The 57671-nt window shown below is 58.6% G+C and carries 48 protein-coding genes (1 of these 48 running past the window's edge); 23 read left to right on the top strand and 25 right to left on the bottom strand.

The features are described 5' to 3' along the window. Positions 1-700 carry the 3' portion of a cytochrome d ubiquinol oxidase subunit II gene (gene cydB, locus GM668_RS26565; protein ID WP_155441990.1) on the top strand. Its footprint begins 308 nt before the window's first position, so 700 of the gene's 1008 nt are visible here — the last part of the coding sequence; its start codon lies beyond the left edge, outside the window; it ends in the stop codon at positions 698-700. Next, a complete protein-coding gene (locus GM668_RS26560; protein WP_155441989.1) occupies positions 700-825 on the top strand; it encodes a DUF2474 domain-containing protein in 126 nt (41 codons plus the stop codon). Before cydB ends, GM668_RS26560 begins: the two co-directional genes overlap by 1 nt. Positions 826-850: 25 nt before the next feature. Here the strand turns inward: GM668_RS26560 and GM668_RS26555 are convergent, their stop codons facing one another. Further along, positions 851-1840 (bottom strand): NAD-dependent epimerase/dehydratase family protein, encoded by a 990-nt coding sequence (locus tag GM668_RS26555; protein WP_155441988.1) that lies wholly within the window; start codon positions 1838-1840, stop codon positions 851-853. 95 nt (positions 1841-1935) lie between these two features. Here GM668_RS26555 and GM668_RS26550 point away from each other — a divergent pair, with 95 nt between their 5' ends. From GM668_RS26550 to GM668_RS26535, 4 genes are all read left to right on the top strand, one after another. After that, positions 1936-2835, top strand: a complete 900-nt coding sequence (locus GM668_RS26550) for a LysR family transcriptional regulator (RefSeq protein WP_155441987.1) — start codon at positions 1936-1938, stop codon at positions 2833-2835. 87 nt (positions 2836-2922) lie between these two features. Further along, entirely contained in the window at positions 2923-3351 is a 429-nt protein-coding gene (locus GM668_RS26545; RefSeq protein ID WP_155441986.1) for a nuclear transport factor 2 family protein, read from the top strand. A 12-nt stretch (positions 3352-3363) separates the two neighbouring features. Further along, positions 3364-3882, top strand: a complete 519-nt coding sequence (locus GM668_RS26540) for an RNA polymerase sigma factor (RefSeq protein ID WP_229499943.1) — start codon at positions 3364-3366, stop codon at positions 3880-3882. Next, positions 3882-4790 (top strand): anti-sigma factor family protein, encoded by a 909-nt coding sequence (locus GM668_RS26535; protein WP_155441985.1) that lies wholly within the window; start codon positions 3882-3884, stop codon positions 4788-4790. The genes GM668_RS26540 and GM668_RS26535 overlap by 1 nt, the downstream gene beginning before the upstream one ends. A gap of 1 nt (position 4791) precedes the next feature. Here the strand turns inward: GM668_RS26535 and GM668_RS26530 are convergent, their stop codons facing one another. The 6 genes from GM668_RS26530 to rpmH form a co-directional block, all read right to left on the bottom strand. Beyond that, positions 4792-5211, bottom strand: coding sequence for a hypothetical protein (locus GM668_RS26530; RefSeq protein ID WP_155441984.1), 420 nt, complete (start codon positions 5209-5211; stop codon positions 4792-4794). A gap of 168 nt (positions 5212-5379) precedes the next feature. Then, on the bottom strand, positions 5380-6759 hold the full coding sequence (gene mnmE, locus GM668_RS26525; RefSeq protein ID WP_155441983.1) for a tRNA uridine-5-carboxymethylaminomethyl(34) synthesis GTPase MnmE: 1380 nt from the start codon (positions 6757-6759) through the stop codon (positions 5380-5382). A gap of 156 nt (positions 6760-6915) precedes the next feature. Then, a complete protein-coding gene (gene yidC, locus GM668_RS26520; RefSeq protein ID WP_155441982.1) occupies positions 6916-8604 on the bottom strand; it encodes a membrane protein insertase YidC in 1689 nt (562 codons plus the stop codon). Positions 8605-8615: 11 nt separating this feature from the next. Beyond that, a complete protein-coding gene (yidD, locus tag GM668_RS26515) occupies positions 8616-8864 on the bottom strand; it encodes a membrane protein insertion efficiency factor YidD (protein WP_155441981.1) in 249 nt (82 codons plus the stop codon). Further along, a complete protein-coding gene (rnpA, locus tag GM668_RS26510) occupies positions 8861-9283 on the bottom strand; it encodes a ribonuclease P protein component (RefSeq protein WP_170305856.1) in 423 nt (140 codons plus the stop codon). The genes yidD and rnpA overlap by 4 nt, the downstream gene beginning before the upstream one ends. A gap of 24 nt (positions 9284-9307) precedes the next feature. Continuing rightward, positions 9308-9445: a 50S ribosomal protein L34 gene (rpmH, locus tag GM668_RS26505; RefSeq protein WP_078035393.1), complete on the bottom strand. Its 138-nt coding sequence runs from the start codon at positions 9443-9445 to the stop codon at positions 9308-9310. Between the two features lie 512 nt (positions 9446-9957). Here rpmH and dnaA point away from each other — a divergent pair. From dnaA to GM668_RS26485, 4 genes are all read left to right on the top strand, one after another. Next, entirely contained in the window at positions 9958-11379 is a 1422-nt protein-coding gene (gene dnaA, locus GM668_RS26500) for a chromosomal replication initiator protein DnaA (RefSeq protein ID WP_155441979.1), read from the top strand. A gap of 179 nt (positions 11380-11558) precedes the next feature. After that, positions 11559-12665 (top strand): DNA polymerase III subunit beta, encoded by a 1107-nt coding sequence (gene dnaN, locus GM668_RS26495; RefSeq protein WP_155441978.1) that lies wholly within the window; start codon positions 11559-11561, stop codon positions 12663-12665. 53 nt (positions 12666-12718) lie between these two features. Beyond that, positions 12719-15223: a DNA topoisomerase (ATP-hydrolyzing) subunit B gene (gene gyrB, locus GM668_RS26490; protein ID WP_155441977.1), complete on the top strand. Its 2505-nt coding sequence runs from the start codon at positions 12719-12721 to the stop codon at positions 15221-15223. Positions 15224-15350: 127 nt separating this feature from the next. After that, a complete protein-coding gene (locus GM668_RS26485; protein WP_155441976.1) occupies positions 15351-17219 on the top strand; it encodes a TonB C-terminal domain-containing protein in 1869 nt (622 codons plus the stop codon). 5 nt (positions 17220-17224) lie between these two features. Here GM668_RS26485 and GM668_RS26480 read toward each other — a convergent pair whose 3' ends face one another. From GM668_RS26480 to GM668_RS26465, 4 genes are read right to left on the bottom strand one after another with little or no spacing between them, the layout of a single operon-like run. Further along, a complete protein-coding gene (locus GM668_RS26480; RefSeq protein ID WP_170305853.1) occupies positions 17225-17704 on the bottom strand; it encodes a very short patch repair endonuclease in 480 nt (159 codons plus the stop codon). A 2-nt stretch (positions 17705-17706) separates the two neighbouring features. Next, positions 17707-18981, bottom strand: a complete 1275-nt coding sequence (locus GM668_RS26475) for a PP_RS20740 family protein (RefSeq protein WP_155441975.1) — start codon at positions 18979-18981, stop codon at positions 17707-17709. Beyond that, positions 18981-21002: an ATP-binding protein gene (locus tag GM668_RS26470; RefSeq protein ID WP_170305852.1), complete on the bottom strand. Its 2022-nt coding sequence runs from the start codon at positions 21000-21002 to the stop codon at positions 18981-18983. The genes GM668_RS26475 and GM668_RS26470 overlap by 1 nt, the downstream gene beginning before the upstream one ends. Next, a complete protein-coding gene (locus tag GM668_RS26465; RefSeq protein ID WP_155441973.1) occupies positions 20999-22120 on the bottom strand; it encodes a DNA cytosine methyltransferase in 1122 nt (373 codons plus the stop codon). Before GM668_RS26465 ends, GM668_RS26470 begins: the two co-directional genes overlap by 4 nt. A 296-nt stretch (positions 22121-22416) precedes the next feature. Here GM668_RS26465 and GM668_RS26460 point away from each other — a divergent pair, with 296 nt between their 5' ends. The 4 genes from GM668_RS26460 (at position 22417) to GM668_RS26445 (ending at position 28689) form a co-directional block, all read left to right on the top strand. Continuing rightward, on the top strand, positions 22417-23592 hold the full coding sequence (locus GM668_RS26460) for an SMP-30/gluconolactonase/LRE family protein (protein WP_308506846.1): 1176 nt from the start codon (positions 22417-22419) through the stop codon (positions 23590-23592). A 90-nt stretch (positions 23593-23682) separates the two neighbouring features. Then, positions 23683-24012, top strand: coding sequence for a helix-turn-helix domain-containing protein (locus tag GM668_RS26455; RefSeq protein WP_155441972.1), 330 nt, complete (start codon positions 23683-23685; stop codon positions 24010-24012). A gap of 155 nt (positions 24013-24167) precedes the next feature. Next, positions 24168-25037, top strand: a complete 870-nt coding sequence (locus tag GM668_RS26450; RefSeq protein WP_155441971.1) for an ABC transporter ATP-binding protein — start codon at positions 24168-24170, stop codon at positions 25035-25037. Positions 25038-25047: 10 nt separating this feature from the next. Next, positions 25048-28689 carry a M1 family aminopeptidase gene (locus GM668_RS26445; RefSeq protein ID WP_155441970.1) on the top strand — a complete coding sequence of 1214 codons (3642 nt, stop codon included), beginning with the start codon at positions 25048-25050 and terminating at the stop codon, positions 28687-28689. 3 nt (positions 28690-28692) lie between these two features. Here GM668_RS26445 and GM668_RS26440 read toward each other — a convergent pair whose 3' ends face one another. Together GM668_RS26440 and GM668_RS26435 are read right to left on the bottom strand one after the other, a co-directional pair. Continuing rightward, positions 28693-29511, bottom strand: a complete 819-nt coding sequence (locus GM668_RS26440) for a LytR/AlgR family response regulator transcription factor (protein ID WP_155441969.1) — start codon at positions 29509-29511, stop codon at positions 28693-28695. Continuing rightward, a complete protein-coding gene (locus GM668_RS26435; RefSeq protein WP_170305851.1) occupies positions 29508-30566 on the bottom strand; it encodes a sensor histidine kinase in 1059 nt (352 codons plus the stop codon). Before GM668_RS26435 ends, GM668_RS26440 begins: the two co-directional genes overlap by 4 nt. 91 nt (positions 30567-30657) lie before the next feature. Here GM668_RS26435 and GM668_RS26430 point away from each other — a divergent pair, with 91 nt between their 5' ends. The 4 genes from GM668_RS26430 (at position 30658) to GM668_RS26415 (ending at position 35181) form a co-directional block, all read left to right on the top strand. Beyond that, positions 30658-33510 (top strand): ankyrin repeat domain-containing protein, encoded by a 2853-nt coding sequence (locus GM668_RS26430; RefSeq protein ID WP_155441967.1) that lies wholly within the window; start codon positions 30658-30660, stop codon positions 33508-33510. A gap of 101 nt (positions 33511-33611) precedes the next feature. Next, the gene (locus GM668_RS26425; RefSeq protein WP_155441966.1) at positions 33612-34130 is read left to right on the top strand and encodes a PAAR domain-containing protein; all 519 of its coding nucleotides are present in this window, start codon (positions 33612-33614) and stop codon (positions 34128-34130) included. Positions 34131-34198: 68 nt separating this feature from the next. Further along, on the top strand, positions 34199-34762 hold the full coding sequence (locus GM668_RS26420) for a lysozyme family protein (protein ID WP_155441965.1): 564 nt from the start codon (positions 34199-34201) through the stop codon (positions 34760-34762). Continuing rightward, on the top strand, positions 34759-35181 hold the full coding sequence (locus tag GM668_RS26415) for a hypothetical protein (RefSeq protein WP_155441964.1): 423 nt from the start codon (positions 34759-34761) through the stop codon (positions 35179-35181). The genes GM668_RS26420 and GM668_RS26415 overlap by 4 nt, the downstream gene beginning before the upstream one ends. Before the next feature lie 183 nt (positions 35182-35364). Here the strand turns inward: GM668_RS26415 and GM668_RS26410 are convergent, their stop codons facing one another. From GM668_RS26410 to GM668_RS26375, 8 genes are all read right to left on the bottom strand, one after another. After that, positions 35365-36384: an SEL1-like repeat protein gene (locus tag GM668_RS26410; protein ID WP_155441963.1), complete on the bottom strand. Its 1020-nt coding sequence runs from the start codon at positions 36382-36384 to the stop codon at positions 35365-35367. Continuing rightward, positions 36381-38333, bottom strand: a complete 1953-nt coding sequence (locus GM668_RS26405) for a phospholipase D-like domain-containing protein (RefSeq protein ID WP_155441962.1) — start codon at positions 38331-38333, stop codon at positions 36381-36383. Before GM668_RS26405 ends, GM668_RS26410 begins: the two co-directional genes overlap by 4 nt. Next, positions 38317-41097, bottom strand: a complete 2781-nt coding sequence (locus GM668_RS26400) for a type VI secretion system Vgr family protein (protein WP_229499941.1) — start codon at positions 41095-41097, stop codon at positions 38317-38319. The genes GM668_RS26405 and GM668_RS26400 overlap by 17 nt, the downstream gene beginning before the upstream one ends. Positions 41098-41184: 87 nt before the next feature. Beyond that, positions 41185-42093: a hypothetical protein gene (locus GM668_RS26395; protein WP_155441961.1), complete on the bottom strand. Its 909-nt coding sequence runs from the start codon at positions 42091-42093 to the stop codon at positions 41185-41187. Between the two features lie 62 nt (positions 42094-42155). Continuing rightward, on the bottom strand, positions 42156-43205 hold the full coding sequence (locus GM668_RS26390; RefSeq protein ID WP_155441960.1) for a bifunctional nicotinamide-nucleotide adenylyltransferase/Nudix hydroxylase: 1050 nt from the start codon (positions 43203-43205) through the stop codon (positions 42156-42158). Beyond that, positions 43202-44944, bottom strand: coding sequence for an NAD+ synthase (locus GM668_RS26385; protein ID WP_155441959.1), 1743 nt, complete (start codon positions 44942-44944; stop codon positions 43202-43204). The genes GM668_RS26390 and GM668_RS26385 overlap by 4 nt, the downstream gene beginning before the upstream one ends. 83 nt (positions 44945-45027) lie before the next feature. After that, on the bottom strand, positions 45028-46227 hold the full coding sequence (gene pncB / locus GM668_RS26380; RefSeq protein WP_170305850.1) for a nicotinate phosphoribosyltransferase: 1200 nt from the start codon (positions 46225-46227) through the stop codon (positions 45028-45030). Positions 46228-46243: 16 nt separating this feature from the next. Beyond that, a complete protein-coding gene (locus GM668_RS26375; RefSeq protein WP_155441958.1) occupies positions 46244-47089 on the bottom strand; it encodes a cysteine hydrolase family protein in 846 nt (281 codons plus the stop codon). A 131-nt stretch (positions 47090-47220) separates the two neighbouring features. On the opposite strand from GM668_RS26375, the gene GM668_RS26370 reads away from it, so the two are divergent. The 4 genes from GM668_RS26370 (at position 47221) to GM668_RS26355 (ending at position 52448) form a co-directional block, all read left to right on the top strand. Next, entirely contained in the window at positions 47221-47877 is a 657-nt protein-coding gene (locus tag GM668_RS26370) for an NUDIX hydrolase (protein WP_155441957.1), read from the top strand. A 151-nt stretch (positions 47878-48028) separates the two neighbouring features. Continuing rightward, a complete protein-coding gene (locus GM668_RS26365) occupies positions 48029-48424 on the top strand; it encodes a DUF5675 family protein (RefSeq protein ID WP_155441956.1) in 396 nt (131 codons plus the stop codon). Positions 48425-48430: 6 nt separating this feature from the next. After that, complete coding sequence (locus GM668_RS30955) at positions 48431-51730, top strand: patatin-like phospholipase family protein (protein ID WP_155441955.1); 3300 nt, start codon at positions 48431-48433, stop codon at positions 51728-51730. 100 nt (positions 51731-51830) lie between these two features. After that, positions 51831-52448, top strand: coding sequence for an OmpW/AlkL family protein (locus tag GM668_RS26355; protein WP_155441954.1), 618 nt, complete (start codon positions 51831-51833; stop codon positions 52446-52448). Here GM668_RS26355 and GM668_RS26350 read toward each other — a convergent pair. Further along, positions 52436-52906 carry a DUF2244 domain-containing protein gene (locus GM668_RS26350; protein WP_155441953.1) on the bottom strand — a complete coding sequence of 157 codons (471 nt, stop codon included), beginning with the start codon at positions 52904-52906 and terminating at the stop codon, positions 52436-52438. The two genes, GM668_RS26355 and GM668_RS26350, sit on opposite strands and share 13 nt — an antisense overlap. A 161-nt stretch (positions 52907-53067) precedes the next feature. Between GM668_RS26350 and GM668_RS26345 the strand changes: the two genes are divergently transcribed. Continuing rightward, positions 53068-54759, top strand: coding sequence for a methyl-accepting chemotaxis protein (locus tag GM668_RS26345; RefSeq protein ID WP_155441952.1), 1692 nt, complete (start codon positions 53068-53070; stop codon positions 54757-54759). A 78-nt stretch (positions 54760-54837) separates the two neighbouring features. On the opposite strand, the gene GM668_RS26340 is transcribed toward GM668_RS26345, so the two are convergent. The 3 genes from GM668_RS26340 to GM668_RS26330 form a co-directional block, all read right to left on the bottom strand. Then, positions 54838-55449 (bottom strand): chemotaxis protein CheB, encoded by a 612-nt coding sequence (locus GM668_RS26340; RefSeq protein ID WP_229499939.1) that lies wholly within the window; start codon positions 55447-55449, stop codon positions 54838-54840. Then, entirely contained in the window at positions 55446-56288 is an 843-nt protein-coding gene (locus GM668_RS26335) for a CheR family methyltransferase (RefSeq protein ID WP_155441951.1), read from the bottom strand. The genes GM668_RS26340 and GM668_RS26335 overlap by 4 nt, the downstream gene beginning before the upstream one ends. A gap of 8 nt (positions 56289-56296) precedes the next feature. Next, positions 56297-57671 (bottom strand): response regulator (locus tag GM668_RS26330; protein ID WP_155441950.1); only part of this gene is annotated, 1375 nt, incomplete at its 5' end.

The following is a 57671-nucleotide window of genomic DNA, read 5'->3' as shown; positions in this document are numbered from 1 at the left end:
CCGCTTCAAGGCGCTGGACCATGAACGCCACTTCTGGGACAAGGCATTTATCGGCGGCTCCGTCGCTGCCACGTTTTTCCAGGGCGTGTCACTGGGCGCGTACATCCAGGGCTTTCCCATCCATGGCCGCGCCTTCGCGGGCGGGCCGCTGGACTGGATTTCGCCGTTCGCCTTGTTTTGCGGCGCGGGGCTGCTGGCGGCCTATGCGCTGCTGGGCAGCACGTGGCTGATCATGAAAACCGAAGGCGCATTGCAGGAACACGCTTACCGCATCACGCGCCATCTCGTGTGGGCGCTGCTGGCGGCCATTGCCGTCATCAGCATCTGGACGCCGCTGATCGACGCCCGTATTGCCGCGCGCTGGTTCTCGTTCCCCAACTTGCTGTGGTTTGCACCGGTACCGCTGCTGGTAGCCGTGTGCGCGTGGCGGCTGCTGCGCGCACTGGGCGGGCGCAAGGACCGGCAACCGTTCATTTACACGCTGGCCCTGATCTTCCTCGGTTATACGGGGCTGGGCATCAGCGTGTGGCCACACATCGTGCCGCCGGAAATCTCGATCTGGCAAGCAGCCGCGCCTTCGCAAAGCCAGGGCTTCGCACTAGTGGGCGCGCTGCTGGTCATTCCCGTCATCCTTGCCTATACCGTATGGTCGTATTACGTATTCCGCGGCAAAGTGCGCATTGGGGACGGATATCACTGATGCGCACCTTGTGGCTGAAACGATTGGGCTGGCTGGCGCTGATCTGGTGCCTCAGCGTGGGTGCGCTGGGGCTGGCCGCATTAGCCATGCGCTGGCTGATGCATGCAGCTGGCCTGGGACGGTAGAGAGAGCCCTACACCCCATGCTGCGTCAAGCATGCGCCAGCGCTGCAAGCGGAGCGTGCGGCAGACACCCAAGCCCCTGCAACGTCGCCTCGACAGCTTCGTCCAGTGGCGTGTGCGGCTCATAGCCCAGCGTGGCCACCAGCCTGGCGTTGTCCATGCGCACCGGCTGGCACCACAGGTAGCGCATTTCCAATAATTCGCGCAACGTCGCCACGAACGGCGAGGCGATTTTCAACAGCCACCACGGCAGTGCGCGGATGGCCGGTTCCTTGCCGCCGTGACGCACCACCACGCGCTGGATCGCTGTCAGCATCGCCGTGCCATCCGCATCCCAGTGCCCGCCCATGTGGAACGCGGCGAACGGTTCCAGTTCATTGCGCCTGTCGATCAGCGCCAGCATGGTGCGCGCCACATCGGGCAGATAGGCCCACTGGTGGCCGACGCCCGCATCGCCAGGGTTGCTGACGCTGGCGACAGGCTGCCCCGGTTTCAGCAAGCCTTGCGCAAACCAGCTATTGCCCACTTGCGGCCCAAAGAAATCTCCGGCCCGCACCACCAGCACGCGGCCGCCCTGCTGCGTATACTCGCGCAAACGCTGTTCCATCTGCACCCGGATCGCCCCTTTGCGGGTGGCCGGATGTTGCGGCGACTGTTCCGTCACGGACGGGAACGCATCCGGGCCATAGTTGTACACGGTGCCCGGCAACACCACCAGCGCCCCCGTGCGGCGGGCCGCGGCAATGGTGTTGTCCACCATCGGCAGCACCAGTTTCCCCCAGTTGCGGTAACCGGGCGGATTCACGGCATGCACGATGACGCTGCAGCCTTGCGCCGCATGCGCCACGTCAGCGGCATTCAGTGCATCGCCATTCAGCCACAGCATGCCGCCGCGCTGTTCGGATGCCTGCGCCATGCCCCGCTTCAGCGCTTTGACCGTCCATCCCGCGTCAACCATCTGGCGCGCCACTTCACCACCGACACCACCGCTTGCGCCCAGGACCAGTACTGTTTTCATTGCAACCTCCGTGTTTGAGTTGATGGGTGACAGCGTAGCGGGAACCCGATTCAATTAAAATTGGCGAACATAGACAAGCAGCTATACAAAAATGTATGAAGCAGCCAATTGAATGGGAGTGGTATCGCGCCTTCCTCGGCGTGTTGACGGAAGGATCGCTGTCCGGCGCCGCCCGCGCGCTGGGGATTACACAGCCCACCGTGGGCCGCCATATCGCGGCGCTGGAAAAAGCGTTGAACCTGGTGCTGTTCACGCGCTCGCAGGCTGGCTTGCTGCCTACCGATGCGGCGCGCGCGCTGCAACCGCACGCGGAAGCCATGGCCAGCACGGCGGCGGCGCTGGAGCGGGCCGCCTCTGGTGAAGGCGTCGGCGATAATGGGGAAACTAAGGGCGTCGTGCGCGTCACCGCCAGTGAAATCATCGGCGTGGAAGTATTGCCGCCCATCGTGGCGGCGCTGCGCGAACAGCATCCGGCGTTAAAAATTGAGCTGATGTTGTCGAGCCGAGTACATGATTTATTGCAGCGGGAAGCCGACATTGCCGTGCGCATGACGCCGCCCAAACAGGGCCAATTGATTGCACGTCATGTCGGCAGCGTGGAACTGGGCTTGCATGCCCGCGCGGATTATTTGCAGCGCCAAGGCACGCCGGTACGTATCGAAGACCTGGAGCACCACACGGTCATTGGATTTGACCAGGTTACGCCGTTCATCCGCAAGGCGCTGGCTGCGCTGCCCGATTTCAGCCGCGACGTCTTTTCCATCCGCACCGACAGCGACCTCGCGCAGCTGGCCATGATACGCACCGGCGCCGGTATCGGTTTTTGCCAGGCGCCGCTGGCCCGCCGCGCTCCGGCCCTGGTGCGCGTACTGCCGCAAGCCTTGTCGCTGCGCCTCGATACGTGGATCGCCATGCATGAAGACTTGCGCAACAGCCCCCGCTGCCGGGTGGTATTCGATGCGCTGGCGGCAGGATTGCAGGCTTATTTGGCGTGACCGTGGATTTTTTTTGTATGCTGGTGGAATATACGCCGTGGCCCCTGCGTCTATGCTGGTATCCAAACCAGAAGAAGGAGCACCACCATGAAAAAACTGTCCTTTGCCGCCCTGCTGCTGTCGCTGAGCGCTGCGGCGTTTGCCGGTCCTGCGGATGATGCACGCGCGCACTTTGCCGCCATCGGCGCGGGCGATGTCGACAAGGTGATGGGCGCTTATGCCGAACAGGCGTCGTTTGACTGGATCGGCGGCCCGCTCGATGGCCGCTACAGCGGCGCCAAAGATATCCGCGCACTGTGGGAAAAATTCGCCAAGGCGCAGGGCACGCTGAAAGTCTCCGTCGACAAGGTGGAAGAAGCCGCCAACCCGAAAGGCAGTACGGTGACGGCCAACGTGCTGTTCGAGGGCAAGCAGCCAATCAAGGTGCGTTATGTGCTGGTCTACCGCGACGGCAAGATTGTTGGCGAAACATGGCAAATTGCGCCGGCACTGGCGGTTGCCGCTTCCGGTTCCTGATTTGCCAGCCTGATGGAACGGTCCGCTGCCGCGCAGATGGAGCAATTAATGCTGGGCTGCCTGCCCAGCCTGCGCCGCTATGCGCGGGCGTTGACGGGAGACGCCACGTCTGCCGACGATCTGGTGCAGGACACGCTGGCGCGGGCATGGGAGCGTTCCACTTCATGGAGCGGCATGGGCGACATCCGCCCATGGCTGTTCTCCATCATGCACAATTTGCGCATGGACCTGGCGCGCAAGCCGGCGCTGTCCACGGTGCCGATCGACGATGATGCCCTGGCCATTGCCGATAACCAGCGCCCGCCGGACAGCCTGGCGCTGCGGGACCTGGATAACGCGCTGCGCAAACTGTCGGACGACCACCGGGAAGTGTTATTGCTGGTGGGGCTGGAAGACATGTCGTATGCACAGGTGGCGGAAGTATTGGGCTGTCCGGTGGGCAGTGTGATGTCGCGGCTGTCGCGGGCGCGGGCGAATTTGCGGACGCTGCTTGAGACGGGGGCGGACCAGCCTTTGAGAGTGGTGCGGTAATGAAGAAGCCTTTGATTCCGGATGAAGAGTTGAATGCGTTTGTTGATGGCGAGCTGCCATCTTCTCAACGCGATGACGTGGCGGCGTGGCTGGAGCAGGATCCTTCTGCAGCGGCGACTGCGCGGGCATATGGTGCGCAGGAACTGGGGTTAAAGCAGTTATTTGGTGCGGTGGCGCATGAAGCGGTGCCGGAACGGCTATTGGCGGCGGCACGGGCGCCGGCTGATCCGCAAGCTGCGCCGCTATCGCCTGCGGCACAGGCCATGCAGGCTGTTGCCGCCTTACCTTCCGCGCGCACGGAGCAAGCGTACGGGCCTTTACCACGCTGGTCGCTGTACCGGATGGCGGCAGGTGTACTGCTTGCCGTATGCGGCGGCGCGGCAGGCTGGGTCGCGCACAGCCACTGGCAGGCGCAAACCGGCGTGCAACTGGCCGCGCAGGGCAACGGGCGCGAGGCGGCAGCCATGCCCACCTTTGCCCGGCAAGCAGCAGTGGCCCATGCGGTCTACAGCCCCGACGTACGGCGCCCCGTGGAAATCACGGCAGAGCAGGAAGAACAGTTGGTGACGTGGCTGTCGAAACGCTTGAAAGCCAGCGTACGCCCGCCCAAATTGGGCGCATTGGGCTACGACTTGATCGGCGGCCGCCTGCTGCCGGGCGCCAGCGGCCCTGTGGCGCAATTCATGTACAACGACGCGACCGGACGGCGCATCACGCTGTACGTCTCCGCCGATAACAAGGACAACAAGGACACGGCCTTCCGCTTCGCGCAGGAAGGCGATGTCAGTGTGTTTTACTGGATCGATGGCCGGTTCGGCTATGCGCTGTCAGCCAACATCGGCAAGGCGGAATTGGCCCGGCTGGCGACGGCCGTGTATGGGCAGCTGGAGCACAAGGCAGCCGACTGAATCAGCGCTGTCCTAGCGCATCCAGGTTGTGAAAGAAGCCGGCCATGCGCCGGACTTGAAAAATCGTACTGAAGTCCGATGCCTGGTTTTGTTCGACATACGCGAGGTGGCTGTCGAGCCGGTGCAGAAAGTTGCTCTTGCCGGTATCGACCGAAACCAGGTTCCCGCCCTGCATTTTGAATTCGCCTTCGGGCGGCGGCAGGTAATCCAGCAAATTACCGCCAGGGATGGCGCCAGCCTTGTGCAAGTCCATCATCATCGTGGTGACATCTGCGTAGGAGATGTCTCGGAGGTTGTACTTCTGCATGATCTGCGCCGCCTTGTTCGTGCTTTCGGCACTGCCGGTTTCAGCAACGGTTCTGCCTGCGGCTTTCTGCGAAGTGGTGTATTGGGGGATGGCGGTGTAGGCATTGATTCTCATGCGTGGCTCCCGAGTGATGGCGTGATGCTTTTATTGAGCTAGTTTCATTTCCAAATAGGCAACTTTCTGCAGTTTGCCATGAAACTCGGCTGCCAGCACCTGCGTGAGCCGTAATGCACGTGAGTACACCGTCGCCCGGGGCAAGGTGGCGGGAAGTTTGACAACAAATTACTTACCAATACAGAACCGGCTAAAAATCACCCCCAGCAAATCATCCGGCGTGAACTCCCCGGTAATACTGGACAACTGATTCTGCGCCAGCCGCAATTCTTCCGCGAACAAGTCCAGCGACTGGTCCGACACGGCAGCATGTTCACCAGCCAGATCCAAGTGTTTCGACGCGGACTTCAGCGCGATTAAGTGACGCTCGCGCGCCAGGTACAGCGACTCGCCCGTCTGCTGCCAGCCCGCAATGCGCAGCAATTCCGCGCGCAGCAAATCAATGCCCTGGTGTTCGTGCGCGGACAAATAAATGTGCGTGGCATCTTCCGCCGCATCCACACCCGGCTTGTGGCCAGACAGGTCGATCTTGTTCCACACCCGCACCACCGGCACGCCCTGCGGGAAGTTGGCCACGATGGATTCATCTTGCCGCGTCGGGCCCTGGTCCGCATCCAGCAAGTGCAGGATCACGTCGGCCTTTTCCACTTCGCCCCACGTGCGCTCAATGCCAATGCGCTCCACCAGGTCGGTGGCTTCGTCGTGATGGCGGATGCCGGCCGTGTCGATGATGTTCAGCGGGATGCCTTCGATCTGGATGGTTTCCGATACCTTGTCGCGCGTGGTGCCCGCAATCGGCGTCACGATGGCGACGTCGGCGCCGGCCAGCGCGTTCAGCAGCGACGATTTGCCCACATTGGGCTGCCCCACCAGCACCACATTCAACCCTTCACGCAGCAGCGCGCCTTGCGCCGCCTGGCGGAACACGTTGTCCAGCGCTTCGACGATGCCCGCCAGCTGGCCACGCGCATTGGATTTTTCCAGGAAGTCGATTTCTTCTTCCGGGAAGTCCAGTGTCGCTTCCACCAGCATGCGCAAATTCGTCACGCGCTCCACCAGCGCATGGATGGTTTTCGAGAATGCGCCCGACAGCGATTGCGATGCGGATTTCGCGGCGGCTTCCGTCGAGGCATCGATCAAGTCCGCCACCGCTTCCGCCTGCGCCAGGTCCAGCTTGTCGTTCAGGTAGGCGCGGCGCGTGAATTCGCCGGGTTCCGCCAAACGCAGCCCTGACTCCGCACCCGCTTCCAGCACGCGCTGCAACAGCATTTGCAGCACGATGGGGCCGCCATGGCCTTGCAGTTCCAGCACGTCTTCGCCCGTGTATGAATGGGGCGCCTTGAAGTAAATCGCCAGCCCCTCGTCGATGACGGTGCCATCGGCCTGCTTGAACGGGATGTAGGTGGCGTGGCGCGGTTTCAGGGTTGCGTCGCCGAACAGCGCTTGCGCCAGTGGCTGCAGGTTCTTGCCGGAGGCGCGGACTACGCCAATGCCGCCGCGGCCAGGGGCGGTGGCGATGGCGGCGATGGGGGAGGTGTCGAGTTTCATGTCGTCGATTCTAAAGAAAAAGCCCGTGGGGGACACGGGCCTTTGGTACAGATGCTACATCGTCATCCCCGCGAAGGCGGGGATCCATGCTGAGCCGGCGTCGGCCACGGTCTATGGATTCCTGCCTGCGCGGAAATGACGAGGCACGTGATGGCGTTACTTCGTGTTCGGCGCGAACTTCTTGGTGATCACGTATTGCTGGCCAATCGACAGCACGTTGTTCACTACCCAGTACAGCACCAGGCCGGATGGGAAGAAGAAGAACATCACGGAGAATGCCAGCGGCATGAACAGCATCATCTTCGCTTGTACCGGATCGGTTGGCTGCGGGTTCAGTTTGAACGTCACGAACATCGAAATCGCGTACAGGATCGGCAGCACGAAGAATGGGTCAGGCTGGGTCAAGTCGTGAATCCAGCCCACCCATGGCGCACCGCGCATTTCCACCGACGCATTCAGCACCCAGTACAGCGCCAGGAAGATCGGCATCTGGATCAGGATAGGCAGGCAGCCGCCGAACGGATTGATTTTCTCCGTCTTGTACAGCTCCATCATGGCCTGGTTCAGCTTTTGCGGATCGTTTTTGTATTTGTCGCGGATCGCGGTCATCTTCGGCGTCACGACTTTCATGCGCGCCATGCTGCGGTAGCCGGCTGCGGACAGCGGGAACAGCGCCAGCTTGATCAGGATCGTGAACGCAATGATGGTCCAGCCCCAGTTACCCAGCACGCCGTGCAGGAAACTCATCACCGCTTGCAGCGGCTTGGCGATCATGGTCAGCTTGCCGTAATCCTTCACCAGTTCCAGGCTAGGCGCGACTTTGGTCAGCGCTTTTTCATCCTGTGGGCCGGAATACAGCTTGGCCGTGTTCGACAAGGTAGCGCCAGGGGCCAGCGTGCCCAGTTGTTCCAGCACGCCGATCGCGTACAGGTTGGTGTCGATCTTCTTGGTGAAGATGTCGCGCTGCTGCTTATCCTGCGGCACGAAAGCCGACACGAAGAAGTGCTGCGAAATCGCGATCCAGCCATTGTCCGCCTTGGTCGCGTGGTCTTGTTCCAGCGGCGCGGCTGGGTTTTTCACGTGCGCCGCGTCAGCCTTTTCGATTTTCTCGAAGGTCAGCTTTTCATAGTGCTTGTCTTCCGTGTACAGGGTCGGGCCCGTGTAGCTGGAATTGAACCAGGTGTCGCCTTCCGGCTTGTTGCCGTCGTGGACCAGCTGCATGTACAGCTGCGGCGCCAGCGGTGCTGCCGACACGTTGGTCACGTCGTGACGCACGTCGATCGTGTAGTCGCCGCGTTTGAAGGTGAAGGTTTTCACCAGTTTCACGCCGCCCTGCTCCGCTTCCAGCACCAGTTGCACCTGGTTGCCATCGCCCAGCACACGGGCGCCCGGTTTCGCGGTGAAGCCGCTGGTGTGGTTAGGCAGGCCAGGGGCGCCAACCAGGCCGGTTTGCGCCAGGAATTTGCGGGTGCCTTCTTGCTGGAACAGCACTTGGTTTTTCTTCGGATCGATCTTGTCGCGGTGGTTCAACAGTTCCAGGCGCGTAATCACGCCGCCCAGGGTGTCGATGTCGGCTTTCACCACGTCGGTGGTGATGGTGACGGTTTCACGCTTGAATGGCGCGGCGTCGGTGGCGCCGGATGCGGCGGCAGCGGCGGCTGCACTTGCAGCAATGGCGGCGCTGGACGCCGGCAGGTCCGACTTCTTGGCGGCAGCCGTCGCCGATACCGGCGCAGGCGGTGCGAACATGGAAGGACGGCCGGTGGAGATCATCCAGTTGTTCCAGAGCAGGAACAGCGATGCGCCGAACACGATCCACAGCAGGGTACGTTTATTGAGTTCCATTACGACACTTATCAGGAGTGGTTGCAACCGCAAGCGGTCGAAGAATGCTTGGCCGGGACGGGATCAACCCCGCCCGCGTGCCAGGGGTGGCAGCGGCATACGCGGCTCACTGCCAGCCAGCTGCCCCGCGCAGCGCCGTGGACACGGAGCGCTTCAATCGCGTAATTGGAACAACTGGGGTAAAAACGGCAGCGCGGCCCCAGCATGGGGCTGATGGCTACCTGGTAAAAGCGCAGCAGCAAAGTCAGCAGCTTGCTCATTTGGCAGGATTCACTGGAAACTTCGCCTTCTTTTGGGAGGCAAACAGGCGCGTGAGTTCCTGGCGCAATTCCACCTTGAGTTTGGCGGTCGTGGCCGGCTGGTCTTTGCTGTTGACGGGGCGCGACAAACGCACCACGCAGTCGATAGGAGGCAGAGCGGTCACGCGGAATAATTCGCGGGTGACGCGTTTGATGGTATTGCGCGTAACGGCGCGCGGCGCAAATCGTTTCGCCACCACCACACCCAGCCGCGCGTGCGGCAGCTGGTTGGGGCGGGTGTAGAGGACGAAGTGCGCGCTTTTTTGCGCAGGGCGCAAACGAAAAACGGATGAAAATTCATCCGTTTTTATGATGCGCCGAGCGCGTGCGAAGTCGTGTGAACCTTCGCCTGTCGAGCCGTTCGTCTGAAGGCTGTCCACGCGATCAGCTAACAAGCGGATGGCTTATACCACTGCCAGACGCTTGCGGCCCTTGGCGCGACGCGCGTTCAGAACCTGACGGCCACCACGGGTAGCCATACGAGCACGGAAGCCGTGGGTACGCTTGCGGCGCACTACGGAAGGTTGGTAAGTACGTTTCATGTTGGTCTCGCTGAAAAAGCAAACAAAATCGGGAAAAACGTCCCGTCTTTAAATTGGTGCCAATGACATTTCGCGCACCTATGCCGTCCGGCACAGCTGGGTCCATCTCATCGCCCGCTACTGAATCCACGCTTATCCATATATGTTCATGTGAATAAACACGGCATACGGGCGGGGAACCCTGAATTATCAATAGTTTGGCTACGCTTGTCAACCATCAAGGTGCTTGTGGCATGCCGGCGCCTTGCCGGATTACGCGCTTTGCGCTAATCCGGCCTACATCCTATTGCGTTTTCCACCACACCACCCGCTGTAGGCCGGATTAGGCACAGCCGTAATCCGGCAAGCAGGCCACGGTGCATTTTCAGCCACAAATCGCCCGCAGAGTATACCCTCCAAACACAAAAAAAATCCCCGCGCGCCTGTGGATAACCTTGTGCATAGGGAGTAGAATAGCGCGTTACGCTCGGCGATCGGACCGCCTAGCAGCACTCTTAGAGATAGACGATTCAATGGAAAATTTCTGGCAGACCTGTTCCGCGCAACTGGAACTGGAACTGACACCGCAACAATTCAATGCGTGGATTAAACCGCTGGTTCCCCTCGATTTCGAGGAGGGCAAGTTACGCATTGCTGCGCCTAATCGCTTCAAGCTGGACTGGGTCAAATCCCAGTTCGCCAGCCGCATCACTGCGCTCGCCTGCCAGTATTGGGAAGCGCCGACGGAAGTCCAGTTCGTACTGGACCCGCGCCTGTCCGCTAAAAAACCGCCGGTGGCCACTGCCGCCGCAGCCGCCTTTGGTGCGTCCGATGCGCCGAACGCCGCCAGCGGCACTGGCGCGCCGGCAGCACCGGCCATCACCGGCATCTCGAACGCCGTGCAGGAAAACCTGGCCAATTCGCCGCGCCGCGAACAAAGCCGCATCAACACGGACCTGACGTTCGACAGCTTCGTGACCGGTAAGGCCAACCAGCTGGCGCGCGCCGCCGCGATTCAAGTGGCGAACAATCCGGGCGTGTCGTACAACCCGCTGTTCTTCTATGGCGGCGTGGGCCTCGGTAAAACCCACTTGATCCACGCGATCGGCAACCAGGTGATGGCCGACCAGCCAAACGCCCGTATCCGCTACATCCACGCGGAACAATACGTGCGCGACGTGGTGACGGCGTACCAGCGCAAAGGCTTCGACGACTTCAAGCATTACTACCACTCGCTGGACATGCTGCTGATCGACGATATTCAATTCTTCGGCGGCAAGAGCCGCACGCAGGAAGAATTCTTCTATGCGTTTGAAGCGCTGATCGCGGCCAAGAAGCAGATCATCATCACGTCGGACACGTATCCGAAAGAGATCACTGGCATGGATGACCGCCTGATTTCCCGTTTCGATTCGGGCCTGACGGTGGCGATCGAGCCGCCGGAACTGGAAATGCGCGTGGCGATTTTGCTGAAGAAGGCGAAGTCGGAAGGCGTGACCCTGAACGATGACGTGGCCTTCTTCGTGGCCAAGCACCTGCGTTCGAACGTGCGTGAACTGGAAGGCGCGCTGCGCAAGATCCTGGCTTACTCGCGCTTCCATGGCAAAGACATTTCCATCGACATCGTCAAGGAAGCGCTGAAGGATTTGCTGTCGGTGCAGAACCGCCAGATTTCTGTGGAAAACATCCAGAAGACGGTGGCGGACTTCTTCAACATCAAAGTCGCCGACATGTATTCGAAGCGCCGCCCCGCCAACATTGCGCGTCCACGCCAGATCGCGATGTACCTGGCCAAGGAATTGACGCAAAAGAGTTTGCCGGAAATCGGCGAACTGTTCGGCGGCCGCGACCACACGACCGTGCTGCACGCCGTGCGCAAGATCGCCCAGGACCGCACCAAGAACCCGGAATGCAACCACGAACTGCACGTGCTGGAGCAGACGCTGAAGGGTTAATGAGGATGCTGGCCTGCATGCATGCCGGATTACGCTGCGCTAATCCGGCCTACGGAACCCACGCGGTACGGGATACGGAACAGTGCTGTAGGCCGGATTAGCCGAAGGCGTAATCCGGCAATGCGCCACAAAAATTGTTGTAATAAGAATATCGTTAATTTTTCATTGAGGATACACCCATGCAATTGGTCAAAACCACCCGAGATACGCTACTCCGGCCACTGCAGATCGTGAGCGGTATTGTCGAGCGTCGGCACACTATGCCGATTCTGGCCAATATCCTCATCCGCAAAGACGGCGAAAGCGTATCGTTCCTGTCGACCGACACCGAAGTGCAAATCACCACGCACGCGGAAATCGGTTCCGGCGCCGAAGTGACCGGCACCACTGTGGCAGCGCGCAAGCTGCTGGACATTCTGCGCGCGCTGCCGGAATCGGGCGACGTGACGATGACGTTGCTGAACAAGCGCCTGACTGTGCAAACCGGTAAATCGCGCTTCGCGCTGCAAACCCTGGCGGCCGAGGAATTCCCGACTGTGCAACAAGCCGACAGCTACAACGCCTCGTTCTCGCTGCCGCAAAAAACCCTGAAGCACCTGTTCAACATGGTGCACTTCTCGATGGCGCAACAGGACATCCGTTACTACCTGAACGGCCTGCTGCTGGTGCTCGATGGCCAGAACGTGATCGCCGTGGCGACCGACGGCCACCGCCTGGCGTTCTGCCAGGTAGCGACGGAGCAGACGTTCGAGCGCCAGGAAGTCATCATCCCGCGCAAGACCATCATCGAACTGCAACGCCTGCTGGAAGAAAGCGACGAGCCGGTACAGCTGGACATCGCCGCCAACCAGGTCAAGCTGACCTTCTCCGACATCGAACTGATTTCGAAACTGGTGGAAGGCAAATTCCCTGACTACACGCGCGTGATCCCGAAGGGTTACAAGAACGATTTCACGATTTCGCGCGACGAGCTGCTGCGTTCCTTGCAGCGCGCTGCGATCATGACCAGCGATAAATTCAAAGGCGTGCGCTGCATCCTGGCGCCAGGCAGCCTGAAAATCAGCTCGACCAACGCGGACCAGGAAGAAGCCGTGGAAGAACTGGAAATCGATTACGGCGGCGACGCGATCGACATCGGCTTCAACGTGACGTACCTGCTGGACGTGCTGAACAACCTGAAGTGCGACCAGATCAACATTTCGCTGGGCGATTCGAATTCGTCGGCGCTGATTTCGATTCCTGAAAATCAGGACTTCAAGTACGTCGTCATGCCGATGCGTATTTGATACGACAGCACAGCAATACAGCATAAACAGTTTCGTTTTAGAGAAAGCAGTCCATGTCCGAAAGCCAACACGAAAATCCAGCACCAGCAGCACCGAAGGCGGAAGAATACGGCGCGTCGTCGATCCAGATCCTGGAAGGGCTGGAAGCAGTCCGCAAACGTCCAGGCATGTATATCGGTGACACTTCGGACGGCACCGGCCTGCACCACCTGGTGTTCGAGGTGCTGGACAACTCGATTGACGAAGCGCTGGCCGGCCACTGCTCGGAAATCCACGTCACGATCCACTCGGACAATTCGATCTCCATCACCGACAATGGCCGCGGCATTCCGGTCGGCCTCAAAATGGACGACAAGCACGAACCAAAGCGCTCCGCTGCGGAAATCGTGCTGACGGAATTGCACGCGGGCGGCAAGTTCGACCAGAACGCATATAAAGTGTCGGGCGGCCTGCACGGCGTGGGTGTGTCTTGCGTGAACGCGCTGTCGAAACTGCTGCGCGTGACGATCCGCCGCGATGGCAAAGTGCACCAGATGGACTTCGTGCGCGGCATCCCGCAAAACCGTGAAATCGAAATGCGCGACGGCGTGGCCGTGTCGCCTATCAAGGTGATCGGCGAAACCGACAAGCGCGGTACCGACGTGCACTTCTGGGCCGACGAAGAAATCTTCACGCACGTGGAATTCCACTACGAGATCCTGGCCAAGCGTATCCGCGAACTGTCGTTCCTGAACAATGGCGTCAACATTAAATTGACCGACCAGCGCACCGGCAAGGAAGAAATCTTTGCGTTCGAAGGCGGTACGCGCGGCTTCGTTGAATACATCAACAAGGCCAAGACCGTGCTGCACCCGACTGTGTTCCAGGCCGTGGGCGAACGCCAGTCGGACCAGAACACGACGATTACCGTGGACGTGTCGATGCAATGGAACGATGCGTTCAACGAGCAAGTGCTGTGCTTCACGAATAACATCCCGCAGCGCGACGGCGGCACCCACCTGACCGGCCTGCGCGCCGCGATGACGCGCGTGATCAACAAATACATCGACGAGAACGACTTCGCCAAGAAAGCGAAAGTGGAAATCTCCGGCGACGACATGCGCGAAGGCTTGACGTGCGTGCTGTCCGTGAAAGTGCCGGAACCAAAATTCTCGTCGCAGACCAAGGACAAGCTGGTGTCGTCCGAAGTGCGCGGCCCGGTGGAAGAAATCGTCGCGAAAACGCTGACCGACTTCCTGATGGAAAAGCCAAATGACGCGAAGATCATTTGCGGCAAGATCGTGGAAGCCGCACGCGCCCGCGAAGCTGCCCGCAAGGCGCGCGACCTGACCCGCCGTAAAGGTGTGATGGACGGCCTGGGCCTGTCGGCCAAGCTGGCGGACTGCCAGGAGAAGGATCCTGCCCTGTCCGAACTGTACATCGTCGAGGGTGACTCTGCAGGCGGCTCCGCCAAGCAGGGCCGCGACCGTAAATTCCAGGCGATCTTGCCTCTCCGAGGCAAAGTCTTGAACGTGGAAAAGGCGCGCTTTGAAAAGATGCTGTCGTCCGAGCAGATCACGACGTTGATCGCGACGCTCGGCACGTCGATCGGCCCGGACGAATTCAATCCCGATAAACTGCGCTACCACCGCATCATCATCATGACCGATGCGGACGTCGACGGCGCCCACATCCGCACGCTGTTGCTGACGCTGTTCTACCGCCAGATGCCGCAGCTGGTCGAACGTGGCCACATCTACATTGCGCAGCCGCCGCTGTACAAGGTCAAGGCAGGCCGCGATGAGCGTTACCTGAAGGATGACCTGGAAGAAGCGGGCTACATGATGACGGTGGCGCTGAACACCGCCGTGCTGACGCCGCGCGAAGGCGCGGAAGTGATCCAGGGCGAAGCGCTGGGTGCGCTGGCAGAGAAGTACAACCTGTCCAACGCCATCATGACGCGCCTGACCCGCGTGATCGACCGCGCCGCGCTGACGGCCATCATGACGGGCGTGAAGCTGAACCTGGACACCATCGAAGGCGCGCAAGCATCGGCGCAGGCAATGGCGGAAAAGATCAATGATCCTTCGGTCAAAGTGTCGGTGCGTTCGGATGAATTGTCCGAGAAGCACATGCTGTGGATCGAGCGTATGCACCACGGTAACGTGAAAGTATCGGCCATCGATGCGGACTTCGTGCAAGGCGCGGATTACCGTGTGCTGGCTGATGCCGCAGCGACGTTCGAAGGCTTGATCGGCGAAGGCGCTGTGATTCGCCGTGGCGAAGGCGAACGCACCAAGGAATCGGCAGTAGTCGACTTCCACCACGCGATGCAGTGGCTGCGTGATGAAGCGGAACGAGTCGTGTCCAAGCAGCGCTATAAAGGTCTGGGCGAGATGAATCCAGAGCAGCTGTGGGAAACCACGATGGACCCGACCGTGCGCCGTCTGTTGAAAGTGCAGATCGAAGACGCGATTGCCGCGGACCAGATCTTCACGACCTTGATGGGCGATGACGTGGAGCCACGCCGCAACTTCATCGAGACCAATGCGCTGCGTGCGGGTAACATCGACGTTTGATACGCTTGACACGTTGAGCAAAAAAGCCAACCCTTTGAAGGTTGGCTTTTTTTTGGCCATGCCACCGCTTCTTCCATAAGGTTTGAATTTGAACACTGCGCTTTCTACGCACCGCGATCCCAAGCGAATGAGCACCGCCTTGGTGCTGTCGCTGGTGATTCATGCTGCGCTGTTAAGCGTGACGTTTGGCGGGACGTCGTTTGGCATTCCGGGCCTGCATTTGCCGTGGAAAGAAAGGCGGCTGGGCGCGAATGATTTGCGGATTGTGCTGGAGATGGGGCCTGCGCCTGCTGCACCGGCAGCGCCTCCGGTATCTGCGGCACCTGCCATTGAACCGCCTGCAGAACGTGCCGATGCCACTGCCCCGGTGCCTGCCCTTGCTCCGGTCCCAGTCCCTGTATCTGCGCCAGCAATTGCTGCGGTACCTCCGCCGTCTCCTTCGCCGGCATTACAGCCAATCACGGCCCTCCCCGCCGCGGCATCGCACGGCTTTTCCGTTCCAAGCAAGAGCATCCCCATCATCGATAAGCGCCCTGTGCCGGTCGAGCAAGAGACTTCGGTGCCGAATCTCGCCAAGGTCGAACGGGAACAGCAGGAAGCCGAACGGCTGCGGGAAGTTGAACTGATTACTTCCGCTCGAAAGCAAGAAGAAGCGCGCCGTGAAGCGTTTCGCGTGGAGCAGGCCAAGCAGGACGAACTGGCACGGCAGGCTGCGGCGCAGCTGGAATTGGAGCGCGCGGAAGCTGCGCGGCTGGAGGCTGAACGGCAAAGGCTGGCGCGGCAAGTAGAGATGCGCCAGGAAGCGTTGCGGCAAGAGCAGGCGAAACAGGCTGAGCAAGCGCGCGTTGAGGCTGCCCGGTTGGAGCTGGAGCGGGCCGAGGCCGCACGGCTGGAGGCTGAGCGGCAAAGGCTTGCCCAGCAAGAGCAATTACGCCGGGAAGCGCTGCGGCAGGAACAGGCCAAGTTGGCTGAACAAGCGCGGTTAGAGGCCGCCAGAAAAGAACTGGAACGCGCCGAGACTGCCCGATTGGAAGCGGAACGGCAAAAGCTGGCGCGGCAAGAGGAGATGCGCCGGGAGGCGTTACGGCACGAACAGGCAAAGCTGGCCGAGCAGGCGCGTCAGGAAGCGGCCCGGAAAGAAGTGGAACGGGCTGAAGCTGCCCGTGCTGAGATTGAGCGCCAGAGGCTTGCCCAGCAAGAGCAATTGCGCCGGGAAGCGTTGCGTCAGGAACAGGTTCGGCAGGAAGAGGCTGCGCGGCAGAATGCAGCTCGGCTGGAACAGGCAAAGCTGGAGGAAAAGGCTCGCCAGGAAGCTGCTCGTTTGGAGCAAGAGCGTGCCGAGGCGGCGCGTAAGGAAGCCATACGTGCGGAACAGGCGAAGCAGGCTGAGGCGGCAAGGCAGGCTGCTCAGAATCAGGAAGCAGCACGCCAGGAAGCGCTGAAACAAGAGGCGGGCCGTCAAGAAGCCGCCAAGCTAGACGCTGCGCAACAGGCTCGCCTCAAACAGGAACAGGCGCAGCGTGAGAAGGCTGAGCGGGAAGCACAACGCGAAGAACGTCTGCGCGCAATTGGCCGGCAGCTCAATGAAGAGGCGGCACAGCGTGATGCGGCGAGCCGTAACTCATCATTACCGTCAGCTAGCGGCCTGCGCCGCGGCTGGCTCCTGGGACGCGCTGATGCGAATGCTGATTTCGTGCTCTATGCGGAAGCCATGGCCAAGAAGATTGAGATGAATATGACGTTTGACACAGTGAAGGAAGTGATCAAGCAGAAGCATGTGTCGCCAGTCGTGACTGTGGCGATTCGGGCGGATGGGTCGGTGGAGAAAGTGACGTTTGTGGTTTCCAGCGGAGTGCCGGCGATTGATGAGGCTGTGCGTAAGGTGGTGGCTAGCCAGGCGCCGTATGGGGCGTTTCCGCCGGGGTTGGCGCGGCAGTATGACGTGGTGGAGATTCGTAGGACTTGGGTGATGGATACGGCGGTGAGGTTGCAATAGGCAAATTACTCATATCTCGATAATTCCATTCCCAAATGAAAAGGATTCTCAGCAAAGGTGCCCAGGATTCCAGCTTGCTCCGATGAAGGCTCTAAAAATTCTTGAAGTCGGCGACGCAAAGTAGCTTCATCTTTCAATTCGCACTCCCAAACAACTAGTACGGACCACCCTGCCGCGTTCAACTTGGCTATATTTTCCACGTCACGAATTTTTGTGCGCTCCAGCTTGGGCAGCCAATAAGACTGGTTCGACTTTGGCGGGCGTACTAGACGACACCCATGTTGATGCCAAAAGCAACCGTGAACAAATATAACTTTCCTTCTTCCGACAAAAGTAAGGTCTGGCTTACCCGGAAGTAGGTACTTTAGCCTATAACGCATCCCAAGCTGGCGAACAAGACGACGCACAATTACCTCAGGCAACGTGTCCTGACTTTTAATTGCACGCATATTTTTACTTCGACGCTCTGCGTCAATATTATCCACCGTTAAGTCGTTGCCACTAGACTATGTTTCATAAGGAAAATTTCCATTATTTTTCGTTGAGCCTCTGCAAATTCTTTATATTTCTCATGGTCATATAGTGCACCCTTCAAAAGTTCGGCAGATTCATTTAGGCAGTTTTTATATAATTCTTGGTCGACGTGAAGCTTAACATCCACGTCACAAGTCTCTTGCACTCGCCGATGAATTTTTTCAAAGCAAGCCTTTTTTATATCAGCAGGATTTGGCATATTATTTGACTTTGGAACGTGCGCAAGCCCCATCGAGTCCTGCGCTGCAGCAACAGCCATTTTCTTACAATAAAATCCCATTGAAATCATGTCACATGTCGGGTCGCGTAGTAATACATGGTATCCGAATTGAGGAAGCATGTCGACACGCCATGCAGGCTGGTTATTAAACAATGATTCAAAAATCCAGTGCCCAAGACCAATGGTGAATAGCAAAGAATGTGCCTTGTCAGAAAGCTTGCTTAAGTCCACCCGCCCATTCGTCAACTCTGCATTACTGACAAACCCACTTTCAATGTATTTTTGCAACAGAGTTACGTCAGTCGCCAATAATTCATTCAACCAATCAAGCATCTTTTGCATGGTCTGTTGATCAACCATGTCTTTATTCGAACGAGTAGTTAAGAAAAGCAACCAATCCTCAGTTCTAGTTTTTGCCTGATGATTTATTAAATTGAAAATAGCATTCGTTAACGTAGGGCCTGGCTTTCCTGGTGGCGCCTCAGCAAGCGTCCCACAAAGATCCACATTAATTACATCAAAAGAACGGTGTGATGCAATTATCCTTTCATATGCAATCGATTTCTCCTTCGCAAGGTGTTCAAATTTATCTGGAACAACACCAGACATAGAATCGATTGCCGGAAGTGAAAGAACTTGGCTTAATAAAGCCGCATTAAGATGCTTATTATGCTCCCCATCACTTCCGCCATCATTTAAACCTAGGAAAGAAAGTTTTACCTCTTTAAGCTTGCACATTGGCTCAAGAGTGCGAACATCCAGAAGATCAGGCCCAGGAAGGCTCAAGTAATGCAAAGACCTTTTTCGGTCCTTCAGCTTTAAAGAATCAACCAACGTAGCAATACTCTTGGACCACTGATTCTGTCGGAGATAATGTTTACGCGGCTTATGCCAAGGAAAAAATTCCGTTCGAACTTCGAATGGAGTATGCTCTACGTTCTTTGGTGCTGAGCCTTCTTCAAAATGGCCACTTTCATCACCAAACAATTCATTGTGTTTTTCAGCCATCACTTGATATCAATTGTGAAGATTTCCACTATCTTCTGAAGCATCTCTTCTTGCGTTTTAAGATCAACTTTATCTAACACGCCATAGCTTCTTAAGACATCCGCAACTGCTTTAATTTTCTCCTCAAATAATGCTTCTCGAAGCTTCTCTGATTTCGTTCGAGGTTTAATTGCGGCTCGAGGAGCGAATACCACTGAACGCTGAAGTGCCATAACCGCGCCAGAAAAATCTAACGGTTGAGCAGACTCAACAAAATCTGTACGAACTTGAGGAGAACGTCCAATTCGATCAACAACAAGCTTATCAAGCTTTACTTTTGCTTCTTCCAGTCCGCCGGTAAGCTCAAGGTCCCGTACTCCTTTTGTTAGTGCCTTCTGCTTTGACACCATTTGGCGAAGTGAATGATGAACCCATTTCCTCATGAATTGATAATGAGGATGCGCTATGTTGAAAGATTCTCGATCAATGTTCAGCGCTGAGTCGAGCCCTTGAAGAACAAATATTTCAGCAGTAATCTGCCCCAAGCGGTTTTGCTCCGAAACCTGGTATTTAAAGAATTGATCGTCAAACATAATACCGCTAGCCCCATGAATACGGACCATCACACCATTATGGTCTGAAGGCACTATTCTCGGCTGCCAATAGTAATAAGCCTCAAGTTCTAAAGGGCCGCCACTGTACTCAGCCGGAAGCGACGTCATGTCTGACTTTATCTTACCTACAAATAACAAATTCCTTCCAACCTGAGCGTCCAGCGACGTAGTATCATCATTGAAAGATAACGGCCTACGAAGCAGCAGGCCATCAAAATAAACGTCAAAAGGCATCTCAGATGGATTATCTGGAGTAGACAAACTACAGTAATCCCGAAGGTTAAAACCTTCTTCCAATTCAATCACAACTGGCTTTGGCCTAATTGATTTATTGCTTAGAGCAAACATGTCTAAGCTAGAATTTGCGCTTAAAGAAAAGGGGTGCTTATCAATATAAGAGACCGGGATAGACAAACTAAGTGTCCAGATAGTCCGAAAATAAGTGTCAAGCACATCAGAAAGCTTAATCTTTTCTTGCCTGCTGTCCCCCTTATCTAACTGGCGGAGGCCTTCGAGTAATTTTCGAAACTTTGCTTCAGGAGAATCCTCCTTATCCCATGGCAGTTTCGCCGGCAAAATTAGACTTTCGGCTTCCCTCTGACTAACTTGCCCAATGTGAAAAGTTGGCAAAACCGGGCGAGCAACGAAATCGTCCTCAGCATCATCGCCATTGCCTTCTAAATTTGGCTCATCGTCATCTGAATTATCTGAATCAGCCTTTAATTCCGGCTCAGGATTTATCGCAGCCCATAATGATGCAGATTGCAAGCTCTCACGAACAAACGGTCTAATCTCATGCAAAGTAATTTCGGTACCTTGAGAACTCAAATCCGTAGCCAGGACAGTATGTATTTGTACTTTACCTGTTACGTATTTTTTTTCTTCGCCTGTTCCAGCAGCATCTACCTGATCATCCCTTTGGGGCATTAAAAGGATTTCACAAACCCTACGAACATTTTCGTTTTTTACCTTCGTAACAATTGTTAGGCGATGCGTAAGTTGTGAAACCGAAAAAAGACCAATGCCTAATTTTCCAATGAGCTTTCTTCCACCAGGGCTCCGAGTCCGGTCAGAAGGGGAAACAACGTTGTACTCACTCCCTTCTGAGGAGCGTTTAAGACTTCCTCCAATATGACAAATAACATGTACTAAAGCTTCTTCAGTTAGGCCATGGCCATTATCACGGATAATTATTCTCGAAAATCTTGGCGCATCAGTGATGACATGAACGGAAGTTGCATCAGCATCGTAGGCATTGGCAATAAGCTCCCTAAGAGCTGAGGCAGGTTCTCGATAAATGCCATCCGTGATCCTAGCAAAAACACGCTCATCCGTTTTAAGAACAGCACGTACAGGTTCACCGGTGGTCCGATTTGCTTTAACCTGCTCTAGGATTTCAGTTTCAGTTTCTTTGCTGGCATCTATCATTTTTGAGTCTGTTCGCATTTTTTAACAATCTCTTCATTTATCTGAATTCGAATAGATTCAGCCAGCACTTTCGCTAGTGGGGGCGGCACTGCATTAGAAACTTGAGTAACTTGCTCACTTAAAGTACCACATAATTGATAGTCTTTTGGGAATCCCTGTAATAGCATAGCTTCATAAATTGACAATCGCCGAAGCCCGGATGGATGCACATGTATCTCGCGATGTCCATAAGCAACGGTACGACTTGGTTTGTCCCAATTAAGTCGAATCAACGACCTTCCGCTAGAAACCAAATCAGGTCCAAAACGCTTTGACAAAGGTCTCATTGTCCAGTGATTAGGATGATGCGGAATATCTTTCGGTGTCAAGGAGCGATCGAAAAAAACCGGCTGTGGAAGATTTTCGATCGCATCACGAACGGTTTTCAGAGTTTCAGTTGCCGGAGCTGGAAATTCAAATTTCCTATTTTTGTTATTTTTTCGCAAACCCACCATGAAGAAGCGTTCACGACTTTGCGGAACATGAAAGTTTTTCGCATTTAAACAGGACGAGGAAACTGTAAACTTCGAGGACAAAGTTTTTTGAAGATTTTTAAGAACCTTTTCGTTTTCTTTAGATAAAAGTCCAGACACATTTTCGAATAAAAAAAACTCAATAGGGTAAATATCTGCTAGTTGAGTTATTATCTTTGTATAATTTTTCGCTAGGTTATTACGTGGATCGGAATGCGAGCGTTTTGTATTTGCCTGAGAGAAACCTTGGCATGGTGGGCCACCGATAATGCCTATTGGAGAAGCATTGGGGGAAATTTTTTGGATAAGTGCGTGTAGATCTGTCGCAGTAGCGGTAGCTAGATCAAGCTTTACAGCCGACTTATCTTTTGAATTATGATTGTGAGTATCTATTGCGGATTGAAAATAATCTACCGCTAACACAACATTAAATCCTGCCTGAGAAAAACCTACGTCAAGCCCTCCAGCTCCGCAGAACAACGATATGACGGTCGGAGTGCGAGCGCTCACTTCATCAGATTGTGCCGAGACAGGTGACTGACTGTTGATTTTAGGCAACGTATTGAGGAGAGCATTTGCGCCCGAGTAGCTAAGCGTATCATCCATATGTGCAACCAAAAAGTTTGTTGCATTCTACATGAGGTCAAGGCTGGTGATGGTTGCAACAAAGGAACCATTGAGAAGGAAAATAGCAAATACTGAGGCAAATCATTGCATTTTGTGAAATGTATACCGATTTCCATGTGGGAATGGAAGCTGGTAGCAAAAACCGCCTTTCGTCTTTGCAACTAGCACAGGAAGGGTACTACATTTGTGCAAATTTTATAGCCCTGATTATTCACGGCAGGTTGATTTTTTAAGCATCTATTGCTCAAATCATTTTGAAGCTATCGCGGTCCGACATGATCGAGAAGCCTCGTTGGCACAACTGCAGCCGCATCGCATGCACCAAGATCGATAAAACTAAGCTCGTCAAAACCAAAGGTAATAAAACTATGATCGCTGGCGCCATCGCTCTCTTGCTCGGCAGCTACCTGACATTCTGGCCGGCCCCCATTACCCCGGTAGTTTGGCATGCGCCCCCAGCTCCCGGCTACACCGGCACGCACGCCGCAAATCGAGGCCTAACTACGCTGCAAAAAATCCCCCTCCACAACGAATTCGGTCCCGAACACATCACCATCGGCCCCGACAACCACCTCTACCTGTCCGTCCTCAGCGGCCGCATCCTGCGCCTATCCCCCGACGGCGCCGAACAACAGGTCTACGCCCAAACCAACGGCCGCCCCCTGGGCACCGCCTTCGACGCCAGCCACAACCTGATCGTTGCCGACGCCTACAAAGGCCTGCTATCAATAGCCAAGGACGGCACCGTCACCGTGCTGGCCAACGAAGTCCAGCCCAACGACCCCATCCGCTTCGCCGACGCCGTCACCATCGCCCGCGACGGCACGATTTACTTCACCGACGCCTCGCAACGCTTTGTTCCGAAAGACCACGGCGGCACCAACAACGCCGCCATCCTCGACGTGCTGGAGCAATCAGCCACCGGCCGCGTGCTGGCCTACTCCCCCGCCACCAAACAAGTACGCGTGGTAGCGAATGGCCTCAGCTTCGCCAACGGCATCGCCCTGAGCAGTGATGAACAAACCCTGTTCGTCAACGAAAGCGGCCGCTACCGTGTGTGGAAAATCGCCACCACCGCCAACGCCATCGACGTGCAACAGCCATCGCCGCAAGCCCAGATCCTGTTCGACAACCTGCCCGGCTACCCGGACAACCTGATGCGCGGGCTCGATGGCAAGATCTGGCTGGGCTTTGCCGGCCAACGCGACGGCCTGGACGCCATGGCGCAATATCCAGCGCTGCGCAAGGTGGTCTGGCGCGTGCCACAGGCGCTATGGATCCGGCCAAAGAACATCGGCCATGTGATGGCCTTCACGGAAGACGGCACCATCGTGGCGGATTTACAGGATCCGACGGGGAATTCGCCAGCCACGACGGGCGCCACCGAAACTGCCGACCGTCTATACATCCACAATGTCGATGGCAACGAACTGGGCTGGCTACAGAAATAACAACAGAAATTTCGGAATTTCAGAAATAGTTTGATTTTCACCCCATTTTTGCGCACTATTTCTGAATCTCCGAAATTAATGATGCCACCCATGGACACGTCCAAGCTGAGCGCACTCGAACTGGCCAACGCCCTTGCGCAAGTCCCCTCGGTGCAAGTGATGCACGACATGGCCGACGTCGGCATGCAAGTGCGCGCGCACCGCAAGCAGCAAAAGCTGCGCATCGACGATGCGGCTGCGCTGATCGGCGTTTCCGTCGACCTGTTCTCGCGGCTGGAAAACGGCGCGGGCGGCATTCGTACCGACAAACTGCTGACAGTGCTGGATAGTCTGGGGCTGGTGATGATCATCGCCCCTAAGGATCATGATTACGTGCAGGATCTCCCGCGCGACAAAGTATTCGATACTTACGGCAAGTAACCAGCACTCCAGGGGCCGCCACCGGCGCCAAACACCCCGCCACTCATCATCATTCCCGACCGTTCGCCACGTCTCCCCGCCGTTCATCCCACTCCGCTGTCCCCGCCCGCGCGCAAGTCCTACCCTCCCGGTTAGCCACAATAAAAGGACTCGCCATGCTAACCCTGCGCCACCTGCACAAAACTTACGCCAACGGCGTGCACGCCACCAACGACATTTCACTGGACATCCCGACCGGCTTATTCGGCCTGCTCGGCCCGAACGGCGCCGGCAAGTCGTCGCTGATGCGCACCATCGCCACCCTGCAAACGCCCGACAGCGGCAGCATCCACTTCGACGGCGTCGACGTGCTGCAAAACCCGCAGGCGCTGCGCCGCCAGCTGGGGTATCTGCCGCAGGATTTCGGCGTCTACCCGAAAGTCTCCGCGCTGGAATTGCTGAACCACTTCGCCGTCTTGAAAGGCATCACGCAGCGCGGCGAGCGCAAGGAAATGGTGGAAGGCTTGCTGCACCAGACCAACCTGTGGGACGCCCGCCACCGCGCCGTGCATTCGTATTCCGGCGGCATGCGCCAGCGCTTCGGCATTGCGCAGGCGCTGCTGGGGGCGCCGCGGCTGGTGATTGTCGACGAGCCAACGGCAGGACTGGACCCGGATGAACGCAACCGCTTCCTCAACCTGCTGGCGCGCATCGGCGAACAGGTGGTGGTCATCCTGTCGACGCATATCGTGGAAGACGTGACGGATTTGTGCCCGCGCATGGCGATAATCGCGGCGGGCCGCGTGCTGGTGGCGGGCGAGCCGCAAGCCGCCATCGATACGTTGCGCGACAGCGTGTGGCGCCGCAGCGTCAGCGAAGCTACCTTGGCCGACTACCAGCAGCGCTACACGGTGCTGTCTTCGCGCCTGGTGGGCGGCAAGCCGCAGATCAAGGTGTATTCCACCACGCAGCCGGGCGACGGTTTTGCGCGCGTGGAACCGGACCTGGAAGACGTGTACTTCCTGAAGCTGCGCGCGGCGGCATAAGGGGAACGGCATGTGGACTGAATTCTTCCGTTTCGACCTGCGCTACCAGCTGCGCCAGCCCTTGCTGTGGATCGTCGCGCTGGCGCTGATGCTGACTGCCGGCCTGTCGGCCGGCAGCGACGCCTTCCGCATCGGCGGCGCCATCGGCAATGCGCACCTCAATGCACCACTGCTAATCGCGCGCCAGCTGGGTATCCTCAGCGTGGCCGCCATGTTCCTGGTGACGGTATTCATTGCCGGCGCCGTGCTGCGCGACAGCGATGCCGGTATTGCCGACCTGCTGTTCGCCACGCCCATGTGCAAGATTGATTACCTGGTCGGCCGCTTCCTGGCCGGCCTGTGCGCGTGCGTAGTGATCTTCGCGCTGGTGACGGCGGCAATGATGGCGGGCGCCAGCCTGTCCGGCGCGGATCCTGCCCGTCTGAGCCCCTTCGCGCTGGCGCCATATGCATGGAGCTTCTTCGTACTGGTGCTGCCGAATTTGCTGTTCGTGGCGGCCTTGCTGATGCTGCTGGCCACCGTGACGCGCTCGATGCTGATGGTGTACGTCGGCGTGCTGGCATTCATGGTGCTGTGGTCTGCCGCCGGTTTCCTCGCGCAGCGCCAGGATAACGTGGTGTTCGCCGCCCTGCTCGACCCGTTCGCGCTGCGCGCCCTGGCCCTGGCCACGCGCTACTTCACCAGCGCCGACACCAACACCCGTTTGCCCGAACTGACGGGCGCCCTGCTGGCCAACCGCGCCGTGTGGAGCATGGTGGCGCTGGGCATGCTGGCGGCCACCATTGCGCTGTTCAAGCCGCAGCGTGCAGGCACCGGGCGGCAAAGCGCGCTGGCCCGGCATGCGGCAGGATTGCGCCAGGCTGTGGCCCGCGCGCTGGTGCGGCCACAGGCAACGCCATCCAGCGCACGCCACACCCGGCGCATCGCGCCACGCTTTACCAGCACCACCGGCTGGGCCCAGTGCTGGAGCATGCTGTGCCTGGACACCCGTGGCATCCTGCGCAGCATGCCGTTTGTCGTCATGCTGTTGCTGGGCGTAGCAAACTTCCTCGTCAACTACCTGGTCGGCGGCATGCGCTTCGACAGTACGCCGTATCCGCTGACGCGCCTGATGCTGCAAGAACTCGATGGCGGCCTGAATTTCGTGCTGACGCTGGTGCTGCTGTTTTACAGCGGTGAACTGGTCTTCAAGGACCGGCAAGCCCGCATCGATGCCGTGGCGGACGCGCTGCCGGTGCCGAACTGGGCGCCATTGCTGGCCAAGTGCGGCGCGCTGGTGGCCGTGGTGCTGGCGTTCGTTTTCACGGGCGTGCCGGTCGCAATGGTGATCCAGGCCATCAAAGGCGGTGTGCCGTTTGAACCGCTGTTGTACTTGCAAGGCACGTTGATTGCCGCCGTCTGGTATGTGCTGATGGCGGTGGCCCTGCTGGTGCTGCAAACGGTGGCGGCCAACAAATATGCAGGCTATGCGCTGGGCATTGCGCTGATGGCGTCCGGCCGCGTGCTGCAAGGCCTGGACATCGACCATCATCTGGCCAGCTATGCGTCGCTGCCGACGCTGGTGTATTCCGATATGAATGGCTATGGCCACTATCTCGCGGGCTGGAGCTGGTTTGCGCTGTATTGGAGCCTGTTTGCCTGCGCACTGGTGCTGGTGGCGCAAGCGTTCTGGGCGCGCGGCCTGCCGCCGGCGTGGCGCCAGCGCGCTGTGCGTGCCATCGGTGCACTGCGCGGCAAAACCGGCGCAGCATTGGTGCTGTGCATGGCCGCATGCGCTGCCTGCGGCGGCTGGATCTACTACAACACCAATGTGCTCAATCCATACTTGTCTGCCAGCGCGCAGCTGGATTTGCGTGCCGACTATGAGAAAGCATGGCGTGGCACGATGTCGCTGCCGCACCCGCACATCATCAGCGTGAAGACCTACGTCGACATTTTCCCGGAACAGCAGCGCGTGGAAATCCGTGGACACTACGTCTTGCAAAACAAGACGGCGCAGCCACTGGACACGCTGCACATCCAGCGCAGCCTGGGCCCGGAAGCCGGCGCCGTCTCCCGCGTGGATACCGCCATCACGGGCCTGCCGGCGCACACGGTGGCGCGCGATGATCCACGCTTCGGCATTCAATTGATCAAACTGGCGCAGCCGCTGGCGCCGGGCGCCACCCTGCCGCTGGATTTCACGGTGCGGGTCAGCCATCCCGGCTTCACCAATCACGGCAAGCCTTCTCCCATCAATGAAAACGGCACGCTGTTCACGTTTGACGAATATTTCCCGCAGTTCGGCTACAACCAGTCGCTGGAAATCGAAGACCGCAACGAGCGCCGCGCGCGAGGCCTGGGTGAACCGAACCGCCTGCCATCGCTGGACGACAAGGCTGCGCAGCGGAACAACTTCTGGAAGCTGTATGGCATCCATGGGGATCTGGTCGACTTTGAAGCCACCATGTCCACCAGCGCCGATCAAATCGCGATGGCGCCCGGTACGCTGCAGCGCAGTTGGGAAGATAAAGGCCGCCGCTATTTCCACTACAAGCTGGACCAGCCGGTGCTGCCGTTCTTCTCGTTCCAGTCGGCGCGCTGGGAAGTCAAACAGACCGAGTGGCATGGCATTCCAATCCGCGTGTATTACGACCGCAAGCATCCATACAACGTCGACAGCATGATTGCCGGCGCGAAGGGGGCCCTGGAATATTTCACGGCGAACTTCGGCCCTTATCCGCACAAGGAAGTGCGCATACTCGAAACGCCGCTGTACCTGAGCTATGCGCGCAGTTTCCCGACCGTGATTCCGTTTTCCGAGTCGCTGGGATTCATTAACGATTTGCGCGGCGAGGATAAGGTCGACCACGTGTTTTATGTCACGGCGCACGAAATTGCGCACCAGTGGTGGGGCGACCAGGTGATTGCGGCCAATGTGCAGGGCAGCGCAATGGTGACGGAATCGCTGGCGGAATATGCGTCATTGATGGCGACGGAACACCATGTCGGCAAGGAGAAATTGCGCAGTATTTTGCGCTGGGACCTGGATGAATACCTGCGCGGACGCGGTGCGGAACAGATGGAAGAACAGCCGCTGATGCGGGTCGAGGGACAGGTCTATGTGCAGTACCGTAAGGGCAGCCTGGCGTTGTACCGCTTGAAAGAAGAAATTGGCGAGGCAAGCGTGAACCGGGCGTTGAAGCGTTTGCTGGATGAAAAACGGTATCAAACGTCGCCCTATGTGACCAGCCGGGACGTGCTCCAGTATTTGCGCGCGGAGACGCCATCGGACAAGCAGCAGCTGGTGACGGATTTGTTTGAGCGGATAGTCGTGTATGACAACCGGGTGCAGGCGGCCAGCGCGGTGCAGCGCAAGGATGGCAAGTGGGAGGTGTCCATTCAGGTCAGCCTGGCCAAGCTGGTGGCCGATGGGAAAGGGGTTGAAAAGCCGGTGGCTTATGATGAGCCGGTGGAGATCGGGGTGTTGGCCGAAGGGACAGGGCGCTTGCTGTACCGGGAGCGGCATGTGTTGGCAGGCGGGCTGTCCAGGGTGACGGTGGTGGTGGATGGCGAGCCTGCTGACGTGGTGGTGGATCCTTCCGGGTTGCTGATTGACCGGAATGTGGCGGATAACCGGCGCAAAGTGGAGGTGAGTGGCGCCGGTTTATAACAGCTAAAGCTTATAGCCCTGCTTGAAGGCTGTACTGCGCCGCCGCGACATCGCCACCCGCATCCCATTCTGCAGCACAAGCGTCAACCCGCCCGCTGGCGACGGCGTCATCTCTGCCACAAACCGCATGTTGACGATCTGGCTGCGGCTGGTCCGTACGAAATGTGCCGGATCGAGGCGGGCTTCCAGCTGCACCAGGGAACGCAGCATCAGTGGCCGGTGCTGGTCGAAATACACGCGCGTGTAATTGCCCTCCGATTCGAACAGCATGATGCGCTCCAGTTCCACGAACCAGCACCGCTCGCCATCCTGGATAAACACCTTGCCATCCGGCGCGGCCGGCTGCACACCCTGTTCCGGCTCGCCTCCCTGTATCTGCACGGGTTTCTGGTCCGGCGCCGGATGTAGCGCCGTCTTTAGCGCCGGCGCATCGGCGGGCGCACTACCAGCACCAGCGCCACCCGCCACTGCGGCAACACCTCGCTCGGCCTTGTGCAACGCCTGCGCCAGCCGGTCATCCTCGATCGGCTTTAACAGATAATCCAGCGCATTGACATCGAACGCGCGGATCGCAAACCGGTCATACGCCGTCGTAAAAATCACGGCAGGCGCCACATCGAGCGCCGACAGCAAATCAAAGCCACTGCCATCGGGCATCTGGATATCCAGGAAAATCAAGTCCGGCATTGCACGTGCAATCACTTGCAGCCCTTCCGCGACACTGGCCGCTTCCGCGACAATCTGCACGCCGGTATGCACGCGCAGCATGCGGCGCAATTCATCGCGCGCCAGGGGTTCGTCGTCAATAATGGCAACCTTCATGCGGCTTCCTGTGGCAAGGTGATGGTGGCGGTGACCCAGCCTGGCGATTCTTCCAGCGCGCAGGCTGCGGCGGGGCCGAATTGCAGTGCCAGGCGCTGGCGCGCGTTGGCCAGGCCAACCCGGGTCGATTCGCTGTCGGCAGCCAGCTTGCCCTGATTGGCGATACGCACCAGTACCGCGTTCGCCGTGCGCTCGGCGCTGATCGCGACCTGGCATGGCCCCGTGGCGCGCTCCACGCCGTAGCGGATGGCGTTTTCCACCAGGGTTTGCAGCACCATGGGCGGCAACAAGGTGTCACCCAGCTCCTGGGGGATGGTTTCAGAAAATTGCAGGCGGTCCCGGAAACGCAACTGCTCCATGCCCAGATACGCGCGCACTGCCGTCATTTCATCCGCCAACCGCACCGTATCCGTGTGGCCCGCCTGCAGGCTGTGGCGCATCATGCCTGCCAGGCGGTTGATGGCGCGGGCGGCAGCATCGGCGTCCTGATACACCAGCGCGCGTATGCTGTTCAGGCTATTGAAAAAGAAATGGGGATTGACTTGCGACTGCAGCGCGCGCAATTCGGCTTCCTTCACGCTGACTTCCAGCTGCAGCTTTTCCAGCTCAAACTGCGTCGCGCGCCGCCGCGACAGGGCCACGGCATAGCACAAGGTCCAGATCACGAACAGCACGAACCAGATCACGACCAGCAACAGGATGTTGAAAAACAACCCCTCTTTGTCGTCGAAGAAGGCGCCCCGGCGGAACAGCACATCCGCCAGCAGCAGGAAACCCGTTTGCACCACGGCCAGCAACAGCAGGCAGGCGGCAATGCGTCCCAGCGGGAACCCGCGCTGCTTGACCAGCCAGCCGCGCCGCTGCAACTGCCCGCGCCACAGGTGCGACAATCCCAGTCCGGTGGCGATGCAAAACAGCTTGGCGACAGCGAAGCGCAACGCGCCCTGCAAATCGCCGAAGGAAGACGACAGCACGCTGAACACAGCCAGCGTGCCCCAGCCCACCAGTTGGCAAAACCAGTAATCGCGGTTGGTGGAAGGTTTGAAGTTGTTCACGCTGCCGATTCGATGTAGGGGAAACGGAATGGTACCAGCACCCAAGGCTGGATTATCATAAGATGCTCACGTCGCCCCCAGCAGCCGTTTTATGAAAATCCTGGAATACGCCGAATTCACCCCGCCCAGCAATAACCCGCAATACGACAAAGTCCGGCAAGCCATCGAGCGCGACGACTTCCGTTCGGCGCAGGTGAAAAAACTCGTCAATCTGTCGCATGGCAAATTTTATCGGGCCAAGCTGGATTACGCGGACCGGCTGCTGTTTTCCACCGTGCGCTATGAAGGCGAAGTGTATGCGCTGCTGCTGGAAGTGATTGAAAACCACGCATATGAAAAATCGCGCTTCCTGCGCGGCGTGGCAGTGGATGAAAACCTGATTCCCGACATCGAAGCGGCCGAAGCGCAGGCTGGCGCCGAACCGGTGCGCTACCTGCACCCGCAGCACCGCCGCGTGCACTGGCTCGATAAAGCCATTTCGTTCGACGACGCCCAGCAGGCGGTCTACCAGCTGCCGGCGCCATTGATCATTGTCGGCAGCGCCGGCAGCGGCAAGACAGCGCTGACCTTGGAAAAAATGAAGCACGCGCAGGGCGATGTGCTGTACGTGACCCATTCGGCCTACCTCGCGCAATCGGCGCGCGACCTGTATTACGCGCACGGCTACCAGCGCGAAGGCCAGCAATGCACGTTCCTGTCGTACCGCGAATTCGTGGAATCGATCCACGTGCCGCAGGGACGTGAAGCGCAATGGCGTGATTTCTCCGGCTGGTTTGTGCGCGTGCGCCAGCAGTTCAAGGGCATCGATGCGCACCAGGCATTTGAAGAAATCCGTGGCGTCATCACGGCCGGCGCGGAAGGCGTGCTGTCGCGCGATGCCTACCTGGCCCTCGGCCTGCGCCAGTCGATTTTTGCCGAACGCGAACGGGGCGCACTATACGACCTGTTTGAGCGCTATCGTGCGTGGCTGAAGGAAGCAGGCTTGTTTGACCTGAACCTGGCAGCGCATGAGCGGTTGTCCCTGGCCGGCGGGCGCTATGACTTTGTCGTCATCGACGAAGTGCAAGACCTCACCATGGTGCAACTGGCGCTGGTGCTCAAAACGCTGAAGAAGCCCGGCCAGTTCCTGATGTGCGGCGATTCCAACCAGATCGTGCACCCGAATTTTTTTGCGTGGAGCCGCATCAAGACGCTGTTCTGGCACGATGCCGCGCTGGCGGAAAAGCAGCAGCTGCAAGTATTGCGGGCGAATTTCAGGAATGGCGCGCAAGTCACGCGCACGGCCAACACACTGCTGAAAATTAAGCACAGCCGCTTTGGTTCGATCGACCGCGAGAGCAATTTCCTGGTCGATGCCGTTGGCGGCGACGCAGGAACGGTTTCGCTGCTGGCTGACAGCGCCAAGGTGCGCCGCGACCTGAATGCGCAAACGCGCCGCTCCACGCGCTTCGCGGTCCTGGTGCTGCGCGACGAAGACAAGGCGGAAGCCCGGAAGCAGTTCGAAACGCCGTTGATCTTTTCCGTGCACGAAGCGAAGGGACTGGAATACGACAGCATCGTGCTGTTCCGCTTTATCTCCGACAACCGGGCGCCGTTTGGCGACATTGCCGATGGCGTGACACCCGCCGACCTGGCTGCCGACGATTTGCACTACAGCCGAGCGAAGGACAAGGCCGACAAATCGCTGGAGATTTACAAGTTTTATGTGAATGCGCTGTATGTCGCGCTGACACGCGCGGTGCGCAACGTCTACCTGGTGGAGTCGGACGTGCTGCACCCGCTGCTGCGCTTACTGGAAATCCGCGATACGGGCGCCGGTGCGCATGGTGATGCGCAGGCATCGAGCCTGGAAGACTGGCAAAAGGAAGCGAGAAAACTGGCGTTGCAGGGCAAGCAGGAACAGGCCGACGCCATTGAGCGCATGATCCTGAAAACCGCGCCCGTGCCTTGGCCTGTATTCGACGAACCGCGCCTGCGCGACACGCTGCACAAAGTCTTTATCGACAAGGCGCCCGGCAGCAAGCACAAGGCGCAGTTGTACGACTATGCGTTGGCCTATGATGAGCCGATCCTGGCGCTGTCGCTGGAACATGACACGGGTTATGCGCAAGCAGCCAACTTCGCGCTGGCCGGCGCCACGCAGGCGCGGCGCCACTTCCTGCCTTACTTCGCGCAGAGTTTCAAGGACGTGCTGCGGCAGTGCGACAAGCATGGTGTCGAGCACCGCACGCCGATGAATTTGACGCCGCTGATGGCTGCCGCTGCCGCCGGCAATGTGCCGCTGGTGGAAGCGCTGCTGGCACGCGGCGCGGATGTGGAAGCGGTCGACCATACGGGGCGCAATGCGCTGCACTGGGCGATTGCCACGGCGCTGCGCGATCCTGCGTATGCGGAGAAATCGCTGCCGGCAGTATGGCAACTGGTGGCGCCGGCGTGCATCGACGTGCAGGCGGATGGGCGGCTGGTGCGCATCGAGCGGCAGCAGTCGGAATACCTGCTGTTCCAGGTGATGTGGGTGCTGTTCAAATCGTGCTTCGGCAGCCTGGATGGAGAAGATAGCGGCGCGTTTGATGCGGGGCTGCTGGCGGCGGCGCTGGAAAAGCTGCCGGATGCGGTGGCGGCGCCGGAGCGCAAGAAGCGCGCATATATATCTGGCGTGTTGTCGCGCAATGAGCGGGACCGGGAGTATGCGTACAACCGAAGGCTGTTCCTGCGGGTGACGACGGGGCTGTATCAGTTCAATCCTGCGCTGTCAGTGCGCAGGCGCGTTGTGGATGGGGATCGGTGGGTCAATGTGTTTGCGGCGTTGAATCTGGCGCTGGTGAAGGAATTGGCGGAGCCTAGTTATGAGGATCATATTGACGTGTTGTTGAATGAGGCGGATTTGCCAAGGGCTCCGCGGGCGATGATGTTTGTTCATCATCGGGAGAAGTGGGGTACATAAACACCACTTTCATCAAATTGTTAGATATAGGATTGTCGGAAATCAATGCCTTGTCTGTCGCCGCTTCGTAAGCTCAGGTTTTTCTTTTAAGAAAGACAGTTATGGGCAAAGCGATTATTCGGCAAGGCGACAGAACATCGCATGGTGGAATCGTCAAGGAAGGTTTTTCGCATGCCATCCTTTTTGGAAAACCAATTGCTGGCCGAGGGCATAAAGTGTATTGCCCTTTATGTAAAGGCGATTTTCCGATCATTGAGGGAACAAACAACCACTTCTTTGGCGCTATCGGTACGGCAGTTGAAGGAATGAAGACGGCGTGTGGTGCCACGCTTATCGCATCACAGCATGCAGCAACAATCGATGTCAGTTCATCTGCTGCAAATCATCAATCAAAGCACACTAGTGATCCCGCGCTATCGACACATTCGGCACCTCAGCAGTTATCCTTCGACGACAAGTATGTCCTCATAGACGAGGACAGCGGCACCCCTCTCCAAGCTACGGAATATGCCATCCGTCGGGCGAATGGCGACCTTGAATTCGGCATCACAGATGCGGTCGGGCATACCCACCTACTTTCGGCAACAGCGCAAGCTGAATCTGTCGACATCTACATTTGATTTGATTCTTGACGCAGCGTCCAACTGAGCTGAAGTCTTAACCTTTTTCAACTTTCGCAGAGGTAAACATGGACTCAGAAGTCATATCACCAAACGGAAAACGCTTGAGGAAAACAGCTACCCGCACAACGACTCTCAGCGAAAATTCCGACGCTAAGGAGGTCCGTCTTTCCAAGCTCAAGCGACGTATAGAAGAAAACACGCAGTATCTGGAAGACAGCAATGTTAAAGCATTTTTGGTCATGATTGGGAAATCCGAAGGTGGCGATTACCACGCAAAATTCGGCTGGAACGCCAAACATCCGGAACTGATATTCACCGATGAATCCACGCACCCAGGTTTTGGCCTGGAAAACAAATCCACTGCATCTGGCCTGTATCAGATAAACGATGCCTGTTGGAGGGAACACGGCATCAAAGCACAAGGATTGCTCGACTTCTCCCCCCACACACAAGATCTAATTGCTGTTGAAACAATACGATTTCGCAAAGCGATGCCAGATGTTTTAGCTGGCAAATTGAAGTCCGCCATTCAATTGCTGAAGGGCCAAGAATGGGTTTCGCTTCGCAAGCACTCATACGACACGCTTCGCGTTTGGTACGTAGCTGCTGGTGGAAAGGTCAACCAATGAACGCTTTGCTCTTTGCCTCGCTACTCTCTGCGGCTAATTTCGACGCCGATTACGATCTACGTTTTTATCCACCCGATCCGGAGACGGTTGATGCCAGAAAGCTCCCTTACCTGGTATCCGGATTAGTTGTTGGGACAACCTTTACTGCCGCTCGAAAGCAGATTTTAAAACAAGGATGGCGGCCCTATAATCTGCTCAAAACTTGGCGAGCGGACGAGCAACCAGATTGCGTCTTGCTGGATTGCGAACTGCATCGAAACGGGGTGGTCGAAGTAGAGGGATGTCCGACAGATAAGCCCGTCTGTACTTTTTACTATCGGAAGGGGAAGGTCTGGCTGCAATTGATGGCAACCGGCGAAACGAGGGAAACACTGCGCGTTTACTACTGGGCCAAGCAGGCACCTCCATCATCGCATTAAATTATTGAGCCGGACTGCGCCGGCTCATACCCTACGCAGCATTCTGACAAATGAAATCATCAGTCCATGCAACTAAGTACTGTCATCGATAGAATCTCCGACCTTGCTTGCGGTGACCCTAGGGGACAGTCGCGATTCTAAAATTTCCGTATGGAAGCTGAACTCCTTCGACAGAAAAGCTTGTCAGTAGGTAGGCGGGCCTTCCGGTTCAGGCGTTAATGCTGCTTCGATGCCGTGCCACTCTGGTAAGGCTGCAGGAGGAAGGGGAAGAACTTTATCCAGCCGGCCAAATTTAAGGTCGGGATTAATTGCCAATGCATTCATGATTTCTTCATAGCGACGGCTGCGTTCGGGATCAGCAGTAACGGGGTGCCCATCCAAGGAATTGTCTTTTGCAGAACTCTTATCTTTCCCAAATATGAGGTACAAAGACGCAGCACAGTTTTTGCCTCCAAGTTTTACGCCATCTTGATAAAGCCTCAGCGAATCTGTGAGTCGCCCCATCCCCTCTGCATCTATAGCAAGAATCTCTGCCGCCGCAGCGTGCCCCTGCGCATAAGCGCATTGAAACATGGCGAGCTCCGCCTCTGGACGCTCCGCTTTACGATAGGCAGCAGCCAACGCCATCTGCGCGTCCGGACTACCCAGCTTCGCAGCCTTTAAGTAATAGCCCCACGCAATTTTCTCATCCGGCTCAATATCGCCATAACCATATTCATAAGCGACCCCAAGATCATAATATCCCCAGGGCTGGCCGTTTGCTACAGCCTCCCGTTGTATTTCCACTGCTTTGTTCAGATCCTTCTGCAAAACATTGTTTGTCGGCAGCGGTCCCAGACCTTGCAGATAAAAGTGCGCCAGTAAAGCCTTCGCTCCCCAGTCACCTTTGCTTGCTGCAAACTGAACGTCCGCGGATATACTTAACAACTCTTCCCTAGTGAATTCCCAAGCAATCTTTGTGCGCCACCGCTTACGCGCTTCCATGTAAATTCGATACACCTCTGGATCGCGCTTCTCAGGCATATGCTCCTTCCAGCGAGCGCATTTCGGTACGTCCCCTTTTGCATCAAATGGTTCAAGAAAGCCGGGCATCGTATGCATGGTGTGATGTTCCTCCATTTGCACAGCAAATCCGAATAAAGCAATTCCAGCCATTATGGCGAGTGATAGGGAGCGCCAGCTCTTTCGGTGTAGCAGTGTCATACCAACGGCCTTGCCGGCTGACGATCAACATGAAATTCCACCAAGCTTCCTTTAAGCGGCAACCCCAGCTCTTTATAGCGACGATTCTCTCTCGCTGTCTTACGCCAATCCTGATAGGCGTCGCTCATGCTTTCAAACTGTTCCGGCCCACGTTTTCCCACGCACTGCTCAAACAGTTCGCACCTCAACTGGTACGCCGCGTCCTTCGCCTGGCTTAAGACATTGAGTTCGCTGTCAATTGCCATACTACGCAAATTCAGATTGGCGGAACCGATCGTAAACGCCGAATCGTCAACAATCGCCACTTTGGCATGAATGTATATTTCCTCGTACTCGTCCGCCATCAATTTTCTCCCCGCAGGTACTTCTTTGCAGGTCCACATTGATCCCATAACCACATTAATTCCCTGAAGCGACAGCTCGGCAGGGGTCAACGGTTTTTCTTTCACGCCCTGTTCAAAATTCCTCTGATTCAGGGCTTGAATGACAGGCATCGCCTGGCTGTACCCGACACGGTAAGCCACCTCATAGGTTGGCACATCCATACCTGCGCGTTCTGGCGTCGATGTCAAGATGAAGAGATAAAGTGGCGCCTTATACCCTAGCAACCGCTTTTCGCTAATGCAATCAAATAAGTACTCAACCCAGTCTTTGTATTGCACGTATTGGTTCTGAATAAACATGTAATGGTATGTTAGCCGGGTCAAGTTCGCATAACATTCCTTGATCGTTTTTTCCTTGTGCTGGGGCTGCGTTCTGAGCAATTGCATACTGTGCTGAAACTGCTCGCTTGCAAATGCCTTAAAGGGAATTTGCTGACGTTGCCGTATGAATGCCTCGCTGGCTCTTGGTTCGATATGATCCCCTACAGCCTGCGTGATACGTAAAAAGACATCAGCGACGGAATTTCTAGTAGCAGCCCACAGTGCCTCTGTAGCTAATGACATTTGTTCTCGTGATTCGCGCCACGCTTGGCAAAAGTTATGATTCAAGTCATATAAAATGGGGCCGCATACGCGGCACGACACATCTTGGTACGGCATGGCCACAAAAGAGTTCCTGTCCAAAAACGACTGCACTGCGCGTTCTTTCTGCTGCTGCTCATACTCTGTAGGAGTGTACGTTCCGCCCGACGTCGTCCCAAGATCCGGCCCCTGATTCCAAGCCTCCGTTGGGTTCTTTTTGTAGAAGCGCTCTCGCCTGGCATCCTGGAACTTGTGCTGTTTTGTATCCCAGTAATCCGTAATGGAATTGTGTCCCATCACATAACCTATTGCGGCCTGACGGCGCTCATAATCAATCAACACCATCTTTTGATGATGCGTCGCGAACAGCATGGAACCCAACGCTGACGCGGCGCGCGGCGGAGATTCATCGTTCAGTGACTGCGAAAGCAGGCTGACTGGAATTTCCCGAACTCGCAACTCAATGTTCGGTGCGTTCCCAGACAACACACTCTTAAACCAATCAACGTTGTAAGCCTGATGCTCTTCACTGTAATAGTGGCTGATCGACGCAACGAAATGCGTAGTCCAGGATCCGTAATATCCCGGCATGTTGCCAACAGCGAAGTGCGTCATGATGCTGTCGTGCCAAATTACTAGGCGCACCTTTACAGGATGGCTAGGATCAGAGGCAATCTTCTTCAGCAAATCGCCATAACGAACTCCGTCTCGTGCCGTCTTGCCACGTACCAATACCATGCCAGGATCAAAGCCCCACGTAATAATGTCCACACTGCTCTTTGCCGACTCCAAGTCCCGTGCGATCTGCCCAAACACCCGTTCGCCGCAAACCAGAGGTTCGATGCGGCAACCATGCCGCACAGGATATGTCCGCTCCGGAGTCTTGACCCACCAAGGTAGTGACAAAGATTGATAGGGACCCATATCCCGGTTGTAATAAACATTGTCTTCGTAAAGCGCAGCGTTACTATTCATCCGTCCCATTGCTTTCCTCCTCACGCGTCATGGGATTAGCATCGATACGGTCCTGTTCTTTATCCGGACACTCATCGACAATTGATCCACCTGGATTGCTGTATCCGTGGTACCCCATCCCGGCACACACTTTGTGCTGTTCGCTCATATCGTCTGGTACGATTTCATAGCGCTGGCCTCCCGGAAGCTCAACGTGATACGTCGATGCTTCGTCCAACTCGTGCTTGAACTTCAGCGTCCCATCCTCATCGAACTTCGTTTGCTCCAACAAAGCACCGTCCTTATAAAGCTTGCACGGCAATCCCCTACACGCCCGCCCACTTGCGTTGGCGTGCGATCCCAAGTGAAGAGCACCCTTACCTTTTGCTTTCTGCAGCGGCGGCATCACCAAATCCACATCACGATTCTTCGGCCCCACAAAGCTGTGCTTCGCCGCATGCGCCACGTAGTTTCCGTTGGTGCCCTGCTCGATGCCGTCCGCACTGAATCTCAGATAACTGCCGCCACCATCAATGACCACCTCTTCCTTGGCAGTAATCAGAATCCGGTTAGCCGTATGGGATATCTCCAGCTTGGACAGCAACCGGATATTGTCCGTGAGCGCCTGAATATCGATGTCCCCCGCAGCAGCCACCAGCTTCATGCCGGCCTGCTGCACGAATAACCGCAATGACCGCTTCACCGTGGCGAACAAGCTCTCCCCGCTGGACAGCGACAAACTCTTGCCGCAACTGAGCGCCGTGTGCTGGTCGCTGGCGATATGCGTACTGCCTGCAGTGGAACTGGCAATGCCTGCCGGACTGGCAAACACGAGATGCGACGCAAGAGCCTTGGCGTCTTTGCCACCGATTGCATGCTGCTGGGTTTCCAGCGCCTTGATGACATCGGTTTGCTGGCGTGCCGCATCGCCATCATGAGGCTGGGCGAGTTCCGCCAAACTGGCATGACTGGCCTGCACCCGGTCCAGGCGCATCGCGGTTTCTTCCATGCTGGCGATATGGGAACGGGCTCCCGCCCTCTCCTCCGTGGTAACCAGCATCCCCTTCCCCGCCCGCACCACCCCATGCCCATCCGTCCGCAACTCAAACCCATCCCCGCGTGCTTCTCCACGGCCAGAAGCACTCTCCACCCGCACGATATGCCCCAGCCCCAACTGGCTATGCAAATGATCACTGCGCAATTGCGCCTGCAATTGATCCCGCGTGTCATCCATCACCAGCTGATTGCCACGCTGACCACCCAACTCCCGGCTCCGCCACCCCGACAACGCCCGCTGTTCCGGCAACGCCCAAGGCACCGCATTCGCGCCGTTGTAAACCACCCCCGTGACAATCGGATGATCCACATTCCCATTCACAAACTGCACCACCACTTCCTCCCCCACCCGTGGCAACCCGATCTGCCCGAACCCCGCCCCAGCCACCGGCATCGCCACCCGCACCCACGGCGAATTCCCGCCCGTCCCTTTCCCCTGCCGGTCCCAATGAAACTGCACCTTGATGCGCCCCAGCGCATCCGTATGAATCTCCTGCCCCGCAGGCCCGACGACAATGGCCGTCTGCACACCCGGATCAGGACACGGCGTGCTGTGATACCCCCGCTCCGGATACCAGCGCCGCTGCTGGCGGATGCACGTAAAGCGGTTCGTGTATTTCGACTCCGCGTGCCGCCCGTCCTGATAATTGTTGGTGGCGGTATGCTCGACGGACAGAATCAAATAACAGCGGCCTTCGCGCGACGGATCGCCGATTTCCGCCAGGGGAGCCTCGGCGCTGAAATGCTCTTCCAGCCTGAAATACCGCCCCGGCTGCGCACTGCGGTCATTGCCGGACGCTTCAAAGTACTGGTACAGCGCTTCGCGCCCGTCACTGCGGCGCTGCGCCAGGGGTTCGCCTTCGCGGCTGCCGTGATAGGCCACGGCGCCCGCATATTCATGCACTTCATGATCGAAGCGGTCGCCCTGCGGGTGGCGGGTGCGCGCGGAAATATGGCTCGGCGATGGGAACTTGTAGTCAAACGTGGACAACGTCAATACGCTGGCGCCCAGGCGGCGCACGGCTTGCCACTGGTGGATGCTGTCATCTTCCTGCGAACCAGCCTCGCTGCGGAACGGCATGCCCTCTGCCGCGAACGTACCTTCCCGCGCATCGATGGCTGCGGCGCCCATGGTGTCATCGGCCAGCCACAACGTGTGGCCATCGGCGCGGTGCTCGTACCAGTAATGCCAGCCCAGCGCTTCCCAGCGCCGGTGCAAGTGGTTGTAATCCGTTTCGTTGTATTGATTGGCGCACGTGATGGGCGGGTCATCGCGCGTCAAACGCGTTTTCCAGTCGTGCTGCACGCAATGGCGCAACGTCAGTTCCGTGATCTGCGCCACGGTGCGGCCATGGAAGCTGACGCAATCCTGGCGCAGCCGCGTAAACGCCATCCACGGTTCCAGCACCATGCGGTAGGTCGCCAGCCCGCCATCGGCGCCCAGCAGCCTGAACTCCGTCACGTAACCGTTGAAGTGGCGCTGCGATCCGTCATTGCGCACCAGGGAAATCGTGACCATCCTGGCCATCATGTCGGTCAGCGCAATGTGCGCATCGTCCGACAGCAATTCCACCTCGTAGCGGAAAGAGCGCGACAACTCTTCGCGCGCATGCAGCGTATTCACCAGCAGTACCGCGTATGCCGGCCCATCGCCGCGCGGGAACGCCATCGTCAACAAACGGCCATGCTGGCTTTCGCTGTCGAGCACCGACTGTATCCACGTTCTTGCGCCGTCCATATGGTCCCCCAGTGATTACCGACAGGCATCAGATCAAGGGGGCCAGTATGCGTTTCGTATCCAATAGGCAATTTGCGCTAAAGCAAGCTATGGCGCCGGTGTGGTTTCGCCAAGACACTCCCAATACAAACGGTTCCAGTCGGGCTTCTGCTCCATGGCGAAGAACCAGTCGCCTTCCGCTTCGTTCGGGTCGTCCGGCAATGCATACGCATCGAGCCGCGCCTTCAATTTGCCGATGTCCGAGAATTCCTCCAGCTGCCGTATGGCGGCGCCTATGGCCGCCTTCACTTCCAGCCCATCCTGGCGCAGGTAGTGCATGGCGCCGGCCGGCGTGATGTCATCCAGTGGCAATTCCCACTCTTCCGCCAGCGGCAGCAACTGGCTGAACAACACGGCCGATACAGCCTGCAACTCCCGCCGCGCCAGGCTGCAATAGGTGTCCAGTTCCTTGTCATCGAGCACGTCCAGGCCCGCCTGGTCATGCCATATTTCGCGCAGCATCCACAAGGTTTGCGCGTGGTCGATTTCCGGCGGCGGTTTCGCGGGTGCGGTAGGCGCAGGTATATGCGTGATGCCGGATGCGGCAAACACGTCTTCGTCATCCCACGCAATGTCTTCCTCGCAGCGCGCCACATCGTGCTTGTCCAGCAAATCCACCATGTCAGCATCATCTTCCAGCATGAGAATCTGTTCGGCAAAGGCGCAAATCAGCCAGCCAAGCTTGATGCGGTGCAGGTCATCGAGCGCAGCATCCGCACAGGCTGCGTCAAAGCGCAGCGCCAGTTGCCGCAAATGGCGGTGATATTCCCGCTTCAGAGGCTGCAATTCCCACGCGGCGACTTTGCGCACGGAAGCGCGCTGTTCGGTCCATTGCGCAGCCAGCAGCGTGATGCGGTACAGCTTGCGCATCACGCGGTCAAAGCGCCTGCGGGCGCGGGACGGCGCCCTTGGCGGCACCAGTGACAAGTGGCAGGGATGCAATGGCGGCTGGGACATGGCGATCTCCATGGCAGAAATCGCGATGGTGGCATGCCCGTCGCCGCCGGGTTTGACGAAGCTCAGCGATCGCCCGTCATGTGCAGGAAAGTATCGAGGATATGGAAATGATCGTCGTACAGCTGGTCTTCCATGTCTTTCAATTGCGCGATCGGCACCCATTTCGCCTCCGCCGCATCATCCGCTCCTTTTACTTCGGGCAAATGATCGAGCCGCAAATCGAAATGGTGCGCATGCGTGATGGTGCGGCCACGCTGGCTGCGGTCCGGGTGGCCAAACACGCGGACACCGGCCAGCGCTTCTTCCAGCGTGGAGGGCAACAGCGGCAGTCCTGTTTCCTCCGTCAATTCGCGCAACGCCCCTTGCAGCAAGCGTTCGCGCGGTTCCAGGTAGCCGCCCGGCAGCGCCCACAATCCTTTGCCGGGCGCGGCGCCACGGCGGATCAGCAATACGTGGCCGGCAGTCTGCACCACGGCATCCACGGTCGTGAAAATCGATGGATACGGCGTACATGCCCACGCGGCGATGGTTTGCGCGATCACCGCATGTTCTTCCGCCAGTTGCGCGCAATATGGCAGCAGGGACCACGCTTTCAGGTATTGCAGCACGGCGGGCGGCACTTCTCCGGCCAGCGCATCGAGTGCAGGACCCGAATGGCCGGCTTCGAACAGCACACGGCGCAGCGCCGTCGCATCCGTCAATCCTTCGCGTGGCGCTTCCACCAATTGCCATTGGGGGAAGTGGTTCAGGTAATAACTGGAGTCATCCTTGAAGTGCCCGACCAGCGCGATTTCCGCCCCTTCATCCACCAGCGCTTCCACCGCTTGCTGCACGTGGGCGGACCAGCGGTCATCATCGAAGTAGTCGCGCACAGCAATGAACGACACGCGTGCGCGTTCTGCATCCGGTAACGACGTGGAGATCATCGTCACCCGCTCGTCAAATGTGAAGGGATTTTTGGCGCTGCGGGCCCGGTGCGCGGAGCCGATCACAACGGCCACCCTGGGTGCACTGGCCAGCGCCTGGCGCAGCAGTCCGGCGTGGCCGTTGTGCCATGGCTGGAAGCGGCCAATGACGACTGCCAGCTTGATGGGTAAAGGCGCCGTCGTCATTCGTTTCCTCCTGAAAATTTCGCTGCAATGGGCAATTGCCGTCCACTGCCAAAGGCGCGGGCGCGCACGCGGATAATGGGCGGCGCCTGGCGGCGCTTGTATTCATTGCGCGCCACCAGCGACAGGATACGCCCGACCAGCGCACGGCCGTCGTCCGTTTGGCGCAGCTGTTCAACAAAGGCGCGGGCCTTGTCCCACTCATCGGCCGCCAGGCGCGGGCCTTCGATATGCCATTTCAGGATTTCATCGAGCACATCGTAAGGCGGCAGGCTGTCCGTGTCGCGCTGGCCCGGCGCCAGTTCCGCCGATGGCGGTTTAGACAGCACGGCGGCGGGGATAATCTCACGGCCTGCGACCGCATTGATGTGCTGCGCCAGCGCATACACTTCGGTTTTATATAAGTCGCCAATCAAACCCAGGCCGCCGTTCGTGTCGCCATACAAGGTGCAATAGCCAACGGAGATTTCACTCTTGTTACCGGTCGTTAGCAGCAGTGCGCCGTGCGCATTCGAGTATTCCATCAAGACGGTGCCGCGGATGCGCGCTTGCAGGTTTTCCAGCGGCAGGCCATGCAATGGCTGGCCGAATGCCTGCCGGTAGCCCGCCGCATATTGCTGCACCAGCGCGGCGATCGGGTGCGTATGCAGGCGCACGCCCAGCGCAGCGCACAGCGCCTGTGAATCGGACACGGAACCGGTGCTGGACCATTCGGATGGCATCGTGATGGCGGTGACATTGTCCGCACCCAGCGCTTCGGCAGCCAGCGCAATGGTGATGGCGGAGTCGATGCCGCCGGATGAACCAATGACGGCTTTCGTAAAGCCGCAGCGGCGGGCGTAATCACGCAGGCCCAGCAAAATCTGGCGGTGGTAAAACGCTGCCGGCGCCGCCTCCCTACCGGACGGAATGGCTGTGGCGGTACCATCCACAGGCTGGGCGGCCGCCGGCATACGTGTGCCCGTACTAAATGCCCCGCCGTCAAACGCCACCATCCGTAATTCTTCTTCAAACTGGCGGCACGTGAACGTCACTCCTTGCTGCGGCGTCACGCCGAACGATGCGCCATCGAACACCAGCTGGTCTTGCCCGCCCACCTGGTTGACGAACAGGATGGCGAAACCGTTGTTGCGGGCCGCATCGCCAAACAGGGCGTGGCGCTGCGCAGCTTTGCCCAGGTTGCTGGGACTGGCGTTGATGCTGATGACCAGTTCCGGCTTTTGCTTGCGCAGCGCTTCAAACGGATTGACGGCGTAATCGCGGCCGGCGTCATTCCAGCCATCCTCGCACACGAGAAAGCCGATGCGGTGGCCTTTGACAGCCAGCACACACGCGCGTTCCGGGCCAGGTTCAAAGTGGCGGTATTCGTCGAAGATGCCGTACGTAGGCAGCAACTGCTTGTAGTACTCGGCAATGACGGCGCCGTGACGGATGATCAGCAGGGCGTTGTGCAGGGGTTTGCCCGGTCCCCGGTTGGGACGGGCTGTGCCCAGGATGACCGTCAAGTGGGGCCAGTGTTCAGATTGCTGCACGATGCGCGCCACGCTGCGTTCCATGGCGGACAAGAAGCGCTCGTCTTCCAGCAAGTCGCCAGGGTAGTAGCCGCAGACGGCCAGTTCAGGGAAGACCACCAGGTCGGCATGCGCGTTGGCGGCTTGCTGCATGGCGGCCAGGATGGCGCTGGTGTTGGCTTTGAAGTCGCCTATCGTCGGGTTGGTTTGGGCGATGGCTATGCGTAACATATCGGGGCTCCGGTGACATGTCGGGTTAAGCGCGTTGCGCTTGACCCGACCTACGGAATATCGTCGCGGGCTGACGATTCGGTTTAGGGCCTGCCATGGTTGAAGACCTGGCGCAGGTAAGCCAGGAACGTCTCATCCTTGCACAAGGTCTTGCCTGGGGCATCGGACAGCTTTGCCACCGGCTGGCCATTGCACGTCATGAGCTTCATGACGATGTTCAGCGGTGTCAGTCCCACGTCATTGCTCAAATTCGTGCCGATGCCGAAACCCGTCATCGTGCGGTCCGCAAAGTGGCGGTACAGCGTAAACGCCCTGTCGAGATCTAATCCATCTGAAAACACGAGGCGCTTGGTGTGCGCATCGAGGCGCAGCTTCGCATAGTGCGCCAGCGCCTTTTCACCCCATGCGAAAGGGTCGCCGGAATCATGGCGCAAGCCGTCGAACAGCTTGGCGAAGTACAGGTCGAAGTCGGCGAGAAACGCATCCATGCCCACCACGTCCGTCAGCGCGACGCCAAGGTCGCCCCGGTATTCCTGCACCCAGCCTTCCAGCGCGGCCTTTTGAAAGTCGCGCAGGCGCACGCCGAACGACTGGTAGCTTTGCAGGTATTCGTGCGCCATAGTTCCGATCGGCACCAGCCCGTATTGTTTGGCCAGATAGACATTCGACGTTCCCTTGAACCATTGCGGCGCTTCCCGCGCCAGGGTTGCCACCACTTCCTCATGCCACGCGCCGGAATAGCGGCGGCGCAAGCCGAAATCAAAGAATTCAAACGGATGGCGGCACGGCGCTTGTTCGCCAAACGCGCGCAATTGCGCAATCTTGCCGGACAGGCGGCGGCGCCCTTCCGCCAGCGCCGCGTCCCCATCGAAGCGGCGGAAATACAATTCATTGACGATGTACAGCACGTAGATTTCAAAGCCCATCACGTGCACTTGCGGGCCGCGCGCCACGATGGCCAGCGCATCGCCTTCCGCCTTGACTTCAATGAAGCGGCGCTGGAAGCGGAACACCGTCAGGAAATCCACAAAGTCGCTCTTGATGTAGCGCAGGCCCCGCAAGTACGCCAGTTCATCTTCCGTGAACGACAGCGTGCACAAATGATCCAGCTCGCGTTCCACATCGGCCTGCAATTGCGCCAGCGGATACGCCGGCGTATTGCGGCAATTGAATGCATATTCCGTCTGCGCGCCGGGGTGGCTGTGCAACAGCGCCTGCCACATGGTGAATTTGTATAAATCATTTTCCAGCAGACTTCTGACTACGGGCGCCGCATCCTTCACGATATCCTCCTGGCTGTTACACGTTCGCCTTTAACTCTTCCAGCGCTTCCGCTGCCGTTGCCAGCCGCACGCCCTGCTCCGCCATCGCGGCCAGGAATGCCTGCTGCTGCGCTTCAAACCCCGCCACGGGGCTCATGCAATCGGTCAGCAATACCAGCTTGCTGCGCCGTGCAGGGCCGAACTGGCGGGCGATGTCCTCCACGGTGGCTTTGACGCAGTGGCTGCCCGCTTCGCCCGCAACGTAAATGCGTTCAGCCTGGCCCAGGTGCGCAATGAAGTCCGCATTCAGTTGCGTGCCCTTGTCTTGCGGGTCCGGCACTTCGGCCAATACGGCGGAATAGTGTTCCGTCCACGGGTTCGTGCCTTTGATGACTTTGTGCACGGAGCGCAGCGTGCTTTCTTCCCAGTGGTTGTAGGCGGCGCGCACATCCGCGTGCACGTTGTGGCCCCACGAGCCGATTTCACAGTGCACGGGCCACACCATCAGCTTGTAGCGGCCCGCCGCTTCCAGCGCATCGAGATACGCCAGCGCACGGGCCATGGCGGCCGGCTTGCGCGGCGCATAGCGGCCTTCGCGCACTTCGCCGGCCGTGATTTGCGTGAAGGGCGCCACGGCGCCGCCGTCCCCCGTTTGCCAAAACGCCGGGTGCGCGATATCGATGCGGTGGTGCGAATCCAAAGTCACGCTGATGCCCGCGATACCGGCTGCGCCTTCCGTAATCAATTGCGCGGTGCGCAGCATGTCAGCGTGCGCGCCTGCCACCGGCAAGGCCGGCGATGCGTTGTGCGGGCGGTACGCGCCGGGCAAGTCGCAGAAGTCGTTTTGCGGGTCGATCAGCAGCAGGTGCAGTTGGCGTTTCATAGATGACTCCGGTTAGTGTGTGATGGCATTCTATTCCACTTAGTTTATAAGTGCAACTAAGTATTTTGGCTTTGCTGCTTATAGAGGGAATCGATTAAGATACGAAAGTTACTAAGTAAAGTGGAGCGGCCTTGGATCCCATTATCTGCACTGTCGACGTTGTGCTGCTGACCTTGCAGGACGACGCCTTGAAAGTGGCGTTGTTGAAGCGCGAGCGCGAACCGTATCAGGGCGTGGCTGCGCTGCCCGGTGGTTATATCCATGTGGAATCGGATGCCGATACGCATGATGCCGCCATGCGTATGCTGCGCGATAAAGCCGGTATTGTCCCCCCCTATCTCGAACAGTTGGCGTCGTTTTCCGGTCCGGCCCGCGATCCGCGCGGCTGGTCGATTTCCATCGCGTACTACGCGCTGGTGCCGTCTGCGCTGATCAGCCAGCAACACGTGCTGCTGGCCGACGTCGACAGCACACTGCAATTGCCATTCGACCACAAAAGCATCCTGGATGCCGCCGTGCAGCGGCTGCGCAGCAAGAGCCAATACTCATCCCTGCCGTGCTACCTGGCGGGCGAAACGTTCACGTTGCCGCAATTGCAGAAGGTGTATGAAGTATTGATGGGCGAGCCGCTTAACAAAGTCAGCTTCCGGCGCAAAATGGATGAGATGGACATGCTGGAAGCCATCGAAGGCAAGATGATGGCAAGCGGTGCGCACCGGCCTGCGCAAGTGTACCGGTTGAAGGCGGCGTACCGCAAACGGCTGCAATTGCTGGAACGGGGGCTTTAAACTCAGCCGTATAAAAATAATGTGGCGTCCGGCGCACATTGCGTGAACTAATTCGTCCCATTCCGGTCCAAATCCCATCGCTGTGACAAAGCGCGTATTTGTACGCGGGCACAGCGCGCTAACTTGAACTTATCAGCGCTGGGAGACCACCATGAACCTGGACTTGCAACGCACGACCCTGTCGGGCAACTCCACCATCGGCACCTTGTCCGTCAACGGCCAGTTCGAATGCTTTACGCTGGAAGATGCAGTACGGCCAGAGAAAATTCCAGGCGTTACGGCCATCCCTGCCGGCGACTATGAAATCGTCATCACGTATTCCGAACACTTCCAGCGCATGTTGCCGCTGCTGTTGAATGTGCCGGATTTTGAAGGCGTGCGTATTCACACCGGCAACCGGCCGGAAGATACGCAAGGCTGCATCCTCGTCGGGCAGCAACAGGATACTGACCGCATTGCATCAAGCAAACCCGCTTTCGACCGTTTATTCGTCCAGCTGGAAGCAGCCGTGCGCAGCAAGGAAAAAATCTTGCTGCATATCCATTGAAAGGCCATGGAAACCCGCTACACGTGGCTGCCCGACCAAACGCTGCCATTACCCATGCAGCAGGAAGAGTTGCGCAACATCGCGCTGCGGCGGGCGCTGCAACAGCAGCCGGGTGAAACGCAGCAAGAGCCGGCAAGCATTGCCGCAGCGCTGACGGGGCTTGCCCTGTCCGGCGGCGGCATCCGCAGCGCCACGTTCGGCCTCGGCGTGCTGGAAGCGCTGAAGGAACAAGACCGGCTGCGCGCCATCGATTATTTATCGACGGTGTCCGGCGGCGGCTACATCGGCGCATGGCTGAGCGCCAATTGCCGCCGCGCGGCTGCACGGCGCGATGCGCTGGCCAACCATCAAGTGCCCGCCGCCATCGGCGGCAACCGGCTGTACCGCGACTGTTATGCGCAGGCCGCGACAGACTGGCTGTCGCGCGCAGCCAACTGGCGTGAATCCATTGCGCATTTGCGGCGCTATTCGAATTACCTTTCGCCCCAGTTCGGCATTTTCAGCGCGGATTCGTGGTCCATGATCACCACATGGGTGCGCAATGCGCTATTGGTGCAAATTACCGTGATCCTGTTCATGGCAACGCTGCTGCTGTTGCCCCGTCCCCTGCTGTGGCTGTTCACGGCGTGGCCGGAAATGGGCAACTGGCGTTGGACGTCCGTTGTCCTGTTTGTGCTGGCGGTTTCCGGCGTGGCCGCCAACCACTGGCGCCTGACCACGCGGCGCGACGTGCCGCAGCTGCAGGCGCGCAACTGGAAAGCAGGCGGATTGTGCGCGGCGGCCTGTATCGCCGCGGCGTACGGCATTTGCTATTACGCGGATTACAGCCCGTTCGAAGACAAGCGCAACAGCCTGATGCTGTCGCTGCTGACCGCCATTCCCATCGTGCTGGCCGGCCTGTTCCTGCTGCCTGCCGGCGTACGGCTGGCCAAGCCCATGCTGTACCTGGGGCGGCGCATGATTCCCGGCTGGATTGCCACCCGCGTGCCGCGCCGCATAGATTACGGCCAGGGTTTGACGCAGGCGCTGGTCATTGTGCCGCTGCTGTTGACGGGGTATTGCCTGGCAGCCGTCATGTGGGGGTTGGCCACGGGTTCGCATGTCGCGTCATCGATGGTCGAACTCGACAGCTACGGCCAATTCTTCCTGGAAGGATGGCGCTATTGGCCATTCCCGCTGGCCATTACGTTTGTCGCACTGTGGCCGCTGTCTTACTTTTCCCGCGTACCGGACAAGCGCAGCCTGGTGGCGGCACTGCTGGCGCCGCTGCCATCCATGGTGGTGCTGCATGCGCTGCTGTCGTTCATCATGCTGCTGATGCACCAGTGGTCGCAATTGCCGGACCAGCGCAACTGGCAGCAAGGCGCATGGTATGCGCTGGTCTGGGGACCGGCAATGGTGCTGTATGCGTTTTCACTGACCATCGTCGTGCAGATCGGCATGCTGGGCCGTCATTCGCCGGAAGGCGTGCGCGAATGGTGGTCGCGGCTGGGTGCGTGGCTGCTCGTGTATGGCATTGCGTGGATGCTGGTGTCCGTGGCAGCCGTGTTCGGACCGCTATGGGGGCTGGTTGCCCTCAACAGCGACTGGATTTCACTGCCCGCGCTGGGCGGCTGGGCAGCCAGTACGCTGGGCGGCCTGATGGCGGGCAATGCCGGCAGCACGCAAGGGCAAAAGGCCAGTGCAGCGGATACACGGTTTTCCACGCGCATCTTGAATGGGCTGGCGGTGGTGGGACCGTATATCTTCATTGCCGGCATGTGCATCGGCGTGGCGGCGCTGCTGCACCTGGTGATGGTGTACACGGCCAGCGATGTGTGCTGCACGTTGTCCGGCATGGAACGCTATTACTGGATCGACATGACTTTCCCGTCCCACATGGTAATCCTGTCGACCCTGGCCGGGCTGCTGATCGCCGCCAGCATCTTTGCGTGGCGGGTCGACATCAATGTTTTCAGCCTGAATTCGTTTTACCGGGGCCGCCTGTCGCGCTGCTACCTGGGCGCCACCCGCTTCGTGCCCCGTGAGCGCACACCGCAGCGCTTTACGCTGTTTGACGATGACGACGACATCCCGATGCCGGACCTGGCCGGCGAAGGATTGACGCCCACGACAGGGCCGCAGCGGGCGCAGGCGGGGCCACTGCACATCGTATGCTGCGCGCTGAACCTGGGCGGTTCCAGCGACTTGTCGCTGCATTCGCGCCATGCGGCGTCGTACGTGCTGACGCCTTACCGGGCCGGCACCGGCTATTACCTGCGCACGGATTGCGGCGGCTACGTGCCGCTGGGGTACCGGCCCATTACGCAATATTGCGGCCATTCGATGCAGCCGACACTGGCGCAGGCGACTTCCGTGTCGGGCGCTGCCGCCAGCCCGAACATGGGGTACCACACGTCGCCCGGCACGGCTTTCATGCTGACCATGTTTAACGTGCGCCTCGGATGGTGGTTCCCCAATCCCAAGCTGGCGCATATCACGCGGCCTTCGCCATCGTTTTCCATCCGCTATCTCGTCAAGGAATTGTTTGGCGCGGCGGAAGGACGGTCGAATTACCTGATGATTTCCGATGGCGGGCATTTTGAAAACCTCGCCGTGTATGAACTGGTGCGGCGGCGCTGCAAAGTCATCATTGCCAGCGATGCGGAATGCGATGGCCACTACCGCTTTGATGGTCTGGGTTCGCTGATCCGCATGTGCGAGGTGGATTTCGGCGTGAAAATCACCATCGACTTTACGGAAATCGTGCCCGTCACGGCGGCGGGCAGTGAGACGCCGTGGGCGCGGCGGCGCTTTGCCATCGGCGCCATCGATTACGGCGACGGCGAACGGGGCGTACTGATTTACCTGAAAGCCGCGATGACAGGACGCGAAGATGCGGCAGTGCTGCAATACAAAGCCCATCATCCGCGCTTTCCGCATGAATCCACAGGCGACCAGTTTTATGGCGAAGACCAGTTCGAGAGTTACCGGCAACTGGGATATGACATTGCGCACACGGTGTTCGCGCAAGTGGCCATGTATCCTGACCTGGTCACGGCAGCGCAAGCATTGCAGCAAAAATATTGCGGACACCGGCCGCATCCACATGGCCCCGTCACACCGCCACCACAGCCGCCCACTTCGCCGCCGCAGCCGCCGCGGCCGCACCGGGCCCCCGTGCCGGAACTCCACATAATGCAGTCGCCATTGACGTGGCAAAAAGTATCGCAGCGTATTGCTCCCAATACAGCAGCGGTCAACTTTCGCCCAGTCAAACGCGTGCACGATTTCCGCTTCATCCGCGGCAGCCGGCATACGCATTGACGATACAGCGCTTTTGGGAATTTTTGATATGTGTCAAAGTTTTTAGCGTTAGGGATTCATACACTTTGTTCGAACTCAACAGCGAAGAAAGAAGAAGTGTATGAAAACCCGTATTTGCAGTGCCATTATCGCCGCCGCTTTGACCGTGGGCGCCTCCGCTGCGCAGGCAGCCGATACCGGTTCCTGGCTGGTACGCGCACGCGCCGTGCATATCGATCCCGCCGACAAATCCGATCCGGTGGGCGGCGCCGGTGCGGCTGACCGTATTTCCGTCAGCAGCAAGACCATTCCGGAAGTGGATATTTCGTATTTCGTGACGCCGAACGTGGCGGCGGAACTGGTGCTGACTTACCCGCAAAAGCACACCGTGTATCTGGATGGCAAAGGGATCGGCACGTTCCGCCACTTGCCGCCCACCTTGCTGGCGCAATACCACTTTGCCCCCGGCCAGACTTTCAGCCCCTATGTGGGCGCCGGTGTGAACTGGACCACGTTCTCGAAAAACCGCTTGCTGAACGGCGGCGCCAGCCTCGAACATGACAGTATCGGCCTGGCCCTGCAGGCAGGCGCCGACGTGAAGATCGACAAGCAATGGTCGCTGAACCTGGATGTGAAAAAAGTGCAGATCCGCAGCGACGTGCTGATCGGCGGCGCCAAAGCCAGCCGCGCGAAAGTCGATCCAGTCTTGCTGGGTATTGGTGTCGGCTACCGCTTCTGATCGCGCAGCGCTTGCTGTAACTCATCCGCCAGCCGGCGCCGCTGGGCGGCCGGCGCAAAACTTCCCACTTGCAGGGTCGTGCCCTTCGCCTCCAGCTGCACCAGGCTGCGGGGCGAATCAGGCTTGGCGACACGCGTAAAGTATGGCTCCAGCACCGTCTGCGACGTGCGCCCCGCCGATACGCGCTCCACCAGCAGGCTGCCTGCCGTCAGCACGATGTGTTCATAGTCGGCGGCGTGGCGCGCATACAGGATGAAAGCCGTCGTCACGGCTGCCAGTTCAACCATCGTAAAAATCAGCACTTGCCACACGCCTTGCAGCAAAAATGCCAACGCCACGGTGAGCGACAGCGCACACAGCGCCAGATACGCCACCAGCGTTTGCCGTGGCGACAGTGAACAATTGCGGCGCAATAGCCATTCGCGTTTTTCACGCCGGTCATCCATTGAGCGTGGCATAGCGTATTTCCCGGGTCTCGTGCATGAATTTTACTGCCGGCACGCATAATCGTCCGTTACCGTTGTTGCATGGCGACAATCAGCGCATCGGCACTATAGCGGCAGGCAGACACCCGGAGCAGGATGTGACATTCTTCTGGAAATCACTATACGGGGGAGTCATGTCGCTTGCGAATTTGAAGATTGGGGTACGCCTGGGAGTCGGATTTGGCGTGGTGTTGACGTTGCTGACAGCCATGATGCTGCTGGGGCTGGCATCGATGTCGCGCATCGGCAGCCGCACACAGGACATCCTGAACGACAAAAACGTCAAGATGGCAGCCGTACGGACCATGGTGGGCGACGTTCGCACCATCACGCTGGCGCTGACAACACTGACCGTGGTTTCCAATCCCGACCAGATGAATGCGGAACTGGCCAAAGTTGACGAAGCGCGCAAGCACTACAGGGAATCGCGCGACAAGCTGGCGTCCATGATGACGGAAGACAAGGAAAAAACCTTGCTGGCTGCCGTTGATGAAGCGCTGAAAACCGGGGCCGAGAAAAACAACAAGCTGATCCAGATGCGCAAGGAAGGCGCCACCGAAGCAGCCGTTGACTACCTGCTCAAAGAAACGGGACCGGTACAAGCGAAGGCGCTGGCCGCGCTGAACGACGTGTTCACGTATGAAACCAAAATGATGGATGAAGCGGGCGAAGACGTGAAAGAAGTCTACAGCAATGCCCGCATCCTGCAGTTGACGCTGGGTACGATCGCCATGGCCATGGGAATCAGCGTCGCGTGGTTCATTACCCGCTCCATTACCGGACCGCTGAACCGCGCCGTGGCTGTCGCGGAAACCGTAGCGGCAGGCGACTTGACGTCGCGCATTGATACGGGCGGCAACGATGAAACCGGCCGCCTGCTGCAGGCATTGAAGAAAATGAATGATGCGCTGCTCGATGTGGTGGGCCAGGTGCGCGGCGGCACGGAAGCCATCACCACGGCATCGCATGAAATCGCGGCAGGCAATATGGATTTGTCGTCGCGTACGGAACAGCAAGCCAGTTCGCTGGAAGAAACCGTATCGTCGATGGAACAGTTGACGTCGACCGTACGGCAAAACGCGGACAATGCGCGCCAGGCCAATACGCTGGCGCATTCAGCGTCGGAAGTGGCGTCGCGCGGCGGCGCCATTGTGGCGCAAGTGGTTGACACCATGGGCGCGATCAACACGTCGTCCGGCAAGATTGCCGACATTATCGGCGTCATCGATGGCATCGCATTCCAGACCAATATCCTGGCGCTGAATGCAGCGGTAGAAGCGGCCCGCGCGGGTGAGCAGGGCCGTGGCTTTGCCGTGGTGGCGTCGGAAGTGCGCTCGCTGGCGCAGCGCTCGGCAGCAGCGGCCAAGGAAATCAAGGAATTGATCGATGCGTCGGTGGCCAACGTGGATGCAGGCTCGCGCCTCGTCAACGACGCGGGCCAGACCATGGGCGACATCGTCGACAGCATCCAGCGCGTGGCGGACATCATGGGCGAGATCACGTCGGCCAGCCAGGAACAGACGCTGGGGATCGAGCAAATCAATCAGGCCATTGCTCAGATGGACCAGACCACGCAGCAAAATGCCGCGCTGGTGGAAGAAGCGGCAGCCGCCTCGCAAAGCATGCAGGAACAGGCGGACAAGCTGGCGCGCGTGGTGGGGTTCTTCTCGACGGGCGCCCATGCGGCGCCGGTGGCAGCCGTGTCGCGGGCGGTGGCGCTGGCGCCGAAGGCTGCGCCGGCGCGGCAGGCTGCTCGTCCGGCAGCCAAAAAAGCTGCGGCGAAAAACGCTGCGCAGCCGAAGCAGGATGAATGGGAAGAGTTCTAAAGCCCGCTCCATAGGGCGGATTTTACGGGGACGCCGAGCCAAATCCGCCCCACGGGAGCCATGGCCGGTGTCATCCCCTCAGGATTTCAGCATCGCCAGCAATGCCCGGATATCTTTCAGCGGCAAAATCAAATCCGGTTGCCGCAGCTTAAGCGCAGCCCCCGGCATCACCGGCGACTGCGCCTGCTGCGGATCCTGCACCACCGTCAATCCGCCGGCAGCCCCAATCGCCGCCAGCCCTTCCGCCCCGTCATGGCTGGCCCCCGTCAGTAAAATCCCCACCAGTGCTGGCCCATACGCATCGGCCGCCGATTGCATGGCAAAGTCGATGGCCGGCCGCGAAAAGATATGCAGCGGCTCATTACTGAGCGAGAATGTGGCGTCATTTTCAACCGATAGATGATAATCAGCGGGCGCGAAATACACGGCGCCCGGCGCCACGTCCTGCTTGTCTTCCGCTTCAACGACCCGCACGTCCAGCCGCGACGCAAACAGGTCCGCCAGCTGGCTGGAGCGCCCCCGCAGCATGTGCACGACCACCACGACCGGCACCGGCACGTCCGGCGGCAGCCCGGGCAAGATTTCCAGCAGGGCCGACACGGCGCCGGCGGAAGCGCCAATCACGGCCGCCTCGAATTGCCGCCCCTGCAGCACATCCGCCAGCCCCCGATCCGGCGGCGCGGTATTCAAGACAGCTTCCTGTAGATGCGCTCGCGCCGCGCCACATCTTCAAAACGGGGCCGCAAGATGGAAAAATCCAGCGTTTCCTTGCTGCCCAGCCCGAGAAAGCCCCGGTGGCACAGCGATTCGCGGAACAGGCCGAATGCCCGCTCTTGCAGCGCCTTCTTAAAGTAGATCAGCACATTGCGGCAACTGATCAAATGCGTTTCTGCAAACACGCTGTCGGTGGCCAGGCTGTGGTCGGCGAAGGTCACGTTGTCGCACAGCGAGCGGTCGATCCGCGCAGCGTTATAGGCCGCCGTGTAATAGTCGGAAAACGCCCGCTTGCCGCCTGCCGCCTGGTAATTGGCCGTGTACCCGCGCATGGCGTCGAGGGGAAACACGCCTTTGCGGGCTTTATCGAGCGACGCGGGATTGATGTCGGTGGCATAGATGATCGTACGTTCCAGCAGCCCTTCTTCTTTCAACAGGATCGCCAGCGAAAACACTTCTTCGCCGGTCGAGCAGCCCGCCACCCACACTTTCAGCGATGGATACGTCGACAGCACGGGCAGCACGTGTTCGCGCAGCGCCGCGTAGTACAGCGGGTCGCGGAACATTTCCGTCACGGGGATCGTCAAGAATTGCAGCAAGCGGGAAAACGCGGCCGGCTCATGCTGCACCTTTGCGCGCAGCGCAGTGATCGTGGCGCAGCCCATATCGCGCATCGCATGCTGTACGCGGCGCTTTTGCGACGCGCCCGTGTAGTCGCGGAAGTCGTAGCTGTATTGCTGGTAGATCTCTTCCATCAGCATCGCCAATTCAAGGTCGGCGCCCGATGGCGGAAGCGGGACATGGCTGCGCGGCATGGCATTCCTTACAGGCGCTCGGCGCCTGGCATCCACACGCGCAACAGCGAATACAGGCGCGACAAGTCGATGGGCTTGGCCAGGTAATCATTGGCGCCCGCCGCCAGGCATTGTTCCTGGTCGTCCTTCATGGCCTTGGCGGTAATGGCGATGATGGGCAGGCGCGCATAGCGGTCATCCTGGCGGATGCGGCGTGTCGCCTCCAGCCCATCCATCACGGGCATCATGACATCCATCAGCACCAGGTCGATATCCGGCGCCGTGTTGAGTTTTTCAATCGCTTCCACGCCGTTGCGGCTGATTTCTACCATTGCACCTTTTTGTTCCAGCGCGCTGGACAGCGCAAAGATATTGCGCACGTCGTCATCGACCAGCAAGATGCGGCGCCCTTCGAATACGCGGTCGCGGCTGCGCACGGTTTTCAGCATCGATTGCCGCTCGCTCGACAATTCCGATTCCACCTTGTGCAGGAACAGCGTGACTTCATCGAGCAAGCGCTCCGGCGAGCGGGCGCCCTTGATGATGATGGAGCGCGAATACTGGTGCAGGTCCGCTTCTTCGGCCCGCGTCAGCACGCGGCCCGTGTACACAATGACGGGTGGGAACGAGGCGATTTCTTCGCGCGACATGCGCTGCAACAGTTCATTGCCCTGCATGTCCGGCAATTTCAAGTCAATGATCATGCAGTCAAAGATGGTCGTGCGCAGCAGCGCCAGCGCTTCTTCGCCGGATTCCACGGCCGTGATGGCGATGTCGTCATCGGCAATCAGTTGCACCATGCTGTCGCGCTGGCGCGCATCGTCTTCCACCAGCAGCAGGCGCTTGATCTTTTGCGTGAACTTGCTTTCCAGTTTGCGGAACACGGCTTCCAGCTGTTCGCGCGTCGTGGGTTTCAATGCATAGCCGATGGCGCCCATGTGCAGCGCGGCTTCTTCATTGTCGGCAGCGGACACCACGTGCACGGGAATGTGGCGCGTGTCCGGGCTGTCTTTCAATTGCTGCAGCACGGACAGGCCGGAACGGTCGGGCAGGCGGATATCGAGCAAGATCGCATCCGGCTTGTATTGCGCAGCCAGCTGCACGCCTTCATCGGCGGCAAAGGCCACCAGGCAGCGGTAGTCCATCTGATGCGCGAGGTCATACAAGATGCGGGCAAAGGCAGGTTCGTCTTCGATGACCAGCACCAGCCGTTCCGGTGGCGGCGGCAGATTGCGGTCATCGTCAAATGGACGGGGGGCTGCCATCGGCGCGGCTGTCGCGGATGGCGCGCCAACAGGCAATGCCATCGCGCCATGGGCTGCCGCGGCAATGCTGCCGCCCCAGACGCCTGCATTGGCCGCTTGCCGCGCGCCATCGGCTGCGCCAGCAGGCCGCGGCACGGCC

Origin of the sequence: Pseudoduganella ginsengisoli (assembly GCF_009720865.1) — a bacterium.
GTDB classification, from domain to species: Bacteria; Pseudomonadota; Gammaproteobacteria; order Burkholderiales; family Burkholderiaceae_D; genus Rugamonas; species Rugamonas ginsengisoli.
Note: the sequence above shows the minus strand (reverse complement) of the source record. Positions and strands in the feature narration are given on the sequence as shown.

What these genes read in the sequence shown, in the direction of transcription:
- GM668_RS26405 (WP_155441962.1), bottom strand. Translation starts at nt 38,333, where the DNA reads ATGGGACGGATGAATAGTAACGCTGCGCTTTACGAAGACAATGTTTAT.
- dnaA (WP_155441979.1), top strand. Translation starts at nt 9,958, where the DNA reads ATGGAAAATTTCTGGCAGACCTGTTCCGCGCAACTGGAACTGGAACTG.
- GM668_RS26560 (WP_155441989.1), top strand. Translation starts at nt 700, where the DNA reads ATGCGCACCTTGTGGCTGAAACGATTGGGCTGGCTGGCGCTGATCTGG.
- GM668_RS26355 (WP_155441954.1), top strand. Translation starts at nt 51,831, where the DNA reads ATGAAAACCCGTATTTGCAGTGCCATTATCGCCGCCGCTTTGACCGTG.
- GM668_RS26425 (WP_155441966.1), top strand. Translation starts at nt 33,612, where the DNA reads ATGGGCAAAGCGATTATTCGGCAAGGCGACAGAACATCGCATGGTGGA.
- GM668_RS26400 (WP_229499941.1), bottom strand. Translation starts at nt 41,097, where the DNA reads ATGGACGGCGCAAGAACGTGGATACAGTCGGTGCTCGACAGCGAAAGC.
- GM668_RS26455 (WP_155441972.1), top strand. Translation starts at nt 23,683, where the DNA reads ATGGACACGTCCAAGCTGAGCGCACTCGAACTGGCCAACGCCCTTGCG.
- GM668_RS26365 (WP_155441956.1), top strand. Translation starts at nt 48,029, where the DNA reads ATGAACCTGGACTTGCAACGCACGACCCTGTCGGGCAACTCCACCATC.
- GM668_RS26335 (WP_155441951.1), bottom strand. Translation starts at nt 56,288, where the DNA reads ATGCCGCGCAGCCATGTCCCGCTTCCGCCATCGGGCGCCGACCTTGAA.
- GM668_RS26390 (WP_155441960.1), bottom strand. Translation starts at nt 43,205, where the DNA reads ATGACGACGGCGCCTTTACCCATCAAGCTGGCAGTCGTCATTGGCCGC.
- yidD (WP_155441981.1), bottom strand. Translation starts at nt 8,864, where the DNA reads ATGAGCAAGCTGCTGACTTTGCTGCTGCGCTTTTACCAGGTAGCCATC.
- GM668_RS26440 (WP_155441969.1), bottom strand. Translation starts at nt 29,511, where the DNA reads ATGAAGGTTGCCATTATTGACGACGAACCCCTGGCGCGCGATGAATTG.
- dnaN (WP_155441978.1), top strand. Translation starts at nt 11,559, where the DNA reads ATGCAATTGGTCAAAACCACCCGAGATACGCTACTCCGGCCACTGCAG.
- GM668_RS26485 (WP_155441976.1), top strand. Translation starts at nt 15,351, where the DNA reads ATGAGCACCGCCTTGGTGCTGTCGCTGGTGATTCATGCTGCGCTGTTA.
- GM668_RS26540 (WP_229499943.1), top strand. Translation starts at nt 3,364, where the DNA reads ATGGAACGGTCCGCTGCCGCGCAGATGGAGCAATTAATGCTGGGCTGC.
- GM668_RS26420 (WP_155441965.1), top strand. Translation starts at nt 34,199, where the DNA reads ATGGACTCAGAAGTCATATCACCAAACGGAAAACGCTTGAGGAAAACA.
- GM668_RS26470 (WP_170305852.1), bottom strand. Translation starts at nt 21,002, where the DNA reads ATGATAGATGCCAGCAAAGAAACTGAAACTGAAATCCTAGAGCAGGTT.
- GM668_RS26415 (WP_155441964.1), top strand. Translation starts at nt 34,759, where the DNA reads ATGAACGCTTTGCTCTTTGCCTCGCTACTCTCTGCGGCTAATTTCGAC.
- GM668_RS26550 (WP_155441987.1), top strand. Translation starts at nt 1,936, where the DNA reads ATGAAGCAGCCAATTGAATGGGAGTGGTATCGCGCCTTCCTCGGCGTG.
- GM668_RS26345 (WP_155441952.1), top strand. Translation starts at nt 53,068, where the DNA reads ATGTCGCTTGCGAATTTGAAGATTGGGGTACGCCTGGGAGTCGGATTT.
- GM668_RS26475 (WP_155441975.1), bottom strand. Translation starts at nt 18,981, where the DNA reads ATGGCTGAAAAACACAATGAATTGTTTGGTGATGAAAGTGGCCATTTT.
- rpmH (WP_078035393.1), bottom strand. Translation starts at nt 9,445, where the DNA reads ATGAAACGTACTTACCAACCTTCCGTAGTGCGCCGCAAGCGTACCCAC.
- GM668_RS26465 (WP_155441973.1), bottom strand. Translation starts at nt 22,120, where the DNA reads ATGGATGATACGCTTAGCTACTCGGGCGCAAATGCTCTCCTCAATACG.
- GM668_RS26445 (WP_155441970.1), top strand. Translation starts at nt 25,048, where the DNA reads ATGTGGACTGAATTCTTCCGTTTCGACCTGCGCTACCAGCTGCGCCAG.
- GM668_RS26555 (WP_155441988.1), bottom strand. Translation starts at nt 1,840, where the DNA reads ATGAAAACAGTACTGGTCCTGGGCGCAAGCGGTGGTGTCGGTGGTGAA.
- GM668_RS26410 (WP_155441963.1), bottom strand. Translation starts at nt 36,384, where the DNA reads ATGACACTGCTACACCGAAAGAGCTGGCGCTCCCTATCACTCGCCATA.
- mnmE (WP_155441983.1), bottom strand. Translation starts at nt 6,759, where the DNA reads ATGAAACTCGACACCTCCCCCATCGCCGCCATCGCCACCGCCCCTGGC.
- GM668_RS26430 (WP_155441967.1), top strand. Translation starts at nt 30,658, where the DNA reads ATGAAAATCCTGGAATACGCCGAATTCACCCCGCCCAGCAATAACCCG.
- GM668_RS26450 (WP_155441971.1), top strand. Translation starts at nt 24,168, where the DNA reads ATGCTAACCCTGCGCCACCTGCACAAAACTTACGCCAACGGCGTGCAC.
- GM668_RS26460 (WP_308506846.1), top strand. Translation starts at nt 22,417, where the DNA reads ATGATCGAGAAGCCTCGTTGGCACAACTGCAGCCGCATCGCATGCACC.
- GM668_RS30955 (WP_155441955.1), top strand. Translation starts at nt 48,431, where the DNA reads ATGGAAACCCGCTACACGTGGCTGCCCGACCAAACGCTGCCATTACCC.
- GM668_RS26375 (WP_155441958.1), bottom strand. Translation starts at nt 47,089, where the DNA reads ATGAAACGCCAACTGCACCTGCTGCTGATCGACCCGCAAAACGACTTC.
- GM668_RS26535 (WP_155441985.1), top strand. Translation starts at nt 3,882, where the DNA reads ATGAAGAAGCCTTTGATTCCGGATGAAGAGTTGAATGCGTTTGTTGAT.
- GM668_RS26385 (WP_155441959.1), bottom strand. Translation starts at nt 44,944, where the DNA reads ATGTTACGCATAGCCATCGCCCAAACCAACCCGACGATAGGCGACTTC.
- GM668_RS26350 (WP_155441953.1), bottom strand. Translation starts at nt 52,906, where the DNA reads ATGCCACGCTCAATGGATGACCGGCGTGAAAAACGCGAATGGCTATTG.
- GM668_RS26530 (WP_155441984.1), bottom strand. Translation starts at nt 5,211, where the DNA reads ATGAGAATCAATGCCTACACCGCCATCCCCCAATACACCACTTCGCAG.
- yidC (WP_155441982.1), bottom strand. Translation starts at nt 8,604, where the DNA reads ATGGAACTCAATAAACGTACCCTGCTGTGGATCGTGTTCGGCGCATCG.
- gyrB (WP_155441977.1), top strand. Translation starts at nt 12,719, where the DNA reads ATGTCCGAAAGCCAACACGAAAATCCAGCACCAGCAGCACCGAAGGCG.
- GM668_RS26395 (WP_155441961.1), bottom strand. Translation starts at nt 42,093, where the DNA reads ATGTCCCAGCCGCCATTGCATCCCTGCCACTTGTCACTGGTGCCGCCA.
- GM668_RS26545 (WP_155441986.1), top strand. Translation starts at nt 2,923, where the DNA reads ATGAAAAAACTGTCCTTTGCCGCCCTGCTGCTGTCGCTGAGCGCTGCG.